This is a genomic window from Lewinella sp., assembly GCF_050633125.1.
In the GTDB taxonomy this organism is placed as follows: domain Bacteria; phylum Bacteroidota; class Bacteroidia; order Chitinophagales; family Saprospiraceae; genus Lewinella.
This window is the reverse complement of record NZ_JBOEFX010000065.1, coordinates 45,460-103,130: the sequence shown is the minus strand read 5'-3', so window position 1 is coordinate 103,130 and position 57,671 is coordinate 45,460. Positions and strand designations below refer to the sequence as shown.

Sequence of the window (57,671 nt, the reverse complement as noted above, 5' to 3'; positions counted from 1 at the left end):
AACCGGTGGATCGGCTTGCGTTTGGTATCCGGGGTTAATCGTAAGATGGCCTTCTGGATATCCTCATCGTGTTCGTGGATATTGGTGAAGGAATGGTGAAGTACGTTGTGTTGGATTTTCCAATTGACATGATATCCACCGATTAGATTTACAAGGAAACCTAATGCATTGTTTACGTTCTTATTTTTAGAGTATGCTCCGTGGTTGGCATCATGCATAATGGATAAACCAATACCCGACATTCCTAATCCCATTAGTACCCACATTAAGAAACTCCATCCAAAGCTTTGTGTAACACCGGCAATCAAAAGAGATAGTGGGATGATGTACAAAGCAATCATGAAACCTGTTTTGAATTTCATGTTCAAATTAGCATGACGAGAAATCTCACGCTCCTTGAAATACTGGTTGACGCGCTGGCGGAGTTCCTTGAAAAACTCAGGTTGGTCCTCCACATTAAATTTTACGGCTCTTGTATTCTGCATAAGTTTGATGATCTGTCGCCAGTACAATCTACTATAAAGTACGAGAAGGAATTCTCGTAGTATATTTTACGTGGCGAGGGCTGCTATATAAAATGCTGAAAGTACGGAATATAAGGGAAAAGAGGGCCAAAAAGTTGGAAAATGACGGTAATCTGGCATCCAATTATTTGGTTAAATACGGTTCCTATGGGCCTAAACGAGTGTAGAGTGAAGGTCGGCATTAACCAAGCCATCTGCATTAATCGTACGCAGTTGCATTGGAACAACGTGATTGATCCAGGTAGCTTCTAAAGGCACATCTACTTTGACATAATTGTCAGTAAAGCCGGTTAATCGCCCACTTTGTTTGCCTTTTTCAAGTAAAACGTTGCGTGTGTTTCCGAGCTGGGATTCATAGAAACTACGCTTCTTTTTTTCGCTCAAAATATTGAGCATTTGATTTCTCCGACGGCGCTCTTGCATAGGTACGACCTCTGGCAATTCAGCTGCAGGGGTATTGGCTCGCTCAGAGTAAGTAAAGACGTGGAGATAGCTAATGTCCAAGCTATTGATGAAATTGTAAGTCTCCAGAAAATCGGCTTCGGTTTCTCCGGGGAAGCCAACAATCACATCTACCCCAATGCAGCAATGAGGAAGGTGCTTCCTGATGAGCGCCACTCGCTCAGCGTACAGTTCTCGCTTGTAACGGCGACGCATGGCCTGGAGTTGCTTGTTGTTGCCTGATTGTAACGGGATATGGAAATGGGGAGCGAAACGCTGTGATTGCGCAACGAATTCAATGATTTCTTCGGTACATAAATTGGGTTCGATACTCGATATCCGGAACCGCTCAATTCCTTCGACTTTATCCAATTCGCGAATAAGGTCGATAAATAGGGCTTCTTTTTTGGGGCGGGTCCCTTCAATAACTTCGGTGCCGTTGCCGAAATCGCCGATGTTTACGCCGGTCAGGACTACTTCGCGGGTTCCCATTTTGGCAATTTCGCGGGCATTGGCGACAACACTTTCTACCGTATTACTTCTACTATTGCCCCGCGCTAGCGGGATGGTGCAAAAAGAACATTTGTAATCACATCCGTCTTGTACTTTCAAGAAAGACCGGGTACGGTCTCCAAAACTAAAGGCATGAATAAAGTCTTTAGCTTCTTTTACCTCTCCGGCTTTCACCATGCCTTTGCCTGGTGCTTGACTGATATCATCGATGTAGTCAAGAATCCGAAATTTTTCGGAAGCACCTAAGACTAGATCTACTCCTGGGATATCAGCAATTTCCTGTGGCTTTAACTGGGCATAGCAACCAACGACCACCACTTTGGCGTGTTCGTTTTTGCGTAAAGCACGACGCACTACATTGCGACATTTCTTATCTGCAAAATCTGTTACCGAACAAGTATTGATCACGTAGATGTCAGCGCCATCCTTAAATGGAACAGCTCCATAACCGGCATCCTCAAACTGGCGGCCAATGGCCGATGTTTCCGAATAGTTGAGCTTACAGCCCAAAGTATGAAAGGCAACCGTACGTGGCGTGGCCATGATCTGATTTTAGTTCGAACCGCAAAATTAAGGCTTTTTCCTTAGACCTGTGCTAAGAATTCGTCCTCAGTCATAATCTCTACGGTGCCAAGTGCCTGTGCTTTCTTCAGTTTTGAGCCTGCCTTTTCGCCGACGACTAAAATATCAAGGTTGCCACTTACGGCACTGATATTTTTAGCCCCAGCAGCAACGGCCTTTTCCTGGGCCTCCTTACGACTCATTTGTAAAAGCTTTCCTGTGAAAAGGATTGTCTTTCCTAAAAAAGGACCTTCTGTGACGGCTGCCACGGGTTGGTCGGCTTCGGTAGCCGTAAGGTTTACCCCTAATGCTTCCAGCTCTTCCAACATGGCGATGTTTGCAGGATCAGCAAAATAGGCACTAACGTTTTCTGCCACGGTAGGCCCTACATCTTTGATGTGTACATAGTCATCGTAGGTCCAGTCTTTTAGTTGTAAGACATGCTCAAGTTCTGCAGCCAGTAGTTTTGAAATCTTTTTGCCAAGGTGATGGATACTTAAACTGTGCAAAAGACGGTAGATAGGGTTTTGTTTGGCTTCCTCGATAGCAGCTCTTAAGTTGGTCGCGGATTTGGCCCCAAAACCTTCTAGTTGGGCGATTTGTTCATAGTCCAGTCGATAAATGTCTGGCAATGTTTTCACCCAACCTTGTTCCATAAAACGCTCAACAATGGAGCGGCCCAGCCCATCGATATTCATCGCAGGCTTAGAAACATGGAAAATAATCCGCTGTAGTACTTGCGCCGGGCATTCGTAGTTAGGGCAACGCCAGGCTGCTTCTCCTTCTTCCCGTATCAGCGGCGTAGAGCAAGATGGACATTTGTCGGGGAAAATGATAGTTTGTTCACTTCCATCCCGTAGATCATCAAGTGCTTTGACGATGTAGGGGATAACATCACCGGCACGCTCAATCAATACGGTATCGCCCAGGCGTAGGTCCTTTTCGGAAATAAAATCTTCATTGTGTAAGGAGATAGAAGAGATCGTCACGCCTGCTAAAGATACGGGCGCAACTTTAGCTACGGGGGTGATAGAGCCAATTTTGCCAATCTGGTATTCTACGGCATCTAGTTTCGTTGTCGCTTGCTTGGCCGCAAATTTATAGGCAATGGCCCAACGAGGGTGATGGCTGGTGTGCCCAGCTCGCTCTTGAAGGGTTCTGTCGTTTACCTTTACAACCATGCCATCTACTTCGTAGGCATAGGCTTCACGACCGTTTTCCCAGGTTGTACAAAACTCAATGACCTCCTGAATGTTTTTGCAGAGCTTGCGTTCTTTGCCATCAATTGGTACTTTGAAGCCTAGTTTCTCCAGTAGGTCTAAGCTTTCATAGTGAGTAGGGATAGCGTCAAGCTTATTTTCACCGGCGTCATTCGTAGCATAGCCAAGGGTGTAAAGAAAAGCCTCTAAATTACGGTCAGCAACTTCTCTGGGGTCTTTCATTCGTAGCCCGCCAGTAGCTGTATTGCGAGGGTTAGCAAATAAGCTTATCCCTTCTGCTGCCCGTTTCTTGTTGATAGCCTCAAACTTGTCTTTTCTGATGAGTACTTCACCACGCAGCTCTACTTTAGAGATGTTTAAATCACTGAAGGAAGCACTTAACGGCACAGAGCGAATAGCCCTTGCGTTGGCGGTCATTTCTTCTCCTTCCTGACCGTTACCTCGGGTAGCAGCCCTTACAAGTTGGTCGTTTTCGTAAACAAGGGCAACGCTTCCACCGTCAAATTTAGGTTCTACGGCATAAACGATATCCTCGTCTTCTGCCATGTTCAGCATTCGTTTTACCTGCTGGTCAAACTCCAGTAAATCCTCTGCGTTATAACTATTCGCAAGCGACAGCATGGGGGTAAGGTGAGGAACGGTAGGGAAATCGTTGCTTACATCACTAGATACCCGTTGGGTAGGTGAATCAGCGGTGATGAATTCCGGGTGATCTTTTTCCAGTGCTTCCAGCATTTTGTACAGCTGGTCGTACTCGAAGTCACTAAGTACTGGGTCGTTGTGTATATAGTATCGCCATTCGTGAAAAACAATCATTTCACGTAATTGGGCGTTACGAATAGCGGGAGATTGCGCCAGCAGCGTGGCGTCACCTTCCAGATAAGCTTTGGAGCGGGCAACCAGTTCTTTTTGTACAGGTGAGCTGTAAGTCATGCTTTAAAATGCTACTTAGTAAATATTCAAACCCAAAGTTAGAAAAACTAGTTGCTCTTGGTTACTTACCTTTGTGTTGTAAAATATAAATTTTCTATGGCTAAGTCATTGTTACTGATTTTTTCTGCCTTTCTATTCCTTCTGACACCTGCTTTTGCGCAGGGTGACGTTAAATGCGCAATCGCTTTTGACGAAGTAGATCCTTTTGATAGTTTACGTACGATTGGTTCGCAGGTCGTAGCATTAGGTTATCTGATTCCTAGTAGATACGAGTTAGAGGATGGTCCGAAAATAATCGAAGAGGCAGAAGCTATTTTGTTGTATTCTGAAAACGACAGTATCAGTAGCTTCTTTTTCAATCTTGTCTTACCAGAGTATAAACTTCAGCCCATTAAGCCAGGTATGAATGTGAAGCTTTTGCTGGATGATGATTCAGTCATAGGTTTTTATAATATCCCCGATGAAGGAGAGTTTGATCGGACTATCAATATGCGGGTTTACCAGCATACTTGTCCGATTCCATTGGATTATTACTACAAATTGGCTTACCATAAGATCGCTCAAATTAGGGTAGAGTATGAAAATCAAAACCGTACCCTGATGCTTAATGACGAGCAGCAGGAAGCATTGCGAGCAGCAATACAGTGTGTTGGTCGCCGGATAGGGTTGTATCCGATAAAACCATAGATGTTTGTTTTAAACGTCGTATTGATAAAGTTCCAGGTCTTCAATAATTCGGATCAGTTTATCAGCATACCGCGGATCTGTAGCGTAACCCGCTTTTTTCAATCCTCTTGCCCAGCCTTTGTAGTCAGTCGTCTTCAAGCGGAAAAGCTTTTGATAACGATCCTTTTGTAGGAGTTTGCTGTGAGCGGCGAAGCTTTCTTCTACCGTCTGAAACTTTCGGAAAAAGTCTTTGTGGTGATCATCGTTGAAGTTTGTACAATGTCCTTTAGCACATCTCTTTGAGAAACATTTAATGCCAAAATGATTGTTGTTTTCCCTGGCGAGTCGGCTTTCGCCAACATTGCTCTCCAGTAACCCTTGAGCAAGGGTGATGCTAGATGGAATACGATAGGTGCTCATTTCTTTAGCCGCTAATGTTTGATAAGTGCTAACATAGGCCAATTGCTTGCGGCGTTTCTCTCGTTGTGCGGGGGTGAGGTTGGATTCATTGGTTTCAGAATGATGCAAAGAAACATTTTGGGCTTGTACTGCATCATCTTCAAATGGATCAAAAAAGAGAGATTGTGAGGTCGTTGTCAAAAAACCACCTTCCCCTTTTTGCATAGAAAAGTTGATGGATATATCTTTATGAGTTACCATCCATGCCAATAGTAATAAGGCGCACATGCCCAGCCAGCGGCGGCGAAACCAGTCTTCAAAGTTTTTCCAATACAGTTCAAAGGAGGCTTTTAGTCTGGCAGGGGTGAGGTTTTCGTAAGGCTTCATGACACTATATGTTTGAATTTAGAACAAATTTAAACACTTTTGTTTTAAAAACAAATAATTGCAATTATTTTTGTTGAAGAGCGCAATTTTTTAAGTAAATGAACTGTTTTCACATCGCCTATTTCCCACAATCTCGGAAAAGCGTACCTTTGCGCTCGATAAAATTGAAACTACCTATGAAGAAGATAATATTACTTAGTGCTGTACTTATCGTCAGCCTCATTAGTTTACAAGGACAAGACCGTTACGGTCATCTCAATTTGGGTAACCTTATCGCTCAGATGCCGGAGGCTGTTGCTGCGAATGATAGCCTGGAAATTATGCAAGCGACCATGGTGGCTACCGGAGAAACGATGGCCCAACAGTTCCAGCGTGATGCCACGGCTTTTGTGAAAGCGGTGCAAGGAGGAGGCTTGACGCCGGTCAAGCAACAAGCACAGCAAGCCGCGTTGGAAAAGCGTCAGTTGGAAATCCAAAATTATGAGCAGGTGATCATCAATACGATTGGCCAGAAGCGCAATGAAATGCTAGCGCCAATCGTAGAGCGTGCTCAGGCGGCAATTGACGAAGTTGCTAAAGAGAATGGTTTTTTGATGATTTTTGACACCAGTATTTATGGTGCTATTATGTATGCTCAGGAAGCAGTAGATATCATGCCTTTGGTGAAAGCCAAATTGGGCATAGAAGAGTAAAGAAAGAATGCCTTGAATCTCAGGGTGCTTCAAAACAAACATGAGTCATCCCGAATTTTGATAAAACAGGGAAGCCAGACAATGATGAATGGCAAGACGTAACCTGTAGAGCGGTATCGAAGCATTTCGGTACCGCTCTCCTGTTCTATGGCACCATCGTCGAAAGAATAGGTTTATCCAACTTCCCCAGTTTGTGAGAATGCTAAGTAAAAAGTCGTAGACTAACATGACAATAGCCATTAACTTCATTCGATTATCCCAAAACCACAATCGAGGAGATTGCATAGCTAGTTCTGATTTACAGAATCGAAAGCCTTGTTCTGCTTCCCATCGGTGCATATAACTAAACATGACCTCCCATGCTTGAGCAGCTGTTTCAATAGGTAAGGAGGTGAGTAAATACATAGGGCCATTGTAATTGTGCTTATCCCTTACAATGATTAAATACAGCTGATTATCAGAGTATTCGAGGTGATTTACAGCAGCCCATGCGATAGAGACTTTCTTGAGTTTCTTGCGGTTTTTGTCCTGCACTATTTTACTGCGTACTCCTTTGAAAGACCGTGATAATAGATGTGTTTTCTTAGTTCCTTTTATAGCGTGATTCAGTAGGTGGTTTTTCTTCCATCGAATAACAAAATGTTGCTCAAAAGTGAAGAGGTATCGAAGCATTTTCTCATTAGCATATCCCCGATCAAAGACATGAAGTACGGCGTTTCCTACTTGTTGACTTATCTTTCGTAGCAAATTAAAAATAATATTGTCAGGGTCTTCTTTGTGCTTACCTCGTGTCGTCCACCAAGTCATTTGACATACACTAGGAACTCCACCTAAATGAGATAGGAAAACACCTGTCCAGTTAAATCCAGGAACACAAATACGTTTAGAAGGAGGGTCATAATAGCCCGGTCTTATTCTAGTCAGCCTTTTTGCTTTACTGCTAAATACACTACAAAGGCCTTCGGAAAACCAACTTTCGTGTTTTTCAATACAGCTATCGTCCCATAACATCAGTGGGCGTTTACCCTCCAGACACAAGGATTTCACCCGACTGACGCAACGATTAAATAAGAAATCATCAATCAAATCGGATGACCACTTTTTACTACGAAGGAGATTGCTTATTCGTTTAGTACCAGCAGGGGCATGATCCATTCCACATACATAGCCACCTAACTCGCTGAGCAACAAGCCCATTGCGCGATCTCTAAACAAGAGAATAGTCACGAATAAATCAAAAAAGGTTCGTACTAAACGTTTATCAATCTGCTCGTCTAATTGATGACGAAAATCACAAGTGTAGCGATCTATTTGGTTTAATAAAAAGGAACTCGCATTTTGAACACTGGTAGACTTTGACTTACTTTGTAGTATCTCTAAAAACATAGGCCTTTTGAGTTGTTCTTGAAGTGTGGTTACTCCTCGAATTTACTCAAAAGGCCTTTTTTGTCAAAACCGACTAAAATTCGGGATGACTCATGTTTTTATGTGTTTAGTGTAGAAAATCAATACCAACGACTTTTTTAGTGGTTAGTTGCCGGCAGCTGCGGGGACATCATAGGATACATTAAAGTCATCAAGAACCGCGTCCAAAATCCGATCTTCACCTTTGATATAGCCATCCTTGATACTGTGGCCAAAGAGTTTACCCATCGTATTCCAGTAGGTAGCCGTTATCCCACCCCGTAAATCTTTAATCAGTTCATACATGGGGGTGTCGAGTTCCCGCTCAATCATTTTGATGAGGATTAACCCCTGTGTTTTACTCAGATTTTTGAGAGGGTCGGCAAATTCATCTTTTAGTTCTCTTTGAAGTTGACGAATATAGCGCTTGGATTCTCGATTAGAGAGATTGTTTAAGGCGTATTCTGTTTCTCTAAAAATACGAATTGCTTGCACGGCGTAAGGGTAAACTTTGAGCGCATACTGGCGATAGCGACGATAGCGACGATAGTCATCCTCATTTTCAAATGCACGTAAGGAAGAAATTGAAATTCCTTCGAGGCTGGCGACAATCAGGGTGTCTCCGCAATCATCAATCATGTATTTGTAGTACTGATCATTTACTCTGGTGTAGCCTCCTGTTTCCTGAGCGGTCAGGCTGGTTCCAAAAAAGATGATCAGGCTACTTAAAATTAGGTACTTCATAACATTCGGCTTTTATGCTTTTTCAGCATTTCACTTTGACACTATCCTTAAGATACCGCATTTGCACCATTTGGCGGGTGCTGTTTTGGGGTATTTCGTAATTGAGACGTCAAAGCTCTGGATAATAACGCTTACAGGAGCTATTTAGTCGGGAAAATGTAGAAGAATTTTAGTGCTTTAGCAACAATTGGGACAAACTATTCACTGATTATCATGGTTTTAGAAGGAGGGAGGGTATGTCTTCAGGCTTGCGCGAGGCCTTAGTTTAAGAAATGTTTAACGCATTGGGTACCCATCCTATACATCTTGTGATGACGTCTAGCGTTTTATATATGCTTGATTGAACATGTTATCCCTTTTGAACCAAATAAAAAAATTGCCTCTCATGCGATTATCAATAATCACAATGGTTCTGGCACTCTTCATTGCCTCACCAGAAGCCGGGGCTCAGTACTTCGGCCGTAACAAACCTAATTACGAAAACTTTGATTTCAAGGTTTTAAAATCGCCTCATTTCGAGTTGTATCACTACCTCGATAATGATGCCTATATCCAGAATTTTGTCGCTCAGGCGGAAGAATGGTATTGGCAACACCAAGCGATCTTACACGACACGATCAAGGAACGAAACCCTTTTATTCTCTATGCGAACCATGCTGATTTTCAGCAAACCAATGCTATCGGTGGTAGTATTGGAGTGGGGACTGGCGGAGTGACGGAGGCCTTTAAAAATCGGGTCATTATGCCCATTGCTATGTCGAACCAGCAAACGCACCATGTTTTGGGGCACGAGCTGGTACATGCTTTTCAGTATAACATGATCATTAATGGTGACTCTACGAGCCTGCGTAATCTGGGAAATCTTCCGCTTTGGATGGTAGAAGGCCTGGCAGAGTACTTGTCGATAGGATCAGTGGATGCTCATACAGCAATGTGGATGCGCGATGCCGTTTTGCACGATGATTTTCCTACTCTGAAGGAACTCAATAACCCTAAATATTTTCCCTATCGCTATGGGCAGATGTTTTGGGTATTTGTCACTGGTTTAAAAGGGGACGATATTATAGCCCCTTTCTTTGAGGAAACAGCGAAGTATGGTTTTGATGCTGCATCTAAGCGAGTCCTCGGTATGGGAAGTGACGATCTTTCGAAATTATGGAAAAACAGTATTGTTGATTATTATCAAAAAATGATTGACGGCCGAACAGAGCAGTTTCCTGGAAAAGAATTGATCAGTAAAGAAAACGGTGGCCGGTTGAACATTGCTCCTGAAATCAGTCCTAATGGTCGTTATGTGATTTTTCTTTCCGAGAAAGATGTTTTTGGCATTGACCTTTTTCTGGCGGAAGCCCGCACAGGTAAAGTTATTCGTAAGGTAGCGAGCAGTACCCGTAGCGGCCATATCGATGATTTCAATTATATCGAATCATCAGGTACTTGGTCGCCTAATAGCCAAGAATTTGCTTATGTGGGCGTTGCGAAAGGCGACAATATTCTTCTCATCAGTGATGCAGAAACCGGTAAAACTACTTTTGAAGAACCAATCCCAGGCGTGCCAGCTTTTAGCAATCCAGCATGGTCGCCAGATCGCCGAACGATTGTGGTGACGGGCTTGGTAAATGGCCAAGTAGACTTATACGCTTTTGATATTCGTACTAAAAAGGTGACCCAGTTGACGGACACCCCTTTCTCTGAACTGCACGCAAGTTGGTCAGAAGACGGTAGCCGGCTCTATTTTGCAACCGATGAAAGCAGCATGCGCGAGGATAGCCGTCCTTTTGGGAAATACCACTTTAATATCGCCGAGTTGGATGTAGTTTCAGGGGTGGTCACGAATTACCCCTTCTTTCCAGGAGCAGATAACCTGAATCCGGAAGAAGATGCGAACGGAAACATCGTTTTCTTATCTAACCGTGATGGCTATCGCAATTTATATCGTTACGATAAGGCTACCGCAGAGATGGTACAGTTGACAGATTTGATCACCGGCGTGAGTGGTATCACTCATTTCTCTCCTGCATTTAGCATTGACAGGAAACGCAATCGCTTGGTGTATACCTATTTTAGTTCTCAGGGCTATCGCATTTATCAGGCGGAAGCCGAGGATTTATTGACAGAAGTGGTAGACCCTATGGCAGTAGATATGACGGCTGCGACTTTACCTAAAGTAAATAAAAGAGCCCCGAGTATCGTAGATCCATTGTTAGCGTCGAATACAGCCGGAGTTGATTTAAACGATAGCCTTTCTCTACAGCCAGCAATTTACCAATCTAAATTTAAGCTAGACTATATCGGCGGCGGCGGCGGTGTAGGTATTGGAAGTAACCAAACCTTTGGGACGACTACTGGTGTTGCTGGTGGTGTAGACCTGATGTTTAGCGATATTTTGGGTAACAACCAGTTCTTTACCAGTATTGCCATGAACGGTGAGCTGATAGATGTTGGTGGCGTTGTGGCGTATATTAATCGCAAGAACCGAGTTAATTGGGGCGTTTCCCTGTCTCACCAGCCTTTCCGTAGTTTTAACGGAAGTGAAATTGAATTGAGAGATACACTTTTCGGAACCGGAGGAGAACCTATTTCTCTGGTCGATCGACAATCGTTATTTGAGACCAGGATTTTTCAGGAACAGCTTGGTGTATTCGGGCAGCTTCCACTGTCTAGTACGATGCGTGTAGAGCTGAATGCCAATTATTCCCTTTACTCTGGGCGTTTAGACCGTCGTGATTTTTACTATCAGCCAAACACTTACCTTTTAGTAGGGCAAGAACGTAACAAGGTAGATGATATCCCGGGTTTTCAAATTGGGCAAGTAGAAGCTGCCTGGGTGAGCGACAACTCCTCCTTTGGGATGGCGGCTCCGCTAAACGGGCATCGTTACCGAGTGGCGTTGGGTAAGTATTTTGATGAATACAATTTTACTTCTGCTACCGTAGATTTTCGGAAATACGAATTTGTGCGGCCAGTGAGCTTTGCTTTTCGTGCTACCCACTATGGTCGTTATGGTGGCAACAGCGACCAATTGTTTCCTCAATACTTGGGCTACCCTTGGTTTATTCGTGGATTGAATACAGCAGCTGGCCAAGAGATTTTCTTAGGTTCCGGTCGAGATTTCGACGAATTGACAGGGTCTAAAATTCTGGTTTCCAGTTTTGAGGTACGCTTGCCGTTTACGGGGCCAGAGCAGTTGGCGTTGATAAAGTCAAAAGCCTTGTTCTCTGACTTCAACCTCTTTATTGATGGAGGAATAGCCTGGACGCGGAACGATCAGCTTAGTGGCCCTATTTATACCCTGGATCGTAATGGAGAGCCATTGATTAATCCAGAGACAGGTAATCCTTTTGTTGCGTATCCAGAAGTGAAGCCTATTTTTACTGCGGGTGCTTCGTTAAGGATCAATCTGTTTGGTGCTTTGGTAGTGGAGCCTTATTATGCCGTACCGCTGGTGAAGAACACCCGCGGGGTCTTTGGGTTGAATTTGATTCCGGGCTGGTAGGAGTAAGGAATAATCTGAAAACTTGACTAAAGGGAGCCGAGTGATTGATACAAGTTGGGATCAATCACTCGGTTTCTTATTTTTTGCACCTGTTGAGAAAAAGAAAGTCATAACATGCATTTTTAGCAAGTACGATATGTCAATTACCAATAAGCCGTTGTAATTTCGCGGATGATTCCGTACCTCCATTTACGACTTTCCGTTTTACAGTTTTTGCAATTCTTTATTTGGGGCAGCTGGTTTGTAACAGCGGGCACCTACTTGCAAGGCACATTAGGCTTTAGTGGCTTAGAGGTGGGGATGATTTATGGGACTACAGCTATTGCCGCGACTATTTCTCCCTTTCTTTTAGGCGTTCTTGCTGATCGTTTTTTTTCTACGGAAAAAATCTTGGGCTTGCTGCACATTGTTGGTGGAGGTTTGTTGTTTTGGGTCTCACAGGTGCAGGAGTTTGCCTGGTTTTATCCGTTAATGTTGCTGTATGTGCTTTGTTATTTACCAACCTTTAGTTTATCAAATGCGCTGTGTTTTCATCACATTGAAGATACCAAGCGAGATTTTCCACGGATTCGAGTTTGGGGTACTGTTTCTTGGATCATGGCAGGGCTGTTAATAAGTTGGTTGAAAGTGGAAGATCAAGTGTTGCCCTTTCAGATAGCGGCTACCTGTTCGGTATTACAGGGACTTTATTCTTTAACGCTACCTGCAACGCCTCCGCAAAAGCAAAAAGAAAATTTGTTACAGAGTCTACGTGGATCTGAAATGCAGGCTTTGTTCAAGGATCGTTCGCTCGTAGTGATGGTTATCGCAATAGCGCTTATTTGTATTCCTTCTTCTTATTACTACAGTTTTGTTAATCCATTTTTGAATGAATTTGGGGTAACCAATGCTGCAGGAAAAATGGCCTTGGGGCAGATCACGGAAATCATTTTTATGCTAGCGCTGCCCTGGTTTTTTGTTCGGTGGCGTTTGAAGTACATCATTTTTGTGGGTTTACTGACCTGGGGCTTGCGTTATGGCTGTTTTATTCTCGGGATTCATTTTCATTCAGAAGCTTGGCTGATGTTGGGGATAGGAATGCATGGACTGGCCTATATTTTCTCGATGTTATCTGCACAGATTTATCTGGATACTCGGGTGCCTGTTCATTTACGGGGTACAGGGCAGGGTTTTTATTCTTTACTCACGCTGGGAATCGGTGTTTTTATTGGTTCCACGATTGCTGGTCAGACTGTTAGTGCCCATACGCTTGCTGATCATTCCCATAATTGGGCACAAATTTGGTGGCTTCCGACTTGGTTTGGCGTTGCCGTAGCGTTTGGCTTTCTCTATTTTTTCAAAGGGAAGCAGCGGGCTTAGAGCAAGTCTCAAACAAGCTCTTAGTAAGTCTAATTTTTATTCTAATTTTGTTTTTGTGTCGATTGTATTGCTGTTTCTTTCTTATTAAAACTCCTCATGGGATATTCTGCGCATAATTTATCGGATACGATTGTGGCCTTAGCTACTCCGCAGGGAGTGGGGGCGATTGGGGTGATTCGGCTTTCAGGGCCGGCAGCGATTTCCATTGTCGACGAGACCTTTAAAGGAAAAAACCTAGGTGAACAAGCTAGTCACACCGTGCATTTTGGTACTATCCGTGATGAAGAAAATAAGATACTAGATGAAGTATTAGTGACCCTGTTTGTGGCGCCAAGCTCTTATACGGGTGAAAACGTGGTAGAGGTAAGTTGTCATGGTTCTGATTTTATTATCCAGGAGCTGATGCGGTTGTTTATTCGTCAGGGTGCGCGTTTGGCGCAAGCGGGAGAGTTTACGATGAGGGCTTTTTTGAATGGACAGATGGATTTGAGTCAAGCAGAGGCGGTAGCTGATTTGATAGCTTCTAGTTCGGAGGGGAGCCATGAATTGGCTATGCAGCAGATGCGAGGTGGTTTTAGTAATGAAATTGCTGCTTTACGCCAACAACTGATCGATTTTGCAAGTCTAATTGAGCTAGAGCTAGATTTTGGTGAAGAAGATGTAGAGTTTGCCAACCGGGATGACCTGCGAGAGTTAGTAGAAAAAATACAAGGGGTACTGCGGCGGTTGATTCAGAGTTTTCAGCTAGGCAACGTCATCAAGCAAGGCGTAAATACCGTTATTGCGGGCCGGCCGAACGCTGGCAAGAGTACCCTCCTGAATGCTCTGCTGAATGAAGAGCGTGCAATAGTAAGCGAAATTGCCGGCACCACTCGTGATACCATTGAAGAAGTCTTAAATATAAAAGGTATCCAGTTTCGGCTGATCGACACTGCCGGAATTCGGGAAGCAGAAGATGCTATTGAAGCCATTGGCGTAGAAAAAACCATGGAGAAGGTACGGCAGAGTAGTCTGCTCGTCTACGTTTTTGATGTAGTAGAAACCCAACCTGCAGAGGTTCGGGCTGACCTTGCTAAGCTGGTGACGCCCGGTATGCATGTGCTGGTGGTAGCGAATAAAATGGACTTGAATCCGTATACGAAGTGGGAGGACTATAGCTCCACCCCCGGCCCCTCCTTTTCGATCCACCCCGAGCCCCTCCCTAGAGGGAGGGGAGGTGAACTGAAAGGTTGGAGGACGGCAAATCCGGGAAGTTATGATAAGCTGAAAGCCTATGCGCGTGAAATGCGTAGAGAGCAAACACTAGCAGAAAAAATGCTTTGGGAGAGACTACGTAAGCGACAGGTTGCGGGGCAAAAGTTTTTGAGACAGCACATTGTCGGATATTTTATTGCAGATTTTTATTGTGCGGAAAAACAGCTTGTCATTGAGGTGGATGGTGGCTATCATCAATTACCTGAAGTTCAGCTATCTGATGAAGAGAGAACGAAGATTTTAGAACAAAGTGGTTACCATGTTCTTCGGTTTACAAACGAAGAGATTTCTCAGGATATTGATGCGGTTATAAGATCTGTTTTTCGAAAACTTCATGATCCTTTTTCCCTCCCTGGAGAGGGAGGGCCAGGGTGGGTCGAAAAGGAGGGGCCGAGGGTGGAGCAAAACAACTGGGTACCCATCATCGCCCGCGAGGGCATGAACGTACCTCACCTCAAAGACAAACTCTATGAGGCTGTGCTTTCGGAGAAGGTGAATGCCGATAGTACCATTGTGAGCAATGCTCGCCACTATGAAGCATTGGAAAAATCCTACGAAGCACTAGCTGCTGTGTTGGAAGGGATGGCAACTGGGGTGACCTCCGACTTTATAGCGATGGATATTCGACGGTCATTGCATCATTTGGGAGAAATTACGGGAGAGATATCTACGGATGATTTATTGGGGAATATTTTTGGGAAGTTTTGCATTGGGAAGTAGAAAAAAACAAAAAAACATGAAACAACCACCCTTGTATCAACAAGCCTTCATGCAATCCATCGAATCTACGGTGCTCGAAATTCGGGAGGAGTTTCCTAAGTTGTTGGATGGTGATGTGGTATTTGCTTTTGATCAACTCGTTACCTATTTTCAGACCCTGGCGAAGGGGAAAGAGGCCAAAGAGCCATTGTCTTCTTCTGACAGGCGTCAAGCGCTTTTAGATGAAATACTCAACGTTATTGAAGAAAGGGAAGAGTTGGAAGCCGACTCGTCAGTTGTCAATAATCCCGAAATTAAACCTAATGGCAATCCGATACCTTCGTTGCCGGCATTTTATGCAACATGTATAAAAACGCTATCAAAATCCGTGCGATTATGGAGCAAGGAGGGAGGAAAGACGGGGTACCTAAACTACATTAGTAATTTCCTCTAAGTTGTTGGTTGAAGCGTGCCAGTAATCATTCTTTCATTTTCTCGTTCAGGAAATCAAGGCACAATTGGTTGAATATACTCGCCTTTTCGATAGAAACGACATGGCCGCATTTGGGTACAATCTTCAAGTTGGTATACTGGCTGTGCATCTTTGCGTATGCTTGGGCAGCGTAAAGAAAAAGGTGATCCTGGGCACCACTCACAAGTAAATGAGGATGTGATAGTGGTTGTTGAAAAAGCCTCTTAAGTGTTTTGTTTAGACCATAATACATGTTGGTCCATTTACGGAATTCCTCGGTAGTGAGTACGCGTGATTCCTTAATGAAAACTTTTCTCGATTTTTGGTGATTGGTGCGCGGCATCATAATCAGCGCACTAAGTTTGTAGAAGTTGGGATAGCCAATGATTTTGGCCAGTCCTAAGCTCATGGAAGCCAGTACTTTTAGCTTGGTGTTTAACTGTAGGATAGGCCCTGATAAGATGATAGACATGGTTTGTTTCGGGCGTAATTCCCGCATCTCTAAAACAATAATAGCACCTAAGGATACCCCTACCAGATGAGAGGCTTTGATCTTTAAATGGTCAACGACTTGCCAGATGGCAGTAGCAATGGCTTCAAAGGTGTAAACATCAGCAGCGTTGCTGCGTTTAGCCATCTCGCCGTGCCCGGGCAAATCGATAAGGAGCAGGTTGTAAGTTTGACTCAAGTCATCAATTTGCCTACGCCAAGTCCTTGTACTTCCTCCTGCGCCATGTACAAATAGCATCCAAGCCGCATTGGGCTTGTCGCAAGGGTAGGTTTCGTAATAAAGCAATTGATTGTTTGACATGCAGTAAAAACGTATTAAGGACAGAGTGGTTATTTTTTCGGCCTGTTATTATGCCAAATGATAGCCTTTGTTAGGAAGTATGCTGATAAAAATCAACACAAAGTACTTCTTCTGTGTTAAAACAATGATAACTTGAGGATAGATATAACCACTGGCCATGAAAAATGAACTTGCTTCCGCTAAAATTCCTGCCCAAATTGCAGCAGAACTGGAGGAGTTAGAGAATGTACTCGACCAATCGATTCCTGCTAAAAGTTTGGATCGCAACCTCCTTGTTGCTACTTGGAACATTAGAGCATTTGGGAATATCACTGAGGAATGGCAGTCGGATAAAAATGATTCTCCTCGTAGAGATATGCATTCGCTCTACCTGATTAGTGCTATTGTAGAGCGGTTTGATGTCATTGCTATTCAGGAGGTGAAAGCCAATGTTGCCGGGTTGCACCAAATGATGGAAATATTGGGTGATGACTGGAGTTTTATCCTTACAGATGTTACCGAAGGAGATGCAGGAAACGGCGAGCGAATGGCCTTCGTATTTGATACACGTCGAGTAAAACTCTCAGGTCTCGCCTCGGAGTTGGTTGTTCCGAAAGAACAGCTTGATAACATTTCAGCAGGAGCTTTAAGAGAGCAGTTTGCCCGCACGCCTTATGCTGTGAGCTTTAAGAGCAAAAACGAAACGTTTATTCTGGTAACCCTCCATATTCTCTATGGCAAATCTAGTGGAGACCGTATTCCAGAACTTAAAGCAATTGCGGACTGGATGGCAAAGTGGGCTTCTGGCTCCGATAGTTATAGTGATAATTTAATTGCCTTAGGAGATTTTAATGTAGATGCTCGGGGTGATTTGTTACACGAAACTTTTATCTCCAGCGGGTTGTATATTCCTGATGATTTAGCTGCAGTGACCAGGAGTATTTTCAATACGAGCAAATTTTATGACCATATTGCTTGGTTTAATGGGCGTAGCAAAAAATCCAAGCTGAATATGGAATACATTAAGGGAGGAAACTTCGACTTTGTTCCGCATGTATTGAAAAACAGAGACCTCAATACCCAGCAAATCTCTTGGATGATTTCGGATCATTATCCGCTTTGGGCGGAATTTTCTATTCGGGATTAGTAAGATCCTCTTCCAACTTCAATATGTCTGTCGTCCTTGCACGGGTTTTATCAAGGAGTTCTTTATTGGTAATCAAGGATTGCCCATAGGATGGGATCATCGTTTTTATTTTCTTGGTCCATTCAGGAGAAGCGAGATTATCGGGGAAGCATTTGGCCAACACCTCGAGCATGATTGATACCGAGGTAGATGCTCCGGGAGAAGCTCCCAGAAGGGCAGAAAGTGTTCCATCGGAACTGCTCACTACTTCGGTGCCAAACTGAAGCTTACCGCCTTTTTTGCCATCTTTTTTGATGATCTGAACGCGCTGCCCTGCCGTTTCTTGTTCCCAGTCTTCAATCTTTGCTTCCGGGTAATATTGCTGGAGGAAGCTGAACTTATCTTCTTTATCCTGTAGTACCTGCTCTACTAAATATTTGGTAAGGTCCAGGTTTTTGGCACCGGCTGATAGCATTGGCCAAACGTTGTGCATTTCAATAGAGAGGAAAAGATCAAGGTAGGAGCCATTTTTTAAAAATTTGGTAGAAAACCCTGCATAAGGGCCAAACAGCAGACAGCGTTCACCATTGATCATTCGGGTATCTAAATGAGGCACCGACATGGGAGGGGAACCCACTGCGGCCTTACCATAGACTTTGGCCTCATGTCGTTGGATAACATCTTTGTTATTGCAGCGCAACCATTGCCCGCTCACGGGGAATCCGCCAAAGCCATTGGCTTCCGGAATGCCTGATTTGTCTAGTAGTTTCAAGGCACCGCCGCCAGCACCGATAAACACAAAATCGGCTAATGTTTCTTTACTCTTTCCAGTAGTGAGGTTTTCTGTACCCACTAGCCAGCGGCCATCTGGTTGCTTTTCGATATCCTGTACTTCGTGCGCCATATTCACCTCTACGCCCTTCAGATCCTCGAGATAGCGGATCATGCCGCGCGTGATATCGCCAAAGTTAACGTCGGTTCCAATAGCCATTCGGGTAGCTGCAATCGGATCTTCGCCCGTGCGTCCTTCCATCATGAGAGGAGTCCATTCAGTGATCTGCTGGGGATCCTCTGAGTAAAGCATATCTTCAAAAATGGGATACTGCACCATGGCTTCGTAGCGCTTCTTGAGGAAAGCAACATTATCAGCACCCCAAACTAGCGACATGTGATCGATGTCATTGATGAATGCTTTCCTTTGAGACAAGTTTCCTCTTTCTTTGAGGTAGGCCCAAAACTGCTTGGATACTTCAAATTGTTCTGAAATCCGTAAAGCTTTACTCAGATCTATCGACCCGTCTTCTTTTTCCGGAGTATAGTTTAGTTCACAAAAAGCCGAATGCCCGGTGCCCGCATTGTTCCAGGCATCGGAGCTTTCTTGTCCGGCCTTATCTAGCCTTTCAAAAATGGTAATTTGTGCATTTGGGAGCAGCTTTTTGAGTAGTACCCCTAGCGTAGCGCTCATGATTCCGGCCCCAATGAGGGTGATGTTTTGCTTAGATTGCTCAATGTTCATTTAGCTGTCAATGATTTTCGTTTGAGGCAAAAAACTGCTTGTGTTGCAATCTACTTGATCGCAAGGAGTCCGTAAGTTACGGAACTTGTATATTTTGCCCATTTCTGAGGGAGTATCCCAAATAGTGTGTATCGCGCAGAGACGAAGAGGCGCAGAGCTTTTTTATTGCAAGTAGATACATTTCGACAATTTAGTTAGACACAGTTGGCTGGACACCCTTATTTCTGATCGCTAAAAGTAATCAGTTCTGCCGCTTGCTAACCCATAAAGCCAGCCAAGAAAACAAGGTAATCCCTAGCAGGTCGCAAAACATATCCCATAGTTCAAAGTCGCGTGTTGAAAGGGCCATTTGTGTAAACTCCTCCAGTATTGCAAAAATCAGTACGAGCAAACCTCCCAAGAGTATTTGATGGCCAAAGACGGCAACTTTCCTGTTTTTTAATGCCAGGTTGACCAAAAAAGCAAGGATGCCATAAAGGAAAAAGTGCCCCAGTTTATCCCCAAAGGGCAGGTGCCTGACGAATTTACTAAAACCTATGCTGTGGCCAAGGTCTGCCTGGATGATGATCCAGAAGATAAAGGTCATAAAAGACAGTGCTAAGACCGGCCAAAAAAGTTGTTTTATTGTTAGTTGTTTCATTAGTCAAAGTACTTTGAATTTAAAAGTTGATGACTATAACTGAATAAAAACCACATTTATTTTCCCGGAAGGAAAATTTTGGAGCTTAACTATAGGGTGCTTTTTTTTGCGGTATGCCTCTGGACTAAATTAGTGCGCAGGCCGATGGGCCGTAGCGCGAGGCGCGGAGCGACTAAGGACGAGCTGGCGTAATGGTAGTGCGACGCAAAGCAAGCACTAGGAATGGAGCAAGCGGTAGCCAGCGCAGCGCCGCTACGGCCCCAAAAAAGATTATGTAGGAAAGCGCTACCCTTTTTTCTGTACCATAAAAGCTGGGGGTATGCCTTTTTAGCAGTTCGGCAAGACTACAGGTAGGTTGAAAGCTAGTCCGCCTTCTGAAGTTTCTTTGTACTTGTGATTCATGTCTTGGGCGGTATCCCACATGGTTTTTACGACCACATCAAAGTTTACTTTACAATCATCAGGATCGCCGGAGAGTGCCAGGTTGGTAGCAGTTATTGCTTTGATTGCTCCCATGGTATTGCGCTCAATGCAGGGTACCTGAACCAGCCCTCCGATGGGGTCGCAGGTAAGGCCAAGGTGGTGTTCCATTGCTATTTCGGCGGCCATGAGTGCCTGTTTGGGGCTTCCGCCTAAAACCTCGGTGAGACCAGCAGCAGCCATAGCGGAAGAAACGCCAATTTCGGCTTGACAACCACCCATGGCTGCGGAAATGGTAGCCCCTTTTTTGAAAAGGCAGCCCACTTCACCCGAGGCGAGTAAAAAACGTTCGACATGGTCTAATGTATTGCAATCACAAAAACAATACATGTATAAAATCACGGCAGGAATCACCCCTGCTGCGCCATTTGTTGGGGAGGTGACTACCCTGCCTAGCGCTGCGTTTTCTTCGTTGACCGCGAGCGCGAAACAACTTACCCACTTGTTGACGGTTACAAAATCTCGGGACGATTTCATTACGAGCGCTAGCCACTCGTCGCGATTACTAAAAGCTGCCCCTTTGAGTAATTCCTGGTTTAGCTTGTAGGCGCGGCGGCGGACGTTTAAGCCTCCGGGCAAAATACCCTCGGTGGTGACACCTCGGTATACACAATCCAGCATCGCTCGGAAAATGCCATCCATTCTGCTTTTGAAGGACCGGAAATTGCGAAATCGCAGCTCGTTGGCCCAAACAATATCCGAAATCCGACAATCGTGCGTATTGGTATAGTCCAGTAATTCCGATCCCTCGTCGATCGGGAACGGTAGCCACGCTTGCCGGATATCTGTTTGGGATACGCCCTCTTGTTCGATAAACCCACCACCGAGAGAATAGTAGGTGTGTTCTTCTATCAATTCATCCTTATAGAAGGCCTTAAAGGTAAGGGTGTTGGGGTGGCCGGGGAGGCTGTGCCCATGGAAGATGATGTCTTGTTTTGGAGAGAAAGTGATATCGTTCTTATTGACTTCCAGTCGTTCCTCCCGAAGAATTCGTTCAATGATGGCGGGAATTTCCTGGGTGTCAATAATGACGGGGTCGTGGCCTTCCAGGCCTAGCTGTACGGCCACATCGGTGGCGTGCCCGCGGCCTGTTTTTGACAGTGAGCCATAGAGGTGAACCTGGAGGTGGTCAATGTCTTTTCCCCAAAGTGCTGCCGCAAACTGGGTTGCAGCATTCCAAGGGCCGAGCGTATGCGAGCTGGATGGGCCGACGCCGATTTTGTAAATATCAAATATGCTTAAGCGTTCCATAGTAAAACACTTGTGGTGACCACTGATTAGCAGTGGCAATGGTGGTTAGGGCAAAGTACCTTACGGCAGCTACACTTTGGTAGAAGTAAATACGGAATTTATTCCTACCTCTTAGCGGGTGCAAAGCTACAGGTTTTAAACAGGTAAGCTCATAAAATAGGCAAAATAAAAACGGCTAAGCACGTGAGTGCCTAGCCGTCAATTATCCAAAGGGTTACTTGGGAAAGTGTTTGGGTATTAATGCAAAAAAAATATTAACGAAGACGGAAGGTAGATGACCCTAGGAACCCTACGTCGGTATAGGCACTTAGCGTATAGTTTCCGGCATCGAGTTTATTCTCCAGTTCATGGGTGAAGGTCAGGCGCTGTGATTCCGTCAACTCCTCCTCACGGGCTTCTACGGCCATGATATCCTGTGGCTGACCATCAAGTGGGCGGACGGTCGTAGTGATGTAGTCCGTGCGGGGAATCGGTGTTCCCGTTTCGTCAGTAATCACCAGGTAAATAGGGCGTGAACCCTGGTAGTCAGCTGGTACGCCTTCCAACTCAAAGCTGGCTGTAATCCTACGTGCTCTTCCTGATTTGGCCGTTGCATTACCACTCTTTACCTCTGGAGAAATCTCAAAAGAAGTGGCCTTGAAGCTTTCATAAGTCAGTGCTTTAATCTCACTGTCTTTTTGCACATTGGATTCATTGAGTATTGTATTTTGCTCTGTAGACATAGCCAGGTCGCCTTCGAGTACGCCAATTTCCAGGCGTAAAGAATCGTTTTGAGCCAGCATACTGTCCATGTTCAATTGCAGGTCCTGCTTGATCCGCTGCAATTCTTCGATCTGCGCCCGTAGATCGTTGATTTCGCCAGCAGAACTACGCTTGGCCTTGCTCAGTGCTGCTTTAGCACGGTTTAGGTCTTCTTGCGATTGTGCCATTTGCCCTTGCAGGCTATTATTTTCCTGGGCTAGTTCGTCGTATTGCATGACCATGCTGTCTACTTCGGCAGCTAGTTCATCCCGGAGGGTGGACATATCTTCCAAAGAAGCTGTTACCGCCATTTTGTCGGCTTGTAGTTTGTCTACCTTGCCGGAGGTGCTGCTACCCCAAATTAAAGAACCGATTAGTGCGATCGCCAGTAATACCACCGCAACGATTAATCCGCTTTTTTGATTTTTCATAATCTCTAAGAAGTTTGAATAAAAATGTAGGCTACCCTTTGGTGGGGTAACCAATAGATGATGTTGTGTAAAAAAAGTCTTGTTAACTGGAGAAATAAACCTTCATTAAGTGATCAATACGTAATCACTTGAAATCATGCTTTTTTAATGAGGTTTAAATTGTACCTGAAGGCAGATAATTAAAATGTCGTGGTAGAAAACTCACATAGATGTGTATTGCGCAGAAAACAAACTGCGATTTTTCTCAAGTTTTCCAAATAGTTAAATCGCTTATTTAACTATTGTGAAAAACAAAATCACTTTTTGTTTTCGTGCTGTTCTTTATTTACGGGATTTAAAACGGCGCGGGATTCTTAATATTATGTTAAAATTGCTTTTTTTCTCAGAAAAAGGCTAGTCTAAGTTAGATGCGCTCGAAATAACGTCTTCTTTCCCAGTCGGTTACCGATTTTTCGTAAGCACGGGATTCCGTTTGAAAAAAATGGGTGTAATGGGCTACAACGTCTTCGCCAAAGGCATTTTTTGCGAAGCTACTTTGTGAAAATAATGCCGTTGCATCTGCCAAAGAGGTAGGCACCATCTCCAATTCTTTGGCCGCATAAACATCTCCACTAAAAGCTTCGGGCGGCGCTGTTTGGTCTTTTATACCCTGTAAACCTGCCGCTAGTGAAGCCGCAAAAGCGAGGTAAGGGTTGCAGTCTGCGCCTGGGATGCGACACTCTATTCGCAAACTTTCGCCTTTTCCAACTACGCGAAACCCTGCTGTGCGATTGTCATAGCTCCACGCCAGGCGTGTGGGTGCCCATGAGGCATCCTGGTACCGTTTGTAGGAGTTGACGGTAGGTGCAAAGAAAGGCATGACCTCTGGCGTATATTTCATCCACCCTCCCAGAAACCAGCGAAAGATGGGCGAACAGGCAACACCACCAAACGACTCTTTGCCAGCGAAGGCATTTTTGCCATCCTTCCATAAACTCAGGTGGATGTGGCAGCTTGATCCCGCCTGGTCTTCGGCGTATTTGGCCATAAAGGTTACGGCGTAGCTCATGCTGTCTGCCACTTCCTTGAGGCATTGTTTGTAGACGACGTGCCGGTCGGCCATTTCCAGCACTTCAGCGTAGCGAATATTCAGTTCGTGCTGGCCGAGGCCCCATTCTCCCTTGGAGGTTTCTACCGGCACCCCCGAACGCTGCAAGTGGCGACGCACCCGCCCGTGGAAGTTTTCGGTACGAGAGCCTTGCAGGATGTGGTAGTCTTCCAAGTACCAGCCTACGGCTTTTAAATCTTGGTAATGCTGTTCGTGTGCCTGGCGGTAAGAATTTTCAAAGAGGTAATACTCCAGTTCAGAGGCCCCGGCAGCGGTATAGCCCAAGGTTTGAAGCTGCTGCATTTGGTTTTGCAATATGGATCTGGGGGCAATGCTTTCTAATTGATGTTCGTCGTTATGAACATCTGCCAATACGATAGCTGTTTTGTCCAACCAATCAGCAATCCGTAAGCTCTTCAGGTCAGGAACGAGGTGGAAGTCGCCGTAGCCTTTTTGCCAGTTGGCAGAAGCATAGCCGGGCATTGGCTCCATTTCCATATCCGTTGTAAGGAGATAGTTGCAGGCGTGGGTGCCTTCCTCGGCAATTTTTTCAACAAAGAAATCTGCAGCAACACGCTTCCCCACCAAGCGCCCGTAATGGTCGGTGAAAGCTACGATGATGGTTTCTATTTCTTCGACCGCTACCATCGTGTACAGTTCTTCCATACTCAACATTCCTTTTAGCGTCATCTTTGGTGCCCTTTTTGTGTAGGGGTAAAGGTAAGCGCTTCGGGTAAAGGACCAAAGTTGTTCTATCTTTGGGGTGTTGGGGGGAGCGTGGAAAGTAAGTTGGGCGAAAAAATACAGATGAATAAATTGCCAAAAATAGAGCAGCTAATTACGAGCACTAACTTTCGTACATCAATAGGAGATGCATTCGGTGAGAGTTTTTTCGGAGAAATGGAAAAGATAAAGGAGGCGTAATTATGAAGTTCACAGTGTTTCTTTTTGTTTCCGTATTATTCGCTTGTTTGACTTGGGCCAGTCATCTCCTTTTTTCCGGAGTCAATCCGTTTCCTGAAAGTCTTAGTATACTAGCAGGTGTTATTGGAAAAGTATCACCACTTAAGATCTCAATATTATACACTATTGTAATGTTTGCTATGTTTTTTCGAAGCATGTTTTTCAGCAGGAAAGCAGCTTCTCCGTATCCAGAAATACTGGATCAAGACGGGGCAACTGAGATTGATTGAGAACTGTATGGATTTAGAATGTAATACCTTGCAGAGGTGTTAGGTATAAAATAAAAACAAATGGAACAGGAAACCTTGGACTATGACCAATTCAAAAACCGACTATAACAAGCTCTTGTCTGGCATTGTCCAGGAATTAAAGCCCTACTTTGGACAAGGGCAGCAGGCCGATTATATTCCGGAACTGGCGAATGTCGATCCCAATAAATTCGGCATCAGCCTGGCTTTTCTTGATGGAAGGACTTTTACCTATGGGGATAGTGAAGAACGGTTTTCTATCCAAAGTATCTCCAAAGTATTTACTACGGCTGCTGCTTTTGGACTGATTGGTAAAAAGCTGTGGGAAAGAGTGGATATAGAACCTTCGGGTACGCCATTTAACTCTCTGCTCCAGTTGGAACAAGAGCAGGGGATTCCTCGCAATCCTTTTATCAATGCAGGAGCACTGGTTGTCACGGATGTTTTGATGAGTAATCTCAATGATCCTTATGCAGATATGCTCAATTTTGTGCGCGAGCTGAGTGGTTGTTCAAGCATTGAGTATAATCAAGTCGTCGTTGATTCTGAACTGGATACTGCGTATCGTAATGCTGCGCTGGCTTATTACCTGAAGTCTTTTGGAAATCTTGATAACCATCCGATAGAGGTGTTGAAGCTTTATATCCATTACTGCTCTATTGAAATGAGTTGTACGGAATTGGCGCAAGCTTTTCATCTTTTTGCCCGCCGTAATCGCCTCGATTGCAATATTCCAGACCTCACGCCCAGCCAGCTCAAGCGCCTGAATGCACTGATGCAGACTTGTGGTTTTTATGATGAATCTGGCGAGTTTTCTTTCCTGGTGGGGCTACCCGGCAAGAGCGGTGTGGGTGGTGGCATCGCGGCCGTCTATCCTGATTTTTACAGCGTGGCTGTCTGGAGCCCGAGACTTAACGAAAAAGGAAATTCTATTTTGGGGATGAAAGCGCTGGAGTTATTGACTTCCAAATCGGGGTTGTCTATATTTTGATAGCAGAGAAACGAGTGCCTTCGACTCTAGATATTCGGGCTGCTCCGAAGGAAAGATTATGCGAAATCCCAAGCTACGGTTAGTACGAATATTTAGTGCCTTCGGCTCGCCAACCGCCCTGAATTTCCCTAAATATTCTTCGCCGACCGCTTAGTGCTCTGACAAGCAATCGTAAGAAAAAACCTCTGCGTCTTTGCGCCTCTGCGCGATATATCTGGTGTATCTGGCAAAACTTGTTCTACTGCATTAACTTCCACCAAATGGCTGCTTTTCCACGCCTGGAAGGGAGCGTAAGCATTCGCTCTCGTTGTGCCAAGGCGATATTAAGGCTTCCTGGTAGATAAGGCAAGAGTACATCTTCCCAGGTAGCCCGTTCTGCTGGTGAAGCTACTAGCCAGCGCTGTAATAAGGTACTTACGAGTTCATCAGGAGTCCCCTGGTTTCGTAGTAGCTGTATTCCCAATTGGAACGTCCCCGAATCTGGTGCACGGAGCATTCTTTCCAGGTTGGCCAACTGTACCCGGTCTCGGGTTTGAGTAAGATAACGGCGTTCTTTGCGATCCAGCCATTGTACCAGCTGGCGTTCTTCCATCACAGGTACGGCTCCTATCTGTTGATCGAGGGTAGAAAAATGGTGTCCGAGAAGTACGCCAGTCGCTTTGGTGGGGTTGTCTGTCCAGGCGATACCCGCTGCGGTGAGCCGGTTTTTTATCATCGTCATATCACTGGCCATATTGCCACAGAGCCACCAGGTTCGGCTACGGAGCTGGCCGTCGCGAGCGGGATATTTACGAAGCAATTCATGATGTGCTCCTAATTGGATGAGCGGATGCAAATTGGCGTTTAGGCAAGACCAAAGGCTACCAATCTCTACCTGCCCTGCGGCAAAACCTTGCCACAAACGAAAACACAATGCTCGTCTAGAAGCTTCCATCCCCGGAGGTAGTTCTGCCAAGAAGCCACTCAATTGTTCCTGTAGTTTGCGACTCAATCCGCCGTAAAGGTGTCGAAGTTGCGGGAGCTTCAGCAGCAATGCTTGCACGCCAGGCCAGTTGGTCGGTGTTTGGCGAACATCAATATAGCTGAGTTGATCATTTTGGGCCAATTGGGGCAAACTCAGCTGTATGGGGTTGTACGAAGCTTCCAGTCGTTGCAATCGTTTTAGATCAAGCCAATTGAGCGGGAGGCTGGATAAACGGTTGTTGTTAATAACTAGTGCGTATAAACTCGCGGGCAGTTTCGGTAATTTTTGCAAACGATTGAACCCAAGATTCAGATATTGCAGATGTCCGAGGTTTTCCGAAAGTACGGTAAACTCTTGTAGCTTGTTATTGGCTAGATCCAGGTGTAATAGTTCCGGGCAATGCAGTTGCAGGGGGGCAATGCCTTTGAGTTTGTTTTCACTCACGTCCAGGCTTTCCAGCGAAAGCGAAATGAGGTGTAATTGTCGCAGGCGGTTGTTGCGTAAATCCAGGTGTTTAAGCAATGGAAATAGGCCGAAAAAATCATCTTCTACCCGAGTAATCCGGTTAAAGCTTAGCTGTAGACTCCTCAGTTGGGTAAGTTCTGCCAGGCCAGCGGGTAGTTTTTTTATCCGGTTGTGACTCAAGTCCAGACTCTCAAGGTTGGGTAGTTTTTTCCAGACTTTAGGAGGCACTCTTTCGAGGTCTTGCCCGCTGAGTACCAGGTGCCGAATTTCAAGAGGATGAGCTAACGCTTCCGCCAAGCTGTTCGCGTGCATAGGGAGATAAGTCAATTTCCAATAAAGATAACTATTTTTGCAGCGTTCAAGTGAGCGTATAAAAATAAGGTGATCCAATTTGGTTTAGTAAAAAAAGATAAGCAACGGACTAAAAAGAGGTTGTGTTCTTTTTCTTGCTAAACCTTAAAACAAATTGGATCATCTTATTTTAGCTCGAATACCAACGACGAATAGCTATGCAAATACAAGAAGTAACTACGCCTGCACACTGGCGAATTTTCCATCAGGTACCTCATTATATTTATGCCAATGATCCCCATTGGATCGCTCCGTTGGAAGGCGATATAGATAAGATATTTTCCCCTGCGTCTAACAAGGCGTTTGAGGAGGGAAAAGCAGAAATTTGGGTACTTCTTGATGCAGCAGGAAAAGGTATTGGCCGTATTTCTGCCTTTATTGACGGGCGGAGAAATGCAAAAATTGGCCGCGAGGATGGCGGCATCGGTTTCTTTGAATGTGTCAATGATGACGAGGCAGCAAAGTTGCTTTTCGACACAGCAGAGGCATACCTCGCAGCGGAAGGAATCAGTATGATTCACGCTCCTATCAATTTTGGGGAGCGCGATAAATTCTGGGGCCTGCTCACAAAGGGCTGGTACCCGCCACTTTACCACGAATATTATCATCCACAATACTACCAGCGCTTTTTCAACGCACGGAACTATCAGCCTCAGGAGCAGGTCTTCACTTTTGGTGGTAAAGTTGAAAACCTGGCCTTTGAGCGGCTTACACAAATTTCGGGCAGGGTACGCGAGCGTTACAATATACAATCAAGGGTTATTAATCTTCGTGACTTGCGCACCGAAGGGGACCACATGGCCACGGTGTACAATTCTGCCTTTGCCAACATGCCGCACTTCAAACCTTTGGAAGGCGAGCAGATTTATAAGATGTTGAAAATGATGAAACCAGTCATGGACCCCAATCTTACCTGTATTTCTTTTGCAGGTGATGAACCCGTTGGATTCTGTGCCTTGATGCCGGATATCAACAGATCACTCAAGTTTGCAAAAGGGAAACTGAGCTGGTGGAAGATGCCTCGCTTTTTGTATAACCTGAAATACAGTGGGCAGCCTAACATTGTAAAGGGAGTAGCCTTTGGCATTCACGCCGATTACCAACGCCGTGGTGTCTTCTCTGAAATGGTCGATTTCCTCACCACGGTAGGAGATGGTTACAATCTGAAAACATACAAAGAACTAGGACTTGCGACGATCCGGGGCGGAAATTATGCGATGCTGAAAAGCTCGACCGCAGCCCTTAATGTTTTTGTGGAGCGGGTACACCTTTCTTTTGTGAAAATATTAGATGATACTCCATATGAGCCTTACGGAAGCTCCGATGTGAGCCAAGTGCCCATGGGAGAGGTACCGGAGGAAGGGATTTATCCGAAAGGATAAAAGGGTGTAAGTGTTGGGTGAGTGTACCATCTGATGGTAAAGGAAAGTGACGCTTTCAGGCCTGTATTCACGACCCACCCTCTATCTCCCTCCCTTGTGATGGAGGGAGGACTTGTAATGTATCAAAGTGTTGGTTGTGACAGCGTTTTGATAGTTTTTGGCCGTGATTTTCGATTTGCAAAAGCCCCTCGCCTAGCTAGGGAGGGGTTGGGGTGGGTCGTGAATTCAAGTTAAGTACTTAGAGAAAAGCAATCCGTGATTACACTTGTCCAAGTACTTGAAAAATCGGCACGGGGAAATCACAGCAGATTGAACAGCCTAAGTGTAAGGGGGGAGAATTAAAAAAAATAAAACCATGCGTATTCTGGTCATTAGTGATTATGATGATAACTACAATGCCGTTCGCCCGGAGGGGGAATTGTTCATTGGGCTGCATCATGCGGGCGCTGATGTGCAGGTGATGACCTACGGGAATACGCCCTTTGCCCAAAAGTTTCGCGATGCTGGAATGCGGGTCATTGATTTTCATCCAAAGAAGAAGTTTTCAGGAGAAGCTGTTGCCAGAATAAGGAAAGAAATCATTGAGCAGGATCGACAGATCATCCACTTATTCAATAACAAAGCCATTATCAATGGCATCCGTGCGGTTCGTGGCTTGGATGTCAAAGTTGTCACCTACCGTGGCTATACGGGAAATATCCACTGGTGGGACCCCACCAATTACCTGACTCACCTAAACCCGAGGGTTGATGCGATTACTTGTGTTTCAGGTGCTGTAAAAGAGGTTTTTGATCGCCAACTTTTTTTTCCAAAAGAGAAAGCCGTTACCGTAAGTAAAGGGCATAACCCAGCTTGGTACCAGGATATACCGACAGGTGATCTTGGTGAGTTTGGTTTCCCAAAAGAGGCTGTTATAGTGAGCGTGGTGGCCAATGCACGAAGAATGAAGGGTATTCCCTATTTGCTAGACGCCATTGAACTACTCGCCAAAGAAAGTCCAGCTCATTTTCTGCTTATTGGTAGGGGCCTTGATGATCCTGCTACTTTGGCGACATTGGATAAGAAAGGTATTCGAAATCGGGTGGTTTTTGCAGGTTTCCGCAAGGATGTATTGTCACTTGTCAAAGCTTGTGACCTTAGCTTGCTTCCTTCCGTGAAAGGAGAAGGGCTGTCAAAAGTATTGCTGGAAAGTCTGTTTCTCGGCAAGGCAACCATCATGACCAATATTGGTGGCAATAAAGGTTTGGCCATCGATGGCGAAAGCGGCATCGTTATTCCCCCTCGTGATCCAGAGGCAATGGCTACAGCCATAAATAGCTTGGTTGATAATCCGGATTACCGCAAAAAAATAGGTACTGCCGGGCAGGTCTATATTCAGAAAAACTACACCGTAGAAAGGAGTGTGAAAGAGTTGATGGCGGTTTACGAAGGCTTGTTAGGCGAATAATTTAAAATTACTTACTTCTACCACATCGCCAGCGCGCATATCATTTAGTCGTACTTGACCTACCCGCACTCGCACCAACCTGAGGGTAGGGAACCCTACTGCCGCCGTCATTTTACGAACTTGCCGAAATTTGCCTTCGTTGATGATTATAGACAACCAACTGGTTGGACGGTGCCTTCTACGTGCTGATTTTGTTGTGGTAACCTCAAAAACGGGTGCTGGATCCAAAAGCACCGCTTCACAGGGCAAGGTTAGGTAAGCGGTTTTTCGTGTCTTTATCTCGACACCAATTTTTAGTTGTTCAATGGCGTCCTGTGTGATTTTACCATCTAGTTCAACATAGTATTCCTTTTCTACTTTTTTGCTGCGAACCTGTTCACTCACTTTACCATCGGTTGTTAGTAATAATAACCCCTCAGAGTCTTCATCTAACCGCCCAATAGCCATTGTCCCCTCAGGGAAATCGTGGAGATCGCCCAGTAGTTTTTTATTTCTTCGTTTGGTTTGATTATTGACAAACTGTGACAAATATCCTCCAGGCTTGTGGATGGCAAAATGGTGGTGGTTAATTGATTTGATGATTGGTTCGTTTGATGGTTTTGGATTGGCTTTTCCGAGAGTGCCTACTTCCGCATTCGCTTCGGCCCGTACCACAACCAAAATCCTGTTACGGTGAAGACCAAAAGCGCTAGTCCCGCTACGGTGGTATAAAGCAATTTAAAAAAACTACTACCGAATTGCTTGTCAACGATGGAGCCATCGTGAATATGCTCCAGGAGGTCGGAGCGCCGCTTGCCGGAACTTAGGAGACTACCGGTGCTGAGATCCAACTGTAGCTCGTGATAGTAATTTTCGAAAGTGAATTTGACGATACCCTTGTTGGGGCGCACATCGAGTCTATCAATACGGGTATCTAACTTTGGATAGAGTGAATCAATCAAAAACAACGCACGATCTTGTAAATTAGCCAATGGCAACCATTCTGTTGCTTCAGTCGAGACACCTTTTTGCGTATCGGGCAAAAGATAACCTTTGCTATCTTTTTTCCAACCTAACAACAAGCCAGTGATACTTACAAATAAGAATACGACAAAGAGGCTGGCACCAGTCCAACGATGTATTTTCCTTACAACCCTCAGTAGTTTCGCCTGATTCTGGCGCCGCGTAGTGCTCATGTTTTTTTGTACTCTCTGGTTGCTTACACTGCCACGTTGTATTCCCGTAATGCGCTGTTTAAACTGGTTTTCTTATCGGTACTTGCTTTACGCTGACCAATAATCAGGGCGCAGGGCACTTGATAATCACCAGCGGGGAAAGATTTAGTGTAAGAGCCGGGGATGACAACAGAGCGGGCTGGTACACGTCCACGGTAAGTTACGGGTTCTGGACCGGTAACATCAATGATCCGAGTCGTTTGAGTAAGAACGACATTGGCGCCTAAAACGGCTTCGCGTTCGATGTGTACACCTTCTACGACGATGCAGCGAGAGCCAATAAAAGCATTGTCTTCAATGATCGTTGGTGCGGCCTGTGGCGGCTCCAATACACCACCAATACCCACACCACCACTGAGGTGAACATTCTGGCCAATTTGCGCACAGCTGCCCACAGTGGCCCAGGTATCAACCATACTGCCACTACCTACATAGGCACCGATATTGACATAGCTAGGCATCAAGATCACTCCTTCTTCCAGGAAAGACCCATAGCGTGCCAATGCCTGTGGTACTACTCGTACACCTTGCTGCGCAAAGTTTTTCTTTAGCGGAATTTTATCGTGAAACTCAAAGGGACCTACTTCAATGGTTTCCATCTTTGCAATGGGGAAGTAAAGGATAACGGCTTTCTTTACCCAGTCATTGACTTGCCACTTGCCGTCTGTTTCCGGATTCTTAGGTGTAGATATCTGCTCTGCTACACGTAAGCGGCCTTGGTCGAGTTGTTCAATGACTGCCATTATAGCTTCTTGAACATTTTTGTCTTTTAACATGCTACGGTCCTCAAAGGCCGCTTCAATCAACGAACGAAAAGCTGTCATGAGTGAATTTTTATCCTTCTTAGTATAAAGATGAATGACAAAGATACGAGAGATTTTATTCTTCTACCCGAGGGGTCAACGCGCCTCTGAAACCTAGATAAAGGCTGCAGTACACCCAAGGCAGAATCAAAAATAAGCCAAAAGAAACCACATTAGCCAGGCCGGGTGCTGCAATCGCTAGCGGAGATAGTAAGATGCTGACTAGCATGAATAGCGAGAAAAAAGTCAGTAGTAGCATAAATTGCGCTCCCCAACGCTTGGTTACCAGCCGTCTGCTTAGTTCTAGTGCTTCCAAAGAGTTGGCTCCCCAAAATAAGATCAATGGATAAGCCCAGCTGAAACCTACTTGTAGATAAATGAGCGGAACCAAATTTAGAAAAAACACCGTAGAGTCGGTGCTGCTCATTTGAGGTGGTTCAGGCGGATTTACAGGATTGTTGAGCACCTCTTGGTACCAGTCCATAAAGCCAATACGCTGAAATAAATAGTAGATCGGGAGCATCACAATCCCGGTTATAAGAATACCGAGTAGATTGTTTAAGACCAAAGGTCCTGCTTGGGGGATAGCACCAAAAAAACGCTTGAAGTCCCAATCCCCTCCTTCCATGACACTGTGGGCTGCCAGGTAAAAGCCTGCATTTAGCACCGGAGAAATAATCAGTGTAAGTAATATTGTACCTATCCAGCCAAGGCCGAGAATGGTAAAAACACTCCCTACAAAAGGGACAAGTAGGGCAAAAAGAGCAAAATCTTTAAAATGCTTTCGATACAATAACAAGCCTTCTCTCATTCTTAATGAGGAGGAGTGGAAATACCCTTTACTAATCGCGTTTTCTAACTGTGTTCTTTGTTCTGTTGTCATAATGGCTACTAGTACCGCTGTGTAATGGTGACGACCTTAAACGGATAACGCCTCAGGGCTGGAAGGGTTGAAATTATTTCCTGGTCGCCCAGAAGTTGTTCCATATCTTCCTCTGTAAATGAAGCAGCATCGACATCGTATCCCAGAACCACCATAAAGTCTTTATCGGCAAAGGTGCCTCCATTCCAGTTGGTGACGGTGCCCCCGTAGTCCCAATCGAAGCCGGTGAGTTTAAATGGCTGCCCGTTTATTTTTTCTAAATCAGTTAGGCTACTGCCTACCTTTAGGCCTTCTTCTGTGGCCCACTCGCTACCTTCTTCTTGGATGCGATACATGATTGGGTACCCGTCTTCATCGAGTAATACCTCTACTTCTTCCGGACTGTCGGGGTATAAAACCAGGCCAGGGGCAGATTCGCCTTCTCCCAGGTAAAATGCTCGCGGAGCAATGCGGTTTTTGCCCAAAAGACGCATAAGGTCAGCTTTCGCCAATTCATCATTAAAATCACCGAACCCTTCACCAGGGCGAATGAGGAAAGTATTTTGCTGAGCTGGTGCTGCTACTGCTTCGGTCGTTTCGGTAGCTTCAGCATCGGCAGGAGGAGCTTCTGGTCCGCAACTCCAGCAACAAATAACAAGTAGTAACAGCAGCGTGATATTTTTCATTATGCTTAACTTTAGTGCCTTGAAAGGGCTAGGTTTATTCTCTGGCACAAGTTAATCATCATAGGGAACAAACAAAAAAGCAACCGCTATGAACCATTGTGTTTTTTGTAAGATCATCAGCGGAGAGCTACCAGCTCACCGGGTTTACGAAGATGAACAAGTGCTTGCTTTTATGGATATTTCCCCCATTAATCATGGCCATGTATTGATTATTCCCAAAATCCATTATAGTGAGTTGAGAAGTATTCCTTTGGCGACTTCCATTGCGGTTTGGGAGGTGGTCAAGAAAGTAGAATACGCAATTTGGCAAACCCCTGATTTGATTTGTGACGGTACCAATGTCCTTCAAAATAATGGCGCAGCCGCTGGGCAGGAAGTATTTCATGCTCACTTTCATGTAATACCCCGCCGTGAGGGGGATGGTTCTCGCTTTCGCTTCAGGACGATCAATAGTTCAGAACAGATGCGCAATGATTGGGCCGCGAAAATAAAAGACCAGATTGATGCAGCATAATTCGAGGAAGAAGAACCTGCTTTACGCGGTTTACCTTCTCCTTCTTCTCCTTCCTTGTTTGGAAATAGCTTTACTTATTCTTGGTTATCGCCCCTATCGGCAGGTCGACTTCAAAATTGAGTCTACGCCTGATCATTGCCTGATCCCTCATGCTTCACTCGGTTTTGCCTTGCATCCGGGTACTTTTCAAGTCACGATCAATGAAGGGCTTACTTATACTGCCACCCACGGGGCAGATTCTATTCGCATTGCAGGCTATGAAAAGCAGGAAGAATTGCCTGCTATTTGGTTTTTGGGTTGTTCTTATACCTATGGGATGGGCATCGATGATAGCCTGACTTTTCCTTTTTTGGTAAATAAAAATTCGCCCCAGTTTGATGTCAAAAACTTTGGCGTGCCTGGTTACGGCACTGTTCAGAGCTATTTGCAATTGAAACAACAGCTGGCTATCCATCCGCCACCGGCGTGGGCCATTGTTAATTATGCTGATTTTCATGATGAACGAAACGCGCTTACGCCTGCCTATCGCCGAGATTTATTTATGGGGTATCAACGATCAAATGACGCTGTAAGTACGCTGATGAGAACAGCCGCTGTTCCTTATGTTGTCGCCAGTGTTGTGCCTGGTAAACAAGTCCGCTTTTGCCCCTGGGACAGTATTTACCATAATTGGCAATACCGGGAAACTTTCGCGGCCGTCAATTTTCTCCAAGATTTAAGTGATCAAAAGCAAAGTCAAAGGATTGACAAGGCAGAAGTGAATCGCTACATTTTTCAGCGGATTAAAACGCTGTGTGATTTACATGGGGTGCGACTTTTAGTCACCGGAATCACACCTTCTTCTGAAACAAAAGAAACATTGAAAGAACTTAACACGCTGGGCCTAAAAACCCTAGATATTTCGGTCGATCTAGCTCTGGAAGAATACCGAAATGCCCCTTATGATGATCATCCCAACGCGAAAGCGAATGCTGTTTTTGCAAAACGGATCACCGATTTTATAAGCAATCAGTAATTTGTTTTGGGAAGCCAGTTTTAATTCTCGTAGAGTAAGTGAGCGGACCTAGGTTGGGCTTTTAGTGTCTTTGTGTAAGGGGTTTTGATTAATAATCAGGTATTTATACCCTGTTTTGTGATTGAAATTTAAAGGATTTTTGTGAAGTGTTTATAGAAACTGTCTAAAGTTTCCTCGCTTACCTACGCGCAAAGCATTGAGGCTCCTGGGCTTCAGCTATTTTTCGTCCCATAGCTTTGGCTATGAAACTCAAAATGAGCTTTGCCAGTAACCACAAGCCTTTACGCTCACTTACAGCAGAAAAATTTAGACAGCTTCATTCCTTAAATCCTTTACACCCATATCAAAATGAAATTTTCCAACACCTTTCTTACAAAGATACTCGTGCTGAGTACTGTAGCTGCTATTTATCTATTATCCTGCACTACAGAAAAACCAGATGCTACTTCTACCTCCACTTATGATGATGTATTGATGGCTGATGCTTCAACCGCTTGTGAATGCGACGCCAGCTGGTTTCCACATAGTCAAACGCCAGCACCTGCGGAAGGCAAAGGCAGCCCATTCGACACTACAAGTACCACCAATTGTATGTTTCACCAATGGTCGTGGCAGAAGTTTTTGTATCTGACTAAGCCACAGAGTAATGGCAAGCCGCTCTTCCTGGATGAATTCACGGAGGTAGATGCTAAAATGGAAGTTGTACAGCCACAGTTAGGAGAAGCACTGGTGCTATCTAGCACTGGGCAAGCTGGCGGTGGCGGTATATTGAAAACCAACCCTCATTATAGCGCCAACCAGAGCGCTGCTACTGTTTATTATTCTATCCACATGAATGCTACCATGTTCGACGCTGCTACCGCTTTTCGTACAGCTATTCTTAATGGTACTTTACCAGCCAACAATAAAGAAACGTTTCCAATTGGTTCGGTAGAGTTGAAGGTTTCATGGGTGGATGTAAATGCACTTGACCCGTCTGTTGCTGATTCCTATTACACCACTACGGCTGCTGTTCAACAATCAGGGGGTACTTATACGGTAGAGACCGTAGCATTGTTGGGTGTTCATGTCGTCGGTGTCGTTATCAATCACCCGGAGTTTATTTGGGCTACTTTCGAACACCACGATATGGCGCCGGATTTCGACTGGAATGCGAGTGAGGCGAGTTCAGCAACAGAGGCTTTCCTGTTTGAGACGGGGTCAACCAATACACTGGCGGGAATCCAATGGGATGGTACAACCAAAGTACCAGTCTTGGCGAATAAGGCTTATACTCTTTTTGAATTGGGAATTCCTAGAACGACAAACAATGCCTTTGTAAATACCAGTCAGGCAGAGCCTGCGAATTATAACAATATTACAAGCATTGACAGCTGTGTGGCGGCTAATCTGCAAGACATTTGGAATAATTACTACTACAAAGGCTCTATTTGGCTGAATATGGACGGCCTCACCCCAGCGCAGCAGGCGGATACGATCGTTTCGTTAGCTTACGGGATAGGAAATGTAGCCCCTGGAGCAATGCCCCGTGGAAGTACGGGCAATGCCAACCTTACCATGGAAACTTTTGAGCAAACCTTTGCTCCAGACATCTCTCAAACAGGTACTATTAGCAAAATATCTAACTGCTTTTCTTGTCATAGTGGTGTTGGGTTTGCCAGTGATAAGCCAAAATCTCCCATTTATTTGAGCCATGTTTTTGACGGTTATCTGCAGGCGGGTACTGGAAAAACAATGCAACAAATCAATGAGCTGAAGTTTATCCAGTATCGTGAACTGAAAGAAACAGTAGCTAGGCAGTAAGTTAGACTGGACTTTTGCAGGAGGTCCAACTAATTTTATGTTCACACGAATGCCACGGCAAATGCTATTTTTGCAAAACGTATCGTCCGCTCTGGTGGATGATACGTTTTGCAATTTTATAAGAAGCAAACCATAACTTGTTCAGACAGCCACGCATCTTCTTCTTTGTCATTGCCTTGATTACCATCGTTCAGGGGTATTTTGCTACGCAACTCAACTATGATTATAATATTGAGCAGCTTTTCCCCAAGCATGATCCTGAGCTGGCATTTTATGAAGAAGTCAAAGAGAAATTTGCGCATCATCAGGACTATCTCATTCTTGGATTAGAAAACTCCGAAAGCATTTACCAAGGTGATTTTCTTCTCCGATTGGATAGTTTAGTCGGTTTTCTTGAGCAGCACGCCTTAGTCAAAGAGGTCAATTCTCCGACCAATTTGCGCTACCATTTTCGTACCCCTTTTGGTGTTCAAAATTCACCTTTCCTTCATCCGCATAATGCCGAACGTTATGTGGCTGACTCTGCCTTTTTACAGGCTCATCCAGATGTTTTCCCAAAATTCATTTCCAGGCAGAACGATGCTGTTTGCGTCTTTTTATTCTTGACAGAAGCTTTAAATGATGACACCAAGGATGAATTCCGGGATTTTATCCTCAAAAATACGGGCCAACTGGGCTTTGAGCAAGCTCACCTCTACGCGGATATTTATGCACAGGACGCTTACCTTAAGGCGCTTGAGGCGGAAATGTATTGGCTGTCGGGCCTAGCTATTCTGTTGATTTTGGGTATTCTTTTTATCAGTTTTCGTTCGGTGGCGGGCATTCTGGTGCCCATATTTATCGTTGCCCTGACGATCATCTGGACAATGGGCACCATCGCATTATTGGGCGGTTCGATCAATATGATGACGGTATTGATTCCGACTATAGTAGCCATCATTTCCTTGAGCGATGTCATTCACGTTATCAATCGCTTTAACGACCATCGGGAGCTTGCTAAAGAAGAGGCCATTCGGTTTACCTTTCGGGAAATGCGTAGCGCTATTCTAATGACGTCGCTGACGACGGGCTTAGGGTTTGCAACACTGGCTTATTCGTCGCTGCAGCCCTTTATCGAGTTTGGTATTTTTACGACGATAGGGGTTGCTTATGCTTATTTGTTTGCTATTTACCTGTTACCAGGATTGTTGAATAGGGTTTCTTCAGAGGCGTTAAGTTGGAAAGGAAATCGATCAAATTTGCAGATCGCGGCCGTTTATCAATTTCTGATGAAGCAACCACGATTGGTGCTGGGTATTACAGTTGGTTTGCTTTTGCTTTCCCTTGCCGGAATATCAAAACTTCAGATCAACGCTTATCTCTACGAGGAGCTTTCTGCTAAGGATGATTTTAGTAAGACGCTCCAGTTTTTTGAAACCCGTTTTTCCGGGATTCGAACCTTCAGTATGCACCTCGAGGTTGCAGATACCACATCTTCCATCTTGGCTCCGGAAATTTTGCAAGAAATTGACCAACTGGAAAGCTATTTACTTGAGGATTACGGCTTACGTGATGTGTACACGATTGCCACCCAAATCAAGCGGGCGAATCGCCTCCATCGTCAAGGTCAACCTGAAGCTTATATATTGCCCAAAGATCCTGGTTTTCTCGCATATCTTGTCGGTAAGGTGCTTGTTGCGAGAGAAGACTTGGGGCTGCAGTCTATTCTTACAGCCGATCATAGAGCAACTCGAATTACGGGTAAAATGGAAGACAGAGGAAGCGCTGCTGTCCAGGAATTGAATCGTAAACTGGCTGCTTATTTAGAGCGTTCTTCCGCACAAGAGCTATTGAATATACGTCTTACCGGCAATACGATCCTCTTGGATAAAAGCAATCACATTATCACTTATAATCTGCTTTACAGCTTGATTTTCGCAGTAGCGGTTGTTTCCTTGTTGATGGGCTGGATGTATCGGTCGGTTCGTATAAGCCTGCTGGCAATCCTTCCGAATTTGTTGCCTCTTTTATTGATGCTAGGCCTTATTGGTTGGACAGGGATGGGCCTGAAAATGTCGACGGTCATCGTTTTTACAATCGCTTTTGGAATTGCGGTCGACGATACCATCCATTTTATGAGCAGGTTTAAAAATGAACTGGCGGCAGGTCATTCGCCAGCCTTGGCTATTGCCAATACCTATTTTTCTACGGGGAAAGCCATTGTGATTACTTCTATTATACTGGTGCTTGGCTTTAGCGTGTTGCTTCTTTCCTCCTTTCAGACCACCTTTACGACGGGGTTATTGGTGAGCCTGGCCTTGTTGTTTGCGCTCTTCGCTGATTTGCTGCTCTTGCCAGTGCTGTTGATCTTTTATTATGGTATTGATAATAAAGACTAGGGGGGGAGCAGAAAAATAACTCAGGCTACTGCGGCCCGTGCGCGTTCACCCGCCATAAGCTATATGCGTTGTTGTGTGTTCGGCTTTTTTTATTCTGCTTTAATTTTTGAGTATATGTCCAAACTAATAAATTTCCCGTTTTTAATTTCACAGTCTTTCATTGTTCCTTCGTGTTGAAAATCAAGTTTTGCCATTGCCTTTTTACAATTTGTGTTATCCGACTCGACAAAACCTTCAATTCTATGGAGTCCTAGTTTATCAAATCCGTAATTACATATTAGTGGCATGGCTTCGGTCATAATTCCTTTTCCCCAAAAGTCGGTCAATAACCAAAAGCCGATTTCTGCCTTTTTATGTTCCTTGCTCAAATCATTAAGTCCACCTGCACCGTAAAAAGTTTTATTATCTAACGAACAAACGGCAAACCACATTCCGATTCCTTTGTTCTCAAGGTCAGCAAACCAATCCATTTGTTCTTTTGTCGATTCTAAACTGTCAAAACTAACTCCATAATGTTTAATGATATCAGGATGGGAAAGTCCTTTGAAAACACTCTCAATATCACTTTCAACAAATTGCCTTAATAGTAGTCTATTACTTTGTATTGTTATGTTCTTGGACTTATTCATATTATGCAAGTTCTATTTTTTCAAATACTGACCTGCCGTCATTACAGGAATTTTTGAAGCTTTAAAGCCCTTAAGATTTCTAGTGATTATTATCTCTGCTTCGTTTTCCAAGGCTGTATAATATTGCAGACCATCTTCGAAATCTTTAAAATTATCATCATTCAATGAGAGTTCAACTATCTTATCCGTTAGATCAAGAACAACTACCAGTATCTTGAATTTCAATAAAATAACTCTCGCTGCTTTTTTAGACTTGAGTTTAGATAGAACATAGTTAGTGTTAGCAACTGTTAAAGATGAAATATATAGCTTTACCTTCCCCCTATCTGCTAGAGAAAATAGTTTAGCAGCATCTTCATAAAATGGCTCTCGTTTACCTAGTAAGTCAAGAACGATATTTGTATCAATAAATAATTTTTTCATTTATATTTTTCTAACAGATAGTCAGTGTAATCGTTCTTGTAATCAAATTCATCTGGAATATTTACCAATCCACTCAAACTTTCTACTAATGGTGTTATGGTAATTTCTTCAGGTTTATTCTCTATCAATGAGCTTAAATAGGACTCTATCAACCTTGAAAGACTAATTTTGTGATCTTGTGCATATACTTTAGCCCTTTCGATCACTCTTTCGTTTAGGCTAAGTGTGAGTTTTTTATCCATAACAACTTCGTTTACGTACAAAAATATATTTTTCTTACGTAAAACGCAAGTTTTCAACGCCCTTGTGTTTTCAACGTTAGTGTCGAAAGATCAGCTCCATAAGTTAAAGGTACACCGCAAGGCGGCTCTTTAAGCCCACTTTTATCGAATATCCTACTCCATGGGTTGTGCCCAGTATTACTATTTCTTTTTATACTTTGTCAGCCTTTTTTCTCCTTCTTTTATTAACATTTCTTTCTCAACTGCTTTCTGTAAGTCTCTGGATGCTGTTGCTGGTGAAATATTAGGAAATATTTTTAAGTAATCGCTGCGGGTAAAATACGCATCGCCAACTTCATTTAAAAAATAAGTGGTTCGTTCTTCGTCCCCCATGTTCTCTGGACGAATCTCTAGTAACTCTTCAAGGCTTAATTTAATCTTTTCTAAAGAATACTCAACGAACTGTGTTGACAAACCTGATTGATCACTCTCGTTTAATACTCGATAATATTCTTCTTGAGTATCTTTTATCGATTTTTCTAGAGGAGTATATTCAAATACAGGATTGACTTTCATTAATATTAATGTTTGCCATAACCGACCCATTCTTCCATTTCCATCATAAAACGGATGAATGAACTCCATCTCATAATGAAATACACAGCTTTTTATAATTAAATTATCCTCATCCCTATTTAAATAATTAAATAGTTGATGCATCAAGTTTTGGACATTCCAACCTGGCGGAGCTAGATGAGCTACTTTATTTCCTTGTACTATACCTACTCCTCCTGTTCTATATCTTCCTGGATTTTCTACTAATCCTGCCATTAATATTTCATGCGCTTTTAAATATGATTCTTCAGAGAATGGATCAAAATCAGCTAATGAATTATAAATATCTATTGCATTTTTTACTTCTAATATATCTTTAGTTGGACCTATTACCCTCTTATTTTCTATAATAGCAGTAATTTGATCTTCACTTAAAGTATTACCTTCTATTGCTAACGAAGCTCTAATTGTTTTTACTTTATTCCTCTTCCTAAGTTCTGTTTTAGGCTTTCTCAGGTAAGTAGCGTCAACAATTCCTAATAACCTACCTATATCTGTGGAAAGGTTAATAATCTTAGGAGTTCCTTCATAATATTTTTGTAACATGATACTATCATTTGATACTATCAAAGGTAGAAAAAAGCTTGGATTAAGCTGTTATAGTGTCAATTTGTTGTTTTTGTTGGACCGCAACTTCGTCTCATGCACAACACCAAACACAAAACCTATGCCTCAGCTACAGCCTCTTCTAAAGCAGCTTCGTAGGTAACCTCTGAGCAATTGTCTTCTACAAAGATGCGCTGTGCCAGGTTCTGTAATTCTTTTCCGGTAATTTTGCGGTACAATTGCGCTTCCTGGTTGATCAATTCTGCATTTCCCAAGATTTCAAAAAAGGCCAAGTTAATCGCTTTGTTAAGCACGCTCAATTCCGAAAAAATCAAGGTGCTTTCGACCTTGTTTTTTACTTTTTCTAATTCCCGTGCATTTACGCCTTCACTTTTCAGCAATTCCAGTTCTTCCCAGATCGCTGCCCTTGCTTGTTGGTTGTTGACCCCTTCTACGGGCTTGGCTTCAATGATTAAGAGTCCTGGATCAATACTCCCTGAGACGTAGCAGTCGATAGCAGAGAAAAGCTCCTTGTCCTTGAGCAAACGGCGATAAAGACGAGAAGAAGGACCATTGCCCAGTATGTCCGACAGCATGTCGACACCGTAATAATCACGATCTACCCGGCTTGGAATATGAAATCCGAAGTAGAGTGCATCGGCAGGTTCCTGAGCTTTTAATATTCTTTGTTGTAGCGCTTGTTGAGGAGGTTCTGGTGGTAATATTCTTTCTATGAGTGGCCCGGAAGGTAGGTGGCCAAACCATTTTTCTACCAGCACCTCTACCTTGTCAGTGTCTACTTTCCCTGCTACGATCAATACGGCATTGTTGGGCTGGTAGTACTTGTCATAAAAAGCCTGAACATCTTCTAATGAGGCTTCACTAACATGTTCGGGGACCATCCCGATGGTAGGCCAACGATAAGGATGAACCTTGTAGGCGAGCTCTGCCAAATGGTGCCAAACATCTCCGTAAGGTTCGTTGAGGCAGGTTTCTTTAAATTCTTCAACGACTACTTTACGCTGAACGTCGAGTTTTTTTTCGCTAAAGCGAATATTGTGCATCCTGTCGCTTTCCAACCAGAGCGCAACCTCGAGGTTTTCGGCAGGAACGACGTTGTAGTAGTTGGTGATATCGTTATTGGTGAAGGCATTATTTTCTCCACCTGCCATCTGTAGAGGGGCGTCAAAATTTGGGGCTGCTTTTGTTCCGCTAAACATCAGGTGCTCAAAGAGGTGAGCAAACCCTGTTCGTTCTGGCGATTCATCGCGTGCACCTACGTAATAACAAAGGTTTACCGTAGCCATAGGGGAACTGTGGTCTTCGTGTACCAATACCCGCAATCCGTTAGCCAGGGTAAAGCGTTTATATTGAATCATTCATTATAATTAAGAAACCACCATTTTTAAGTGGTCCTGCATCTTGTTGTTGACGCACAAAAGTAAGGACAATATGCAAAACGCTCTCTATCTACTAATCGTTTGCGCCAGTGGCATATTCTTTTTCCAGGCCTGCCAGCCGGTGCCAACAGAAAGCAGCAGTTTAGGGCTGGCGTCTATTGTCTTGGAGGATACCAACGGTTGGGTTTTAAGAGTGCAAGCTGATGGTTCCGCAGAGTTACTCCACCAGTATATCAGGCTGGAAAGTGTAAACTGGCCTAGCAAAACTTTCGCTTTTACTCAACTTCGTTTGTTGCCTGCTTTTGCACCACGTACCCAGGAGACTTACCCTTATCGATGGACTTACTGTAGTCATGCGGAAAATGATACTCGGCAATATGGCTTGCCCGATACCGCTTGGGGAGCCGCCTGGTTCGAAAAAGCTTATCGTGCCCTTGATGAAGTAGAGCTTTCTCCACGCACAGTAAGAAAATTGAGAAAGAATTGGGAAAATCAGCCACCGCCGGGCGTAGCGGTTCGATAGACTTGTTTTGCTGGGGCAGTTTGGTGGGAACTCCGAGGACCGTAGGGACGATCACCGAAGGTAACATAAGGCGCGATTTGCTCCCGGAATGATCCCAGCGGAGCAAGTCTAATAAAGAATCTGGTAGTTTATGACGAGCTGGGAAGCATCTTCGTAAGGGGGGCTTCCCTCTTTTCTATCCTCCGAGTCGGGAAAGGCCAGCTTTGGCTTGTTGGTGGAGGCCTGTACGGTATTCTTCGGGTTTTAAGGAAAGGCAACGATTAAAATAAGTGCGAGCACTTGTTTTTCGTCCTCTTTTTTCCTCTATTAGGCCAGCTTGCAGGGCCGCATTACAAGCAAAAAAAGCTTCACTGTTTTGCCCTTGTTCGATCGTTCGTTCGTACTGAGCCAATGCTTCATCGTATTTTTTTAGCCCGTGAAGAATTCGCCCTTTGCGGTAAGTATATTCGAGCCGACCTAAAAATGTAGGCAAGCTGCTTTCTGGCTGTCCCGCCAATACATCGAGTGCGCGCTGATAGTAGCCGCCGTCATAAAGTAACCGTGCTTTAAGGAGGACAAGTGGCGGAACAATACCTGCTTCTGCTTCGCGTTCGGCGTTTTTATCACCGCCAGCGGCATTGGTGCCTCGTTGTTGTAGCAGGGTCATGTAATTTTGATACCCCTCGGGTCGGCCATTCAACAGTTCCGCCCACGCTAGCTTTTGGTAGGCCTCTTTAATATAATGACGTCCTCTGGTTGTCCTCAAGAAGTCTCGTAGATGACGTCGGCTGTCTGTATTCAGTCGGCGTAGTTTGGCCACTCCTAGCATATAGTCGAGGTAAGGAAAAGGGAAGAAGGCTTCTCCTCTTGGTGCTTGTTCCATCCAGCGAATAGCTTCATCATTACGGCCAGTGCGCATGGCTACATTTGCTAATACAAAAGCATGTAATGGCGTGTCGCTAGCTCGTAGGTCGGCGTTTTCTAGTGCTGCCCACGCCGCTTCGGGGCGACCGTCCAGGTGCAAAAGCAAGAAAGTATAAAGCACTTGCGTTTCTTGCCGAAAGGGGAAGTTGGTGCTACTAGCCACACGAAGCACGCCTTCCACTTCTTTTTTACCCTGTTCTACTGTTCCTTCCAGGCTGCTGAGCATTTCCAGCGCCCAGCGATAATTGTCTGGTACCGTACCTACTGCGGCATGCAAAATACCGAGGTCTTTCTGGTTGCCCAGGAAATCTGGAAATTGTGCCTGGTTTTCCAATAATAATTTATGAGCTCGATTGATATCTGTAAACGCAGAAAGGTATTCTTCAAAACGGAGCTTTAGCAAGGCCCAGTGGAGTCGTATTTCTGCTTGGGTATAGAGGTAGTAAGGGGAGTTAGTATTTCCTTCAGCAATTTTCTCCAGTCGGCGGTCACGATTCGCCTTCATGCGCTGATAAGCCTGTTCGTCTTCAGAGACATAGATCGTGAAAAAATCGACGTAGTTCTCGAGGTGGTATGCGATGAGGTTGTCTGGCTCATTGAGTTTCAATCGAGCAATGAGGGATTGGGCCTCATTCAGGCGCAACTCAAAAATCTTGTCATAGATTCTTTGCGCATTGGCGTTGAAGTCAAAATAGCCTGCTGCCTGGCTCGAAACCGGTAGCAAGGAACTTAGAAAAATAAGGAGTAAGGGAAAACGCATAGGGAGGTGGGAAGTAAAAAGCCGCTAAGTGATGAACTTAGCGGCTTTTCTTTTTTATTAAGCTTCGGCTGTGATGCCTGCTGTCTCATCATCGACGAGAACACGACCACAGTGCTCACAGGCAACGATTTTTTTGCGCTGAGAGATTTCCAACTGAATCTGAGGAGGGATACGGTTAAAGCATCCGCCACAAGAATTCCGTTCTACGGTAGCTACTGCTAAACCGTTGCGGTAGTTTTTACGAATTTTATCGTAAGACTTAAGCAGGCGATCTTCAATGCCTTTGCGTGCTTTGTCAGAAGCTTTGTGCAGTTTCTGCTCTTCTTTTTCTGTCTTCTCGATGATCTTCTCCAACTCGACCTTCTTAACTTTCATGGTCTCGTTTTTGGTTTCCAAACGAGCCTGAGCAGCTACTATGGTTTCGTTTTTAGCTTCGAGATCACGTTTGATCTGGTTGATTTTCTTATTCGACAGCTGGATTTCGAGACGTTGCATCTCCTGCTCTTTCATCAGGGCTTCGTATTCCCGATTGTTTTTCACATTATCCATCTGCTTGCTGTAGCGTTCCAACAGGTTCTCTGCCTCAGCAATGTTATTCTCGTGCTGAGCCATCTCGCCCTCCATATCTTTGATCTGGGTCTCCAGACGACCGATACGCGTATTCAGTCCAGCAATCTCGTCTTCCAGATCGCTCACCTCCATTGGGAGTTCGCCTTTGAGAATCTCCAGCTCATCCAGTTTACTATCAATAGTCTGGAGGTTATATAAATTCTCTAGCTTCTCTACAACTGTCTTTTCGGCTGCCATTGGCAATAATATTTATTAGTTGAACAACATTTAACAGATCGTTTTTAAAGATAATTTACCGGGTTGGTGTTCACCTCTGTTAAATGAACCGCAAAATTACCAAAATTTTTCCGGATTATGGTAGCTAGTAAATCAATCGTAAATTGTTCACTTTCATAGTGTCCCACATCGGCAATGATGATTTTACCATCTGCATCAAAAAACTCGTGGTATTTGTAATCAGCAGTAACAAAAACCTGTGCTCCAGCAGCAATGGCCTGAGGTAGTAAAAAACCTCCGGCACCACCACAGAGTGCGACCTTTTGTATCGGCTGATTCAGCAATGCTGTGTACTTAACGCAACTGACTTTTAGCTGCTCCTTTAGTCGCTTGAGAAAAGGCATTTCTTTCAGCGGCTTGGGCAGATCACCAATCATTCCTGAACCTACTAATGGATTTCGGTTAAGTACCTCACTATAAACAGCATCTACGCCTGAAAAGTTACTTAAAGTGGCATTTATTGCGCCTTTTTGGTGAGTAGGGTACATTACTTCTAGTTGAATGCTAACTCCACCATCGGCACCAGTACCCAAGCTAAGCTGACGTACGATGGGTTGCGGTGTTTGAGGGCCATCGTTTAAGCTGGCCAAAGCCTGCTTTAATTGATCTACTACGGCTAAAGGGACAAAGGCTGTAGCACGGCTCATTACACCGGCCTTCGGTGCAAGAATACGCGTATTCACGAGCCCTAAACGTTCTGCAATCATTGCATTTACGCCTTTTGCATAAACATTGTCGAGGTTGGTGTGAATAGCATAAATGGCAATATTGTTACGTATTGCCGAAAGGATTACGCGTTCTACATAGGTCTTGCCTGTAAATCGCTTTAGCCCTTTGAATACAATGGGGTGGTGAGCTACAATTAAATTGCAACCTTTTGCCACAGCTTCTGCAACGACATCTTCGGTAGAATCCAGGCAGGTAATTACCCCCGTGCATTCTTCCTGTGCATTGCCTACGATGAGTCCTGCATTGTCGTAACCTTCCTGATAAACAGGAGGAGCAACGCTTTCCAAGTGTTTTATGATCGCTCCAATTGAAGTCATTAGCTCGATTTTATTTTTTCTTCGATTTTGCTGGTCGAATATCCTGGTACAAAGGTCAAGAGTGCTACTTTTCCGCCCCAGCTCTTTACTTCGGGGGCACCCACGACATCTTTTTCTTCATAATCGGCACCTTTGACCAAAACATCAGGCCGCAAGGCATTGATTAATGTCAGAGGAGTGTCTTCGTCAAATATAATGACGGCATCCACAAAAGCGAGGCTTGCCAGCAGTAGGGTCCTCGCCGTTTCGTCCATGATCGGGCGATGAGGGCCTTTCAATTTTTGAACAGAAGCATCACTGTTTACGCCAATAACTAATCGTTGGCCTAACTGTCGAGCTTCGGCCAGGTATTGAAGGTGCCCAGGGTGCATGAGGTCAAAACACCCGTTGGTGAAAACAATCTGCCCACCGCCAAGACGCCAGCCGGCTACGGTAGCACTAGCGGTGGGTAAATCTTGTATCTTTTGTTGGATTAACTCAATCATTTGCCCAGTTGCGCATCAAAGTTAACCAACTGTACAAATCGTAGCATCCGGTCGGTGATCATATCGTCATTAAGCTCTTTGAGGCGTTCGGTGCTGAATTTCTCCACACAAAAACTAGCCATCGCTGAACCATAGACAACAGCACGCTTGAGGCTCTCGAATGACAAATCACGGGTAGAAGCAATGTATCCCATAAGGCCGCCGGCAAAGGTGTCGCCTGCTCCGGTAGGATCGAATACTTCAGCTAGAGGTAATGCTGGTGCAAAGAATACTTCGTTGTTGTAAAACAAAAGTGCTCCATGCTCTCCCTTTTTGATCACCAAAATACGTGGGCCCATTTCGTGAATTACAGCAGCAGCTTTCACCAAAGAGTGTTCTCCAGACAATTGGCGGGCTTCTTCATCATTGATGGTTAGGAGATCAATGCGCTTCAAGACTTCTTTTAATTCGTCCATCGCAGTGTCCATCCAGAAGTTCATGGTGTCTAACGCCACTAATTTTGGACGGGTCTTTAGCTGGTCGAGTACGCGTGCCTGAACGGCAGGAGTCAGGTTACCTAGCATAAGGTATTCTGTATCCTGGTAGTCGGCAGGAAGTACGGGGTCAAAATCGGCCAAGACATTGAGTTGGGTGTCCAAGGTGTCGCGGCCATTCATGTCTTTATGGTAACGGCCCGCCCAAAAGAAGGATTTTTCACCTTCTTTTACTTGCAGTCCGGCAAGATCTACCCCACGAGAACGGAGATCATCAAGATCAGCTTCCGGAAAATCATCTCCGATTACGGAAACTATTTTTATCTGCTTCGTGTAATAAGAAGCAGCTAAAGCAATGTAAGTAGCGGCTCCGCCTACTACGTTTTCTGCACGACCAAAGGGGGTTTCGATGTCGTCAAAAGCAACGGTACCCACAACCAATAAGCTCATAGAAATATTTTTTTGAAAAAAATCTCTGCAAATATTGCAAAATTTGATCAGACACTGTAAATTTGCGCTCGCTTCTTTAAAGAAGGAAGTTGAAAAAACATAAAATGCCTCCTTAGCTCAGCTGGTTAGAGCGGCGGACTGTTAATCCGTAGGTCGAAGGTTCAAGTCCTTCAGGAGGCGCAAAGAAAGGTCACTGTAATTTACAGTGGCCTTTTTTTATTGTCTAAACCTGAATACGCGCTGATGTTTTCTGTATATATTCTCTATTCTGAAAAGCACGACAAATACTACGTTGGTCAAACGGATGACTTGGAGCGGCGGCTACTCAAACACTAACTAAGTTGTCAGAAAATCTTTAAAAAAAGTTAAGTATCTCCTAAGATACAATACCACCAAATAAACCGCTCAGCCTTGCCGTTAATACAGGACTAATTTTCGCGAATAATCCAACATTATGTCTAAGCGTTTACTGTGTTTTCCTTTGCTATTACTGCTGAGTACTTTATTTCTGACCCAATGTGAGAGTCTACAAGGTCTCAAAGGGCCTACAACTCCTCGCTCAACTTCTGGGAACAGTAGCACTTCTCAGATTCGAAAGAATGTGGTGTCCTTTGCCGCTGAGCAAAAAGGGGTTCGTTATAAATATGCTGGCCGCAGCCCTCGGACAGGTTTTGATTGCTCAGGGTTCACCCACTACGTTTACGATGCTTTTGATGTAAACCTCACCCCCGTATCCAGGGTTCAAGAAGATGAAGGTAAGCGAATCAATCTTGATGATGCACAGGCAGGTGACTTGATATTTTTTCGCCGGAGTGCGACAGGGCCTGTATTTCATGTTGCACTAGTGGTAAGCCAAAGTCCAGGTAACCTTACTGTCATTCATAGTACTTCTTCCCGAGGAGTAATCATGGAAAATATTTATGCTAGTTCTTATTGGCGTACGAAACGGATGAGTGCCCGTGACGTTATTTCTCGCTGATGTTTTGCCGGGTAATGTGCAAGAAATGTAGGTAGAAGGCCCCTCAATCAGGCACTGTCATACATTTTGACATTAAAATCTTCCTTATATTAATATTTTATTCCTAGCTTTAGTAGACTTGAGAAATTCAATTGTCTTTTCGTACTGTAATACAAGCTTATAATCCAGGGTAACTTACTAGCCCTTGACGTAGTCATATCTAATAACACAGGAAGAGTGCAAGAGACATATAAAGATACTTTATTAGGAGATACAAATCGGTTGGTCATCGAGTTGACCAAGTCGAGAGCTTTTCGCAAAAAGCTTCCTGAGGTGCTTAAGACAATATCTGCTCATTTAAAAACAGAGCAAAGCTACTTACTTGAGGTAAGACCAGTTAAAGGAATGCTGGATCAGTTAGTCTACAAGAAAATTATAGAAGTCTCTGCTGCGGGCGAAAAAAAAGAACATATTGTTCATGAGTTATTCTCTGAAGTCATTTTTTCGCAGCGGGTGTTAAAATCATGGTTGACTGATTTGGCGAGTTTATCAAAAACAAAATTATCGATAGGCCAATCGTCGGAAAATAATAACCTGCCCAGCCTTATTTTTGCTGATCACTATGAAGAGGCTGCGCTTGATAAGCTTAATAACAATCAGATTTGCAGAAAAATTTTCAATAGCCTCGGTGTTTCCATTTCCTCTTTTCTTATTGTACCATTGGTTTACGAGCAGGCGATTTTAGGCTTTTTTGCAACTCACAGTAGCAATGTTATTGTACACACTGAGCATCAACTAGAAATGGTCGTTTCTCTAATGCAACTAACGGCGAACCTTTATGCGTGTGAATATGTAGAGGATCAGCGAGTTCTTCACGAAAACTATCTACTCAAAACCAGCGAAAAGCGATACCGTAAATTTATTCGGCACAGTGCTGAAGGTATTTACTTTATGAATTGCGGCAAACCAATTCCTGTTGATGCAGAGGTTGATGCTCAGGTAGAATCGTATTACGCTAATGCCTACGTTGAAGAATGTAACTTAGCGATGACTAAAATGTATGGTTTCGAAAAGGAAAGTGATCTTATTGGGAAGCGGATTGAGGTTATTCATCAAGGAGAGAATTATGAGCAAAATAGGCTGAGCTTTAAGAGGCTGGCAGAAAATAACTATCAAATAAAAGGGCAGGAAACGAAAGAACTGGACAAGTATGGCAACTGGAAGTATTTTATAAATGAAGCTTTTGGTATTGTTGAAGACAACCATTTGCTAGGTATCTGGGGGATTCAGAGAGACATTACTGAAAAGTACCAAAATGAGCGAGGAGATGCATTATTAGAGGCCGTATTGCATGCTATCCCTGATATTAAAATTCGCATTAATGTTGAAGGGGAGATATTGGCTCTTTACGGTTCAGAGCAGAAGCAAGATAAAGATGGACTTACTTTTCAAGACAATATCATCACAGGAAAGCACCTAACCGAAGTACTTCCGGTTTTTGTAGCAAAAGGCTTGTTGTTTAATGCCAGAAAATCTCTTGAGGAAAAGACCTTGCAAGCGTTTGAATTTTTGGATGCTGATTCCAGTGATGGTAATGTGCGCTACTATGAAGCCAGAATCAACAACATCAATGCAGAGGAACTTATCATTATCCTCAGAAATGTCACACAGTTAAAGATTGCGGAGCAGGCCCTTACAGAGCAAATCAGCCAGGTCGATCAAAAAAACCGCCAGCTCCAAAAGTATATCGAATCTAATCTACAGCTTGAAAATTTTGCCTTTGTAGCATCGCACGATCTACGAGAACCGGTTCGTACTATGCGTACGTTTGGGCAGTTTTTGAAAAAGCGAGTAGGTCATAAGCTCGATGAAGAAAGTATGATTCACCTCGACTTTATCATCAATAGCGCAAGTCGGATGAATCAGCTCATTGAAGATTTACTCACCTACTCTCGTGTAAATACAGAGTCGGTTACCCGTGACCCTATCGAACTGGGCCCATTGTTGGAAGAAATCACCGATAGCCTAAAAGCAACAATTGAGGAGACAGGTGCAAAAATAATTTTCAAAAACCTCCCTTCTGTAATCCTTGGTAATCGGTTGAAGATTCAACAGGTTTTTCAGAATTTGCTAGCCAACGGTATCAAGTTTCATCGCAAAAATGAATCCCCGAAAATCATTATTTCAGTCAAAGAAACCAAAACCCACTGGCGCTTTATGGTCGCCGATAATGGTATAGGTATTGAAGAAGAGTTTCACGAGCAAATTTTTGTCATTTTCAAGAAGCTCCACAATTACCAAGAATATCAGGGAACAGGAATTGGTCTCACTTTGGTGAAAAGTATTGTCAATCAGCACGGTGGCGAAATCTGGTTGGAATCAAAAGTAGGGAAGGGCACCACTTTTTATTTTACGCTGTTAAAGTAATTTGCAAACCATTATGGAAAATTTTCATCAACATGCTGAGGAGTTTAGTCAGCGTTATCTCGATGGCCTTGCTCAGGCAGACTTGGAAGGTATACTGGGCTTGTTTATGCCTGCTGCCCAAGTGCAATCCCCCCTGTATGGTAAAGTAGCAGCAAATGTCTTTTACCGGGATTTGTTCTCAGATACCCAATCTTCGGTAGTACAACTCAAGGACGTACTGACCAATGAAGAAAACCTTTCTGCTTGCTTGTTCTTCTCTTATAGCTGGACGCTTGCCAGTGGTAGTAAGGTAGAATTTGAAGTTGTTGATTATCTGAAGTTTAATAGAAATGGTTTGATTGAATTTCTGCAAATCATCTACGATACCCGCCACAGTCGCCAAGCCTACGAAGGGCTTAATTAACCAACGGCCTGTCGAGTAAATCACTTTATCTATCGGGTTTTCACCGCAATTGGTTGATTATACAAATAGTGACTGCAACTTTCTATTCCTACCCTCCGTCTATTAAGGGTATCCAATTCCTGATAAAAAATAATTGGCGATAGAAATAGCGCTTTAACCAAGCAATAATTTTCGTCAAGGAAATATTATCAGGATTTTTTTTGAAATCACGAAGGCTTCGGAGAAGTATTGTTTTAAGTATTTCCAAGAGACCTTCAAAACCCGACATGATGAAAAATTTTCTTAGTGTACTGGCAATCGCCAGCGCAGTTTTATGCTGCACTCAAGTACAGGCAAACACCACTCCTGCAAAATTATTACTGAAAGTAGAGGCAGTAGACCAAAGCCACCTCTTGCTGCACCTGGCCAATCTCCAGCAGGAGACAACGGTGCTTCGCATTTTGGATTTTGATGGAGCGGTCTATCTCAGGAAGACGATTACGGAGCACAATGGCTACGCGCTCGATATCAATTTAGAGGATTTACCAGATGGACGTTATTTCCTTCGCGTAAACCAAAAAGGTAGTCAGGTCGACCAGATTATTTTCAAGGGAGATGGCTTGCTTCTTGTTAGTCAGCCGAAGTCTTCGAAGTGATCAATAGGCGCTTAGCTTGGCTTTTTCGAAGGGTGCGCTATACAGCATGCCTATGGCAAAGTCCAGTTTAGAATGAATGGGAGTTTGAATTGATCTTCAAGCTCCCATTCTAATTGTTGGCCTTGTTTGGCGAAAGAAAACGCAATGCATTGGGAAGTAGGCTTATCGTTGCCGGACAAGCTCCAAGGAATTCTCCATCGGCTTCGATTAATAATTCGTCTCCAGTTCTTGGAATGACTTCTATCGTTTTACAATTGGTGAGATAGGCTTTTCTGTAGCCCGCAATTCTCCCTTGATAAAAGCGGAAAGAGTTTAATACAACGGCCAACTTGCTTACTTTCTTCACATAGGTAAGTGCCATTGTTTCTCCCTGGCTCCTTGCCTGGGGGACCAGTTGCATTCCGCCCCCAGAAAATCGCCCAATACCAGCATTGATGGTGTAGTAAGCTGCTTCATGCTGATGCTCATCATATTTAATGATTCCTCCTTGAGGCTTATACATAAATAAACACCGGAAAGTAGCCCAGAAGTAGAATACCTTTCCCGGCAAGCGGCTTTTTTTATCCATCATGTAGCGTACCACAAAGGCATCATAGGCCAATCCCGCCACATTCATAAAGTAGCGCACGGAGGAGCCATCCGTCGACTGATAATTGATTTTTCCCAAATTCTGATAGGCGGGCACCGCCGTGAGGAAATACTGTTTCCAGCTCGACCATTTCTTAGAAATCCCGTGTGATTTTATCCAATCATTACCTGTGCCGAGGGGCAGTAGTGCAAAAGTAATTTCTCGAGAGGGCGTCTTTTTTTGCAGCACAATACCATTGATCACCTGATGAGCGATCCCGTCACCACCAACGGCCATAATGTGACGAATACCCTCACTGACGGCTTCTTCTACGAGTTGGGTAGCATTGCCGCTGTGTTTGCTCATCACTATTTTAGTATCAGGTATTAGCGCTTGTAGTTTGGTTTGTATAGTAGGCCACCACTGCTCCAGGTTGCCATTATTGGCCTGGGGGTTGACAATAACTAACCAGCGGGCGGTCAGATGCGATCTCTTAGTATTTTGTATCATTGTGGCAGCATAAAATAATTTCCAATATCCATATTCCGATCAGTAGTGACAAATATCCTGGAAATAAAAGAGGTCGTTAAGGCCTACGGCAGCAAAATAGCAGTCGATCGAGTCTCTCTTACGGTACCTAAAGGAACCATTTTTGGTTTGTTAGGCCCTAATGGCGCTGGAAAAACGTCACTGATCCGTATGATCACTACGATTACTCGCCCCGATGCAGGAGAGATTATCCTCAATGGTGAACCTTTGCATTCGGATCACCCTCGCCAAATTGGTTATTTACCAGAAGAACGGGGCCTGTATAAAAAAATGAAGGTAGGAGAGCACCTCCTTTACCTAGGCCAACTCAAAGGCTTATCTGCTGCTGCTGCGAAGGAAGCTTCAGAACGCTGGCTGGAAAAGCTAGGCATGCTAGATCGCTGGAACCAACCCGTTGAAGCACTCTCCAAAGGTCTCCAGCAGCAAGTACAATTTATAGCCACCATTATTCACGAGCCTAAGCTCTTGATTCTCGATGAGCCTTTTTCAGGCCTTGATCCGGTAAATACCAATCGGTTGAAAAGAGAAATTCGGCTGCTCAACGAGCAAGGGACAAGCATTATCTTTTCTACCCATCGGATGGAGCAAGTAGAAGAAATCTGTGAAGACATTATGCTGATAAATGCGGGGCAGAATGTCCTACAAGGTGCTGTAAGTGAGATCAGGGAGCGTTACAAGCAATACCATTTTCAATTGCTGTACCAAGGAGAATTACCAGCGGCTTTCGCCGAGCATTTTCCCATTATTGAGCAGGGAAAACAATCTTTGACCTTTGCAGGCAAGGAAAACGAAACAGCAAACACCATCCTTCGACAGCTTTTGCAATTGGGGGTTCAGATTCGGTCCTTCACAGAGGTGTTACCTAGCTTGAATGATATTTTTATTCGTACGGTTGGGGCGGCTGCTCCCGCTTCCTAAAATCGCCGTTTTATGCGACAACTTCGACTAATTATTAAGCGGGAATACTGGACCCGGGTTCGCCGCAAATCCTTTTTGATCGCTACACTGGTTACGCCTTTGGCCTTCGGTCTGTTTGTGGTGGTCGTCAACTATATTTTGCAGTACAAAAGTGATGAGGCTATCCGAATAGCGGTCATCGATGAAGGTCAGCTGTTCGATGGCGGTATTGCTGATGAAGAGAACATCTTCTTTAAGATCGTTGACACCGACCTGGAAACCATCAAGGATAATTTTTCGTCTTTCAAGTATCACGGCATTTTGGTGACACCATCTTCGGGGAGGCTTCAACAGCAAGAATATCGGGCCAGCTATTATACCGATCAAAAGCTTACGCTGGAACTAGAGCCCGTTCTTGTAGACCGCTTGCGTACGGCTTTGCGCAAGCACAAAGTAGCCGAACTACAGCTTGATGAACGAAGCCTGGAAGCCCTCAATAGTCAGGTAGATATAGAACCGAAGCCGGTGACACCGGAGGCGATCGTAGGCACCTCTATGGCTGGCAAGATTGCGGCAGTTATCGGTATGGTAATGGCTTTCTTTATGTATATCACCGTCTTTATCTATGGTATGATGGTGATGCGTAGCGTCATGGAGGAAAAGACCAACCGGATTGTAGAAGTAATGATCTCTTCGGTCAAGCCATTTCCGCTGATGTTAGGAAAAATTATAGGCGTTGGTATGGTGGGGTTGACACAAGTATTGGCCTGGGCGATTTTGGTTCCTCTCATGCTGATTGGCGTCAGCCTTTTATTTGGCTTTGATATGGGAGCCACCAACCTGCCGGAGACTCCCCCGGAGTTCGGTGATATAGACCCACAGGTGCTAGTTTCTCAAATTATGACGGAACTAGGGTCTTTCAACTGGTGGGTTATTTTGCCTTTGTTTTTACTTTATTTCCTAGGGGGCTATTTTATGTACGCAGCGCTTTTTGCCGCAGTTGGCTCTGCCATGGGAGATGATCTTGGCGAGGGGCAATCCCTGACGATTCCCATCACTATTCCTGTTATTCTGGCTTTTTACATTACCATTGCTGCTATTCAGTCACCCAACTCTGGCTTGGCTATTTGGGCCTCGTATTTTCCACTTTTCTCGCCCATTGTAATGCCTGCGCGACTGCCTTTTGACCCACCCTGGTGGGAAATAGTAATCTCTTTGGTATTGCTTCTTGGTACCTGTATTGGCTTAATATGGTTGTCTGGTCGTATCTATCGGGTCGGCATTCTATTGTATGGCAAGAAAGTGAGCTTGTGGGAAATGGGCAAGTGGATTTTTAGGAAGTAATGTTTGAAAAATGATATCAAAAATAATTGTAGCCTCCAAGAATCCTGTCAAAGTTGATTCAGCGTTGGCGGGTTTCGAGGAGATGTTCCCAGACCGGGCTTTTATAGCTGAGGGAATCAGCGTTCCTTCCGGAGTAAGCGACCAACCCTTGGGAGACGAAGAAACTTACCAGGGAGCGTGGAATCGGGTTCAGGCAGCAAAAGCCGCACACCCTGACGCTGACTTCTGGGTAGGTATCGAAGGAGGCAATATCATCAAAGACCAGGAGATGGAAGTGATGGCCTGGGTGGTTGTGCTTTCCAAAACTCAGCTAGGAAAAGCACGGACAGCGGGTTTTTATTTACCACCAAAAGTCATTGAGTTAGTAAACCAAGGCTATGAGCTTGGCCATGCTGATGACCTCATCTTTGGTGTCTCAAATTCAAAGCAAACGGGCGGCTCCTCGGGTTTGTTAACCGATGGTGTAATGAACCGTAAGCGTTTTTACGTGCCTGCGGTTATTTTGGCGTTGATTCCTTTTTTGAAAACGGAACTTTACAGATAGGCATCTACGGTTGGGACACATCTCGGCCAAAATCAGGAGTGGGATCAAGAAAAAACACCTCGGAGAGATGGAATGTTGGTAGAAAAGAATGAATAAACAAGGAAACGACCTCGG

At 44.3% G+C, this 57,671-nt stretch carries 52 protein-coding genes and 1 tRNA gene (1 of these 53 running past the window's edge); 24 read left to right on the top strand and 29 right to left on the bottom strand.

Translation table 11 applies throughout. The features are described from left to right. From ACRBG0_RS14580 to ligA, 3 genes are all read right to left on the bottom strand, one after another. On the bottom strand, window positions 1-485 hold the start of the coding sequence (locus tag ACRBG0_RS14580; protein ID WP_431487601.1) for a fatty acid desaturase family protein. The gene continues 637 nt to the left of window position 1, outside the view; only the first 485 of its 1,122 coding nucleotides appear in the window; the start codon lies at window positions 483-485; the stop codon falls past the left edge of the window. 192 nt (window positions 486-677) lie between these two features. Next, window positions 678-2,021 carry a tRNA (N(6)-L-threonylcarbamoyladenosine(37)-C(2))-methylthiotransferase MtaB gene (gene mtaB / locus ACRBG0_RS14575; protein WP_431487600.1) on the bottom strand — a complete coding sequence of 448 codons (1,344 nt, stop codon included), beginning with the start codon at window positions 2,019-2,021 and terminating at the stop codon, window positions 678-680. A gap of 41 nt (window positions 2,022-2,062) precedes the next feature. Beyond that, complete coding sequence (gene ligA, locus ACRBG0_RS14570) at window positions 2,063-4,192, bottom strand: NAD-dependent DNA ligase LigA (protein WP_431487599.1); 2,130 nt, start codon at window positions 4,190-4,192, stop codon at window positions 2,063-2,065. Between the two features lie 96 nt (window positions 4,193-4,288). Between ligA and ACRBG0_RS14565 the strand changes: the two genes are divergently transcribed. Further along, window positions 4,289-4,879 (top strand): hypothetical protein, encoded by a 591-nt coding sequence (locus ACRBG0_RS14565; protein WP_431487598.1) that lies wholly within the window; start codon window positions 4,289-4,291, stop codon window positions 4,877-4,879. Window positions 4,880-4,888: 9 nt separating this feature from the next. On the opposite strand, the gene ACRBG0_RS14560 is transcribed toward ACRBG0_RS14565, so the two are convergent. Continuing rightward, window positions 4,889-5,644, bottom strand: coding sequence for a glycoside hydrolase family 73 protein (locus tag ACRBG0_RS14560; protein WP_431487597.1), 756 nt, complete (start codon window positions 5,642-5,644; stop codon window positions 4,889-4,891). A 176-nt stretch (window positions 5,645-5,820) separates the two neighbouring features. Between ACRBG0_RS14560 and ACRBG0_RS14555 the strand changes: the two genes are divergently transcribed. After that, entirely contained in the window at window positions 5,821-6,336 is a 516-nt protein-coding gene (locus ACRBG0_RS14555) for an OmpH family outer membrane protein (RefSeq protein ID WP_431487596.1), read from the top strand. Between the two features lie 45 nt (window positions 6,337-6,381). Here ACRBG0_RS14555 and ACRBG0_RS14550 read toward each other — a convergent pair whose 3' ends face one another. Together ACRBG0_RS14550 and ACRBG0_RS14545 are read right to left on the bottom strand one after the other, a co-directional pair. Further along, window positions 6,382-7,722 carry a transposase gene (locus ACRBG0_RS14550; protein WP_431487595.1) on the bottom strand — a complete coding sequence of 447 codons (1,341 nt, stop codon included), beginning with the start codon at window positions 7,720-7,722 and terminating at the stop codon, window positions 6,382-6,384. 144 nt (window positions 7,723-7,866) lie between these two features. Further along, a complete protein-coding gene (locus tag ACRBG0_RS14545) occupies window positions 7,867-8,484 on the bottom strand; it encodes a DUF4294 domain-containing protein (RefSeq protein ID WP_431487594.1) in 618 nt (205 codons plus the stop codon). 385 nt (window positions 8,485-8,869) lie between these two features. On the opposite strand from ACRBG0_RS14545, the gene ACRBG0_RS14540 reads away from it, so the two are divergent. From ACRBG0_RS14540 to ACRBG0_RS14525, 4 genes are all read left to right on the top strand, one after another. After that, window positions 8,870-11,980, top strand: a complete 3,111-nt coding sequence (locus ACRBG0_RS14540; protein ID WP_431487593.1) for a hypothetical protein — start codon at window positions 8,870-8,872, stop codon at window positions 11,978-11,980. Window positions 11,981-12,151: 171 nt separating this feature from the next. Beyond that, complete coding sequence (locus ACRBG0_RS14535) at window positions 12,152-13,339, top strand: MFS transporter (RefSeq protein ID WP_431487592.1); 1,188 nt, start codon at window positions 12,152-12,154, stop codon at window positions 13,337-13,339. A 96-nt stretch (window positions 13,340-13,435) separates the two neighbouring features. After that, entirely contained in the window at window positions 13,436-15,313 is a 1,878-nt protein-coding gene (mnmE, locus tag ACRBG0_RS14530) for a tRNA uridine-5-carboxymethylaminomethyl(34) synthesis GTPase MnmE (RefSeq protein ID WP_431487591.1), read from the top strand. Between the two features lie 16 nt (window positions 15,314-15,329). Further along, window positions 15,330-15,746 (top strand): hypothetical protein, encoded by a 417-nt coding sequence (locus ACRBG0_RS14525; RefSeq protein ID WP_431487590.1) that lies wholly within the window; start codon window positions 15,330-15,332, stop codon window positions 15,744-15,746. 25 nt (window positions 15,747-15,771) lie between these two features. Here ACRBG0_RS14525 and ACRBG0_RS14520 read toward each other — a convergent pair whose 3' ends face one another. Next, window positions 15,772-16,575: an alpha/beta fold hydrolase gene (locus ACRBG0_RS14520; protein ID WP_431487589.1), complete on the bottom strand. Its 804-nt coding sequence runs from the start codon at window positions 16,573-16,575 to the stop codon at window positions 15,772-15,774. A 157-nt stretch (window positions 16,576-16,732) separates the two neighbouring features. Between ACRBG0_RS14520 and ACRBG0_RS14515 the strand changes: the two genes are divergently transcribed. Next, a complete protein-coding gene (locus ACRBG0_RS14515) occupies window positions 16,733-17,701 on the top strand; it encodes an endonuclease/exonuclease/phosphatase family protein (RefSeq protein WP_431487588.1) in 969 nt (322 codons plus the stop codon). Here ACRBG0_RS14515 and mqo read toward each other — a convergent pair. From mqo to ACRBG0_RS14490, 5 genes are all read right to left on the bottom strand, one after another. Then, complete coding sequence (mqo, locus tag ACRBG0_RS14510) at window positions 17,688-19,196, bottom strand: malate dehydrogenase (quinone) (RefSeq protein WP_431487587.1); 1,509 nt, start codon at window positions 19,194-19,196, stop codon at window positions 17,688-17,690. The genes ACRBG0_RS14515 and mqo overlap by 14 nt on opposite strands. Window positions 19,197-19,437: 241 nt before the next feature. Beyond that, a complete protein-coding gene (locus ACRBG0_RS14505) occupies window positions 19,438-19,836 on the bottom strand; it encodes a VanZ family protein (protein ID WP_431487586.1) in 399 nt (132 codons plus the stop codon). A 327-nt stretch (window positions 19,837-20,163) separates the two neighbouring features. After that, entirely contained in the window at window positions 20,164-21,567 is a 1,404-nt protein-coding gene (locus tag ACRBG0_RS14500) for an L-serine ammonia-lyase (protein ID WP_431487585.1), read from the bottom strand. Window positions 21,568-21,821: 254 nt separating this feature from the next. Further along, the gene (locus tag ACRBG0_RS14495) at window positions 21,822-22,739 is read right to left on the bottom strand and encodes a hypothetical protein (RefSeq protein ID WP_431487584.1); all 918 of its coding nucleotides are present in this window, start codon (window positions 22,737-22,739) and stop codon (window positions 21,822-21,824) included. A 403-nt stretch (window positions 22,740-23,142) separates the two neighbouring features. Further along, on the bottom strand, window positions 23,143-24,516 hold the full coding sequence (locus ACRBG0_RS14490; protein WP_431487583.1) for a glutamine synthetase family protein: 1,374 nt from the start codon (window positions 24,514-24,516) through the stop codon (window positions 23,143-23,145). Window positions 24,517-25,101: 585 nt separating this feature from the next. On the opposite strand from ACRBG0_RS14490, the gene ACRBG0_RS14485 reads away from it, so the two are divergent. After that, the gene (locus ACRBG0_RS14485; RefSeq protein ID WP_431487582.1) at window positions 25,102-26,028 is read left to right on the top strand and encodes a glutaminase; all 927 of its coding nucleotides are present in this window, start codon (window positions 25,102-25,104) and stop codon (window positions 26,026-26,028) included. 238 nt (window positions 26,029-26,266) lie between these two features. Here ACRBG0_RS14485 and ACRBG0_RS14480 read toward each other — a convergent pair whose 3' ends face one another. Further along, window positions 26,267-27,769: a leucine-rich repeat domain-containing protein gene (locus tag ACRBG0_RS14480; RefSeq protein ID WP_431487581.1), complete on the bottom strand. Its 1,503-nt coding sequence runs from the start codon at window positions 27,767-27,769 to the stop codon at window positions 26,267-26,269. 197 nt (window positions 27,770-27,966) lie between these two features. Between ACRBG0_RS14480 and ACRBG0_RS14475 the strand changes: the two genes are divergently transcribed. Further along, window positions 27,967-29,190 carry a hypothetical protein gene (locus ACRBG0_RS14475; protein ID WP_431487580.1) on the top strand — a complete coding sequence of 408 codons (1,224 nt, stop codon included), beginning with the start codon at window positions 27,967-27,969 and terminating at the stop codon, window positions 29,188-29,190. Between the two features lie 355 nt (window positions 29,191-29,545). After that, entirely contained in the window at window positions 29,546-30,637 is a 1,092-nt protein-coding gene (locus ACRBG0_RS14470; protein ID WP_431487579.1) for a glycosyltransferase family 4 protein, read from the top strand. Here ACRBG0_RS14470 and ACRBG0_RS14465 read toward each other — a convergent pair. Genes ACRBG0_RS14465 through ACRBG0_RS14445 form a run of 5 tightly spaced genes read right to left on the bottom strand, consistent with a single transcriptional unit; the run spans window position 30,626 to window position 34,202 of the window. After that, window positions 30,626-31,207, bottom strand: a complete 582-nt coding sequence (locus ACRBG0_RS14465; protein WP_431487609.1) for a pseudouridine synthase — start codon at window positions 31,205-31,207, stop codon at window positions 30,626-30,628. The two genes, ACRBG0_RS14470 and ACRBG0_RS14465, sit on opposite strands and share 12 nt — an antisense overlap. A gap of 53 nt (window positions 31,208-31,260) precedes the next feature. Beyond that, a complete protein-coding gene (locus tag ACRBG0_RS14460) occupies window positions 31,261-31,812 on the bottom strand; it encodes a PepSY domain-containing protein (RefSeq protein ID WP_431487578.1) in 552 nt (183 codons plus the stop codon). A gap of 23 nt (window positions 31,813-31,835) precedes the next feature. Then, entirely contained in the window at window positions 31,836-32,675 is an 840-nt protein-coding gene (locus tag ACRBG0_RS14455) for a 2,3,4,5-tetrahydropyridine-2,6-dicarboxylate N-succinyltransferase (protein WP_431487577.1), read from the bottom strand. Window positions 32,676-32,730: 55 nt separating this feature from the next. After that, a complete protein-coding gene (locus tag ACRBG0_RS14450) occupies window positions 32,731-33,537 on the bottom strand; it encodes a hypothetical protein (protein WP_431487576.1) in 807 nt (268 codons plus the stop codon). 8 nt (window positions 33,538-33,545) lie between these two features. Next, complete coding sequence (locus ACRBG0_RS14445) at window positions 33,546-34,202, bottom strand: hypothetical protein (RefSeq protein ID WP_431487575.1); 657 nt, start codon at window positions 34,200-34,202, stop codon at window positions 33,546-33,548. An 88-nt stretch (window positions 34,203-34,290) separates the two neighbouring features. Here ACRBG0_RS14445 and ACRBG0_RS14440 point away from each other — a divergent pair, with 88 nt between their 5' ends. The 4 genes from ACRBG0_RS14440 (at window position 34,291) to ACRBG0_RS14425 (ending at window position 39,912) form a co-directional block, all read left to right on the top strand. Then, complete coding sequence (locus ACRBG0_RS14440) at window positions 34,291-34,716, top strand: HIT family protein (RefSeq protein ID WP_431487574.1); 426 nt, start codon at window positions 34,291-34,293, stop codon at window positions 34,714-34,716. Continuing rightward, window positions 34,706-35,731 (top strand): hypothetical protein, encoded by a 1,026-nt coding sequence (locus ACRBG0_RS14435; RefSeq protein ID WP_431487573.1) that lies wholly within the window; start codon window positions 34,706-34,708, stop codon window positions 35,729-35,731. Before ACRBG0_RS14440 ends, ACRBG0_RS14435 begins: the two co-directional genes overlap by 11 nt. A gap of 348 nt (window positions 35,732-36,079) precedes the next feature. Then, window positions 36,080-37,534 (top strand): hypothetical protein, encoded by a 1,455-nt coding sequence (locus tag ACRBG0_RS14430; RefSeq protein ID WP_431487572.1) that lies wholly within the window; start codon window positions 36,080-36,082, stop codon window positions 37,532-37,534. A gap of 137 nt (window positions 37,535-37,671) precedes the next feature. Continuing rightward, window positions 37,672-39,912, top strand: a complete 2,241-nt coding sequence (locus ACRBG0_RS14425) for an efflux RND transporter permease subunit (RefSeq protein ID WP_431487571.1) — start codon at window positions 37,672-37,674, stop codon at window positions 39,910-39,912. An 89-nt stretch (window positions 39,913-40,001) separates the two neighbouring features. Here ACRBG0_RS14425 and ACRBG0_RS14420 read toward each other — a convergent pair whose 3' ends face one another. From ACRBG0_RS14420 to ACRBG0_RS14400, 5 genes are all read right to left on the bottom strand, one after another. After that, a complete protein-coding gene (locus tag ACRBG0_RS14420) occupies window positions 40,002-40,541 on the bottom strand; it encodes a GNAT family N-acetyltransferase (RefSeq protein WP_431487570.1) in 540 nt (179 codons plus the stop codon). Between the two features lie 12 nt (window positions 40,542-40,553). Beyond that, window positions 40,554-40,964 carry a type II toxin-antitoxin system VapC family toxin gene (locus ACRBG0_RS14415; protein WP_431487569.1) on the bottom strand — a complete coding sequence of 137 codons (411 nt, stop codon included), beginning with the start codon at window positions 40,962-40,964 and terminating at the stop codon, window positions 40,554-40,556. Continuing rightward, window positions 40,961-41,206 (bottom strand): DUF6364 family protein, encoded by a 246-nt coding sequence (locus ACRBG0_RS14410; RefSeq protein ID WP_431487568.1) that lies wholly within the window; start codon window positions 41,204-41,206, stop codon window positions 40,961-40,963. Before ACRBG0_RS14410 ends, ACRBG0_RS14415 begins: the two co-directional genes overlap by 4 nt. Window positions 41,207-41,386: 180 nt before the next feature. Continuing rightward, complete coding sequence (locus tag ACRBG0_RS14405; RefSeq protein ID WP_431487567.1) at window positions 41,387-42,346, bottom strand: Fic family protein; 960 nt, start codon at window positions 42,344-42,346, stop codon at window positions 41,387-41,389. Between the two features lie 119 nt (window positions 42,347-42,465). Next, entirely contained in the window at window positions 42,466-43,725 is a 1,260-nt protein-coding gene (locus ACRBG0_RS14400) for a M16 family metallopeptidase (protein WP_431487566.1), read from the bottom strand. A gap of 73 nt (window positions 43,726-43,798) precedes the next feature. On the opposite strand from ACRBG0_RS14400, the gene ACRBG0_RS14395 reads away from it, so the two are divergent. Beyond that, the gene (locus ACRBG0_RS14395; protein ID WP_431487565.1) at window positions 43,799-44,269 is read left to right on the top strand and encodes a hypothetical protein; all 471 of its coding nucleotides are present in this window, start codon (window positions 43,799-43,801) and stop codon (window positions 44,267-44,269) included. Window positions 44,270-44,444: 175 nt separating this feature from the next. Here the strand turns inward: ACRBG0_RS14395 and ACRBG0_RS14390 are convergent, their stop codons facing one another. The 5 genes from ACRBG0_RS14390 to ACRBG0_RS14370 are packed head-to-tail and all read right to left on the bottom strand — an operon-like array spanning window position 44,445 to window position 49,232. Then, complete coding sequence (locus tag ACRBG0_RS14390) at window positions 44,445-45,932, bottom strand: tetratricopeptide repeat protein (RefSeq protein WP_431487564.1); 1,488 nt, start codon at window positions 45,930-45,932, stop codon at window positions 44,445-44,447. A 57-nt stretch (window positions 45,933-45,989) separates the two neighbouring features. Beyond that, on the bottom strand, window positions 45,990-46,739 hold the full coding sequence (locus ACRBG0_RS14385) for a zinc ribbon domain-containing protein (protein ID WP_431487563.1): 750 nt from the start codon (window positions 46,737-46,739) through the stop codon (window positions 45,990-45,992). Between the two features lie 44 nt (window positions 46,740-46,783). Continuing rightward, window positions 46,784-47,824 carry a Nif3-like dinuclear metal center hexameric protein gene (locus tag ACRBG0_RS14380; RefSeq protein WP_431487562.1) on the bottom strand — a complete coding sequence of 347 codons (1,041 nt, stop codon included), beginning with the start codon at window positions 47,822-47,824 and terminating at the stop codon, window positions 46,784-46,786. After that, window positions 47,824-48,309, bottom strand: a complete 486-nt coding sequence (gene rfaE2, locus ACRBG0_RS14375) for a D-glycero-beta-D-manno-heptose 1-phosphate adenylyltransferase (RefSeq protein WP_431487561.1) — start codon at window positions 48,307-48,309, stop codon at window positions 47,824-47,826. The genes ACRBG0_RS14380 and rfaE2 overlap by 1 nt, the downstream gene beginning before the upstream one ends. After that, entirely contained in the window at window positions 48,306-49,232 is a 927-nt protein-coding gene (locus ACRBG0_RS14370; protein ID WP_431487560.1) for a PfkB family carbohydrate kinase, read from the bottom strand. The genes rfaE2 and ACRBG0_RS14370 overlap by 4 nt, the downstream gene beginning before the upstream one ends. 106 nt (window positions 49,233-49,338) lie before the next feature. Here ACRBG0_RS14370 and ACRBG0_RS14365 point away from each other — a divergent pair. The 6 genes from ACRBG0_RS14365 to ACRBG0_RS14340 all read left to right on the top strand — a co-directional run bounded on the left by ACRBG0_RS14365 (window position 49,339) and on the right by ACRBG0_RS14340 (window position 53,655). Beyond that, a tRNA-Asn gene (locus ACRBG0_RS14365) sits at window positions 49,339-49,412 on the top strand. A gap of 63 nt (window positions 49,413-49,475) precedes the next feature. After that, window positions 49,476-49,568 carry a GIY-YIG nuclease family protein gene (locus ACRBG0_RS14360; protein ID WP_431487559.1) on the top strand — a complete coding sequence of 31 codons (93 nt, stop codon included), beginning with the start codon at window positions 49,476-49,478 and terminating at the stop codon, window positions 49,566-49,568. Window positions 49,569-49,686: 118 nt separating this feature from the next. Continuing rightward, complete coding sequence (locus ACRBG0_RS14355) at window positions 49,687-50,211, top strand: C40 family peptidase (protein ID WP_431487558.1); 525 nt, start codon at window positions 49,687-49,689, stop codon at window positions 50,209-50,211. 216 nt (window positions 50,212-50,427) lie between these two features. Beyond that, on the top strand, window positions 50,428-52,617 hold the full coding sequence (locus ACRBG0_RS14350; RefSeq protein ID WP_431487557.1) for a sensor histidine kinase: 2,190 nt from the start codon (window positions 50,428-50,430) through the stop codon (window positions 52,615-52,617). 13 nt (window positions 52,618-52,630) lie between these two features. Further along, complete coding sequence (locus ACRBG0_RS14345) at window positions 52,631-53,020, top strand: nuclear transport factor 2 family protein (RefSeq protein WP_431487556.1); 390 nt, start codon at window positions 52,631-52,633, stop codon at window positions 53,018-53,020. A 269-nt stretch (window positions 53,021-53,289) separates the two neighbouring features. Further along, window positions 53,290-53,655, top strand: a complete 366-nt coding sequence (locus ACRBG0_RS14340) for a hypothetical protein (RefSeq protein ID WP_431487555.1) — start codon at window positions 53,290-53,292, stop codon at window positions 53,653-53,655. 109 nt (window positions 53,656-53,764) lie between these two features. Here the strand turns inward: ACRBG0_RS14340 and ACRBG0_RS14335 are convergent, their stop codons facing one another. Next, window positions 53,765-54,733, bottom strand: coding sequence for a diacylglycerol/lipid kinase family protein (locus ACRBG0_RS14335; protein ID WP_431487554.1), 969 nt, complete (start codon window positions 54,731-54,733; stop codon window positions 53,765-53,767). Between the two features lie 45 nt (window positions 54,734-54,778). Between ACRBG0_RS14335 and ACRBG0_RS14330 the strand changes: the two genes are divergently transcribed. The 3 genes from ACRBG0_RS14330 to yjjX are packed head-to-tail and all read left to right on the top strand — an operon-like array spanning window position 54,779 to window position 57,557. Beyond that, entirely contained in the window at window positions 54,779-55,690 is a 912-nt protein-coding gene (locus tag ACRBG0_RS14330) for an ABC transporter ATP-binding protein (protein ID WP_431487553.1), read from the top strand. Between the two features lie 12 nt (window positions 55,691-55,702). After that, window positions 55,703-57,013: an ABC transporter permease gene (locus ACRBG0_RS14325; RefSeq protein ID WP_431487552.1), complete on the top strand. Its 1,311-nt coding sequence runs from the start codon at window positions 55,703-55,705 to the stop codon at window positions 57,011-57,013. 10 nt (window positions 57,014-57,023) lie between these two features. Further along, window positions 57,024-57,557: an inosine/xanthosine triphosphatase gene (gene yjjX / locus ACRBG0_RS14320; protein ID WP_431487551.1), complete on the top strand. Its 534-nt coding sequence runs from the start codon at window positions 57,024-57,026 to the stop codon at window positions 57,555-57,557. The last annotated feature ends 114 nt before the right edge of the window (window positions 57,558-57,671 follow it).

Excerpts from the sequence above, each read along its gene's own strand:
- mtaB (WP_431487600.1), bottom strand. The coding sequence starts at position 2,021 with ATGGCCACGCCACGTACGGTTGCCTTTCATACTTTGGGCTGTAAGCTC.
- ligA (WP_431487599.1), bottom strand. The coding sequence starts at position 4,192 with ATGACTTACAGCTCACCTGTACAAAAAGAACTGGTTGCCCGCTCCAAA.
- ACRBG0_RS14565 (WP_431487598.1), top strand. The coding sequence starts at position 4,289 with ATGGCTAAGTCATTGTTACTGATTTTTTCTGCCTTTCTATTCCTTCTG.
- ACRBG0_RS14560 (WP_431487597.1), bottom strand. The coding sequence starts at position 5,644 with ATGAAGCCTTACGAAAACCTCACCCCTGCCAGACTAAAAGCCTCCTTT.
- ACRBG0_RS14555 (WP_431487596.1), top strand. The coding sequence starts at position 5,821 with ATGAAGAAGATAATATTACTTAGTGCTGTACTTATCGTCAGCCTCATT.
- ACRBG0_RS14550 (WP_431487595.1), bottom strand. The coding sequence starts at position 7,722 with ATGTTTTTAGAGATACTACAAAGTAAGTCAAAGTCTACCAGTGTTCAA.
- ACRBG0_RS14545 (WP_431487594.1), bottom strand. The coding sequence starts at position 8,484 with ATGAAGTACCTAATTTTAAGTAGCCTGATCATCTTTTTTGGAACCAGC.
- ACRBG0_RS14540 (WP_431487593.1), top strand. The coding sequence starts at position 8,870 with ATGCGATTATCAATAATCACAATGGTTCTGGCACTCTTCATTGCCTCA.
- ACRBG0_RS14535 (WP_431487592.1), top strand. The coding sequence starts at position 12,152 with ATGATTCCGTACCTCCATTTACGACTTTCCGTTTTACAGTTTTTGCAA.
- mnmE (WP_431487591.1), top strand. The coding sequence starts at position 13,436 with ATGGGATATTCTGCGCATAATTTATCGGATACGATTGTGGCCTTAGCT.
- ACRBG0_RS14525 (WP_431487590.1), top strand. The coding sequence starts at position 15,330 with ATGAAACAACCACCCTTGTATCAACAAGCCTTCATGCAATCCATCGAA.
- ACRBG0_RS14520 (WP_431487589.1), bottom strand. The coding sequence starts at position 16,575 with ATGTCAAACAATCAATTGCTTTATTACGAAACCTACCCTTGCGACAAG.
- ACRBG0_RS14515 (WP_431487588.1), top strand. The coding sequence starts at position 16,733 with ATGAAAAATGAACTTGCTTCCGCTAAAATTCCTGCCCAAATTGCAGCA.
- mqo (WP_431487587.1), bottom strand. The coding sequence starts at position 19,196 with ATGAACATTGAGCAATCTAAGCAAAACATCACCCTCATTGGGGCCGGA.
- ACRBG0_RS14505 (WP_431487586.1), bottom strand. The coding sequence starts at position 19,836 with ATGAAACAACTAACAATAAAACAACTTTTTTGGCCGGTCTTAGCACTG.
- ACRBG0_RS14500 (WP_431487585.1), bottom strand. The coding sequence starts at position 21,567 with ATGGAACGCTTAAGCATATTTGATATTTACAAAATCGGCGTCGGCCCA.
- ACRBG0_RS14495 (WP_431487584.1), bottom strand. The coding sequence starts at position 22,739 with ATGAAAAATCAAAAAAGCGGATTAATCGTTGCGGTGGTATTACTGGCG.
- ACRBG0_RS14490 (WP_431487583.1), bottom strand. The coding sequence starts at position 24,516 with ATGACGCTAAAAGGAATGTTGAGTATGGAAGAACTGTACACGATGGTA.
- ACRBG0_RS14485 (WP_431487582.1), top strand. The coding sequence starts at position 25,102 with ATGACCAATTCAAAAACCGACTATAACAAGCTCTTGTCTGGCATTGTC.
- ACRBG0_RS14480 (WP_431487581.1), bottom strand. The coding sequence starts at position 27,769 with ATGCACGCGAACAGCTTGGCGGAAGCGTTAGCTCATCCTCTTGAAATT.
- ACRBG0_RS14475 (WP_431487580.1), top strand. The coding sequence starts at position 27,967 with ATGCAAATACAAGAAGTAACTACGCCTGCACACTGGCGAATTTTCCAT.
- ACRBG0_RS14470 (WP_431487579.1), top strand. The coding sequence starts at position 29,546 with ATGCGTATTCTGGTCATTAGTGATTATGATGATAACTACAATGCCGTT.
- ACRBG0_RS14460 (WP_431487578.1), bottom strand. The coding sequence starts at position 31,812 with ATGAGCACTACGCGGCGCCAGAATCAGGCGAAACTACTGAGGGTTGTA.
- ACRBG0_RS14455 (WP_431487577.1), bottom strand. The coding sequence starts at position 32,675 with ATGACAGCTTTTCGTTCGTTGATTGAAGCGGCCTTTGAGGACCGTAGC.
- ACRBG0_RS14450 (WP_431487576.1), bottom strand. The coding sequence starts at position 33,537 with ATGACAACAGAACAAAGAACACAGTTAGAAAACGCGATTAGTAAAGGG.
- ACRBG0_RS14445 (WP_431487575.1), bottom strand. The coding sequence starts at position 34,202 with ATGAAAAATATCACGCTGCTGTTACTACTTGTTATTTGTTGCTGGAGT.
- ACRBG0_RS14440 (WP_431487574.1), top strand. The coding sequence starts at position 34,291 with ATGAACCATTGTGTTTTTTGTAAGATCATCAGCGGAGAGCTACCAGCT.
- ACRBG0_RS14435 (WP_431487573.1), top strand. The coding sequence starts at position 34,706 with ATGCAGCATAATTCGAGGAAGAAGAACCTGCTTTACGCGGTTTACCTT.
- ACRBG0_RS14430 (WP_431487572.1), top strand. The coding sequence starts at position 36,080 with ATGAAATTTTCCAACACCTTTCTTACAAAGATACTCGTGCTGAGTACT.
- ACRBG0_RS14420 (WP_431487570.1), bottom strand. The coding sequence starts at position 40,541 with ATGAATAAGTCCAAGAACATAACAATACAAAGTAATAGACTACTATTA.
- ACRBG0_RS14415 (WP_431487569.1), bottom strand. The coding sequence starts at position 40,964 with ATGAAAAAATTATTTATTGATACAAATATCGTTCTTGACTTACTAGGT.
- ACRBG0_RS14410 (WP_431487568.1), bottom strand. The coding sequence starts at position 41,206 with ATGGATAAAAAACTCACACTTAGCCTAAACGAAAGAGTGATCGAAAGG.
- ACRBG0_RS14405 (WP_431487567.1), bottom strand. The coding sequence starts at position 42,346 with ATGTTACAAAAATATTATGAAGGAACTCCTAAGATTATTAACCTTTCC.
- ACRBG0_RS14400 (WP_431487566.1), bottom strand. The coding sequence starts at position 43,725 with ATGATTCAATATAAACGCTTTACCCTGGCTAACGGATTGCGGGTATTG.
- ACRBG0_RS14395 (WP_431487565.1), top strand. The coding sequence starts at position 43,799 with ATGCAAAACGCTCTCTATCTACTAATCGTTTGCGCCAGTGGCATATTC.
- ACRBG0_RS14390 (WP_431487564.1), bottom strand. The coding sequence starts at position 45,932 with ATGCGTTTTCCCTTACTCCTTATTTTTCTAAGTTCCTTGCTACCGGTT.
- ACRBG0_RS14385 (WP_431487563.1), bottom strand. The coding sequence starts at position 46,739 with ATGGCAGCCGAAAAGACAGTTGTAGAGAAGCTAGAGAATTTATATAAC.
- ACRBG0_RS14380 (WP_431487562.1), bottom strand. The coding sequence starts at position 47,824 with ATGACTTCAATTGGAGCGATCATAAAACACTTGGAAAGCGTTGCTCCT.
- rfaE2 (WP_431487561.1), bottom strand. The coding sequence starts at position 48,309 with ATGATTGAGTTAATCCAACAAAAGATACAAGATTTACCCACCGCTAGT.
- ACRBG0_RS14370 (WP_431487560.1), bottom strand. The coding sequence starts at position 49,232 with ATGAGCTTATTGGTTGTGGGTACCGTTGCTTTTGACGACATCGAAACC.
- ACRBG0_RS14360 (WP_431487559.1), top strand. The coding sequence starts at position 49,476 with ATGTTTTCTGTATATATTCTCTATTCTGAAAAGCACGACAAATACTAC.
- ACRBG0_RS14355 (WP_431487558.1), top strand. The coding sequence starts at position 49,687 with ATGTCTAAGCGTTTACTGTGTTTTCCTTTGCTATTACTGCTGAGTACT.
- ACRBG0_RS14345 (WP_431487556.1), top strand. The coding sequence starts at position 52,631 with ATGGAAAATTTTCATCAACATGCTGAGGAGTTTAGTCAGCGTTATCTC.
- ACRBG0_RS14340 (WP_431487555.1), top strand. The coding sequence starts at position 53,290 with ATGAAAAATTTTCTTAGTGTACTGGCAATCGCCAGCGCAGTTTTATGC.
- ACRBG0_RS14335 (WP_431487554.1), bottom strand. The coding sequence starts at position 54,733 with ATGATACAAAATACTAAGAGATCGCATCTGACCGCCCGCTGGTTAGTT.
- ACRBG0_RS14325 (WP_431487552.1), top strand. The coding sequence starts at position 55,703 with ATGCGACAACTTCGACTAATTATTAAGCGGGAATACTGGACCCGGGTT.
- yjjX (WP_431487551.1), top strand. The coding sequence starts at position 57,024 with ATGATATCAAAAATAATTGTAGCCTCCAAGAATCCTGTCAAAGTTGAT.